Annotated in this window: 53 protein-coding genes, 1 tRNA gene and 3 pseudogenes (2 of these 57 only partly in view); 28 read left to right on the top strand and 29 right to left on the bottom strand. The window is 69.5% G+C overall.

Annotated elements, in window-relative coordinates; all coding sequences use genetic code 11:
• From ACIQCZ_RS31995 to ACIQCZ_RS31970, 6 genes are all read right to left on the bottom strand, one after another.
• A protein-coding gene (locus ACIQCZ_RS31995; protein ID WP_402287471.1) for a bifunctional aldolase/short-chain dehydrogenase crosses the window boundary here: on the bottom strand, positions 1-1426 show its 5' portion. 620 nt of this gene lie to the left of the window's left edge; only the first 1426 of its 2046 coding nucleotides appear in the window; the start codon lies at positions 1424-1426; the stop codon falls past the left edge of the window.
• Positions 1427-1501: 75 nt separating this feature from the next.
• Complete coding sequence (gene rhaI, locus ACIQCZ_RS31990; protein ID WP_402287469.1) at positions 1502-2668, bottom strand: L-rhamnose isomerase; 1167 nt, start codon at positions 2666-2668, stop codon at positions 1502-1504.
• A 496-nt stretch (positions 2669-3164) separates the two neighbouring features.
• Positions 3165-3392, bottom strand: a complete 228-nt coding sequence (locus tag ACIQCZ_RS31985; protein ID WP_402287466.1) for a hypothetical protein — start codon at positions 3390-3392, stop codon at positions 3165-3167.
• 117 nt (positions 3393-3509) lie between these two features.
• Positions 3510-4001: a hypothetical protein gene (locus tag ACIQCZ_RS31980; RefSeq protein WP_402287464.1), complete on the bottom strand. Its 492-nt coding sequence runs from the start codon at positions 3999-4001 to the stop codon at positions 3510-3512.
• 119 nt (positions 4002-4120) lie between these two features.
• Positions 4121-4234 carry an FAD-linked oxidase C-terminal domain-containing protein gene (locus tag ACIQCZ_RS31975; RefSeq protein WP_402287463.1) on the bottom strand — a complete coding sequence of 38 codons (114 nt, stop codon included), beginning with the start codon at positions 4232-4234 and terminating at the stop codon, positions 4121-4123.
• 169 nt (positions 4235-4403) lie between these two features.
• The gene (locus tag ACIQCZ_RS31970) at positions 4404-4625 is read right to left on the bottom strand and encodes a hypothetical protein (RefSeq protein ID WP_402287460.1); all 222 of its coding nucleotides are present in this window, start codon (positions 4623-4625) and stop codon (positions 4404-4406) included.
• Between the two features lie 575 nt (positions 4626-5200).
• Here ACIQCZ_RS31970 and ACIQCZ_RS31965 point away from each other — a divergent pair.
• Both ACIQCZ_RS31965 and ACIQCZ_RS31960 read left to right on the top strand, forming a co-directional pair.
• Positions 5201-6037, top strand: coding sequence for a pentapeptide repeat-containing protein (locus ACIQCZ_RS31965; protein ID WP_402287458.1), 837 nt, complete (start codon positions 5201-5203; stop codon positions 6035-6037).
• A 157-nt stretch (positions 6038-6194) separates the two neighbouring features.
• Positions 6195-7559 (top strand): radical SAM protein, encoded by a 1365-nt coding sequence (locus ACIQCZ_RS31960; protein ID WP_402287457.1) that lies wholly within the window; start codon positions 6195-6197, stop codon positions 7557-7559.
• A 120-nt stretch (positions 7560-7679) separates the two neighbouring features.
• Here the strand turns inward: ACIQCZ_RS31960 and ACIQCZ_RS31955 are convergent, their stop codons facing one another.
• On the bottom strand, positions 7680-8393 hold the full coding sequence (locus ACIQCZ_RS31955) for an NAD(P)-binding domain-containing protein (protein WP_351086095.1): 714 nt from the start codon (positions 8391-8393) through the stop codon (positions 7680-7682).
• A gap of 135 nt (positions 8394-8528) precedes the next feature.
• Between ACIQCZ_RS31955 and ACIQCZ_RS31950 the strand changes: the two genes are divergently transcribed.
• From ACIQCZ_RS31950 to ACIQCZ_RS31925, 6 genes are all read left to right on the top strand, one after another.
• Positions 8529-9080 carry a glycoside hydrolase family 25 protein gene (locus ACIQCZ_RS31950; protein ID WP_402287454.1) on the top strand — a complete coding sequence of 184 codons (552 nt, stop codon included), beginning with the start codon at positions 8529-8531 and terminating at the stop codon, positions 9078-9080.
• Positions 9081-9313: 233 nt separating this feature from the next.
• On the top strand, positions 9314-10327 hold the full coding sequence (gene adhP / locus ACIQCZ_RS31945) for an alcohol dehydrogenase AdhP (protein WP_402287451.1): 1014 nt from the start codon (positions 9314-9316) through the stop codon (positions 10325-10327).
• A gap of 265 nt (positions 10328-10592) precedes the next feature.
• Positions 10593-11057: a MarR family winged helix-turn-helix transcriptional regulator gene (locus ACIQCZ_RS31940; RefSeq protein WP_402287448.1), complete on the top strand. Its 465-nt coding sequence runs from the start codon at positions 10593-10595 to the stop codon at positions 11055-11057.
• Positions 11058-11380: 323 nt separating this feature from the next.
• On the top strand, positions 11381-12553 hold the full coding sequence (locus ACIQCZ_RS31935) for a S1 family peptidase (protein WP_402287446.1): 1173 nt from the start codon (positions 11381-11383) through the stop codon (positions 12551-12553).
• 437 nt (positions 12554-12990) lie between these two features.
• A complete protein-coding gene (locus ACIQCZ_RS31930; RefSeq protein WP_402287444.1) occupies positions 12991-13233 on the top strand; it encodes a hypothetical protein in 243 nt (80 codons plus the stop codon).
• A gap of 680 nt (positions 13234-13913) precedes the next feature.
• Complete coding sequence (locus ACIQCZ_RS31925) at positions 13914-14471, top strand: hypothetical protein (RefSeq protein WP_402287443.1); 558 nt, start codon at positions 13914-13916, stop codon at positions 14469-14471.
• Between the two features lie 717 nt (positions 14472-15188).
• Here ACIQCZ_RS31925 and ACIQCZ_RS31920 read toward each other — a convergent pair.
• Entirely contained in the window at positions 15189-16016 is an 828-nt protein-coding gene (locus ACIQCZ_RS31920; protein ID WP_402287440.1) for a nucleotidyltransferase domain-containing protein, read from the bottom strand.
• 518 nt (positions 16017-16534) lie between these two features.
• On the opposite strand from ACIQCZ_RS31920, the gene ACIQCZ_RS31915 reads away from it, so the two are divergent.
• The 4 genes from ACIQCZ_RS31915 (at position 16535) to ACIQCZ_RS31900 (ending at position 21600) form a co-directional block, all read left to right on the top strand.
• On the top strand, positions 16535-17968 hold the full coding sequence (locus tag ACIQCZ_RS31915; protein ID WP_402287437.1) for a purine-cytosine permease family protein: 1434 nt from the start codon (positions 16535-16537) through the stop codon (positions 17966-17968).
• A 117-nt stretch (positions 17969-18085) separates the two neighbouring features.
• Positions 18086-19717 carry an amidohydrolase gene (locus ACIQCZ_RS31910; protein WP_402287434.1) on the top strand — a complete coding sequence of 544 codons (1632 nt, stop codon included), beginning with the start codon at positions 18086-18088 and terminating at the stop codon, positions 19715-19717.
• Complete coding sequence (locus ACIQCZ_RS31905; RefSeq protein WP_402287431.1) at positions 19714-20820, top strand: C45 family autoproteolytic acyltransferase/hydolase; 1107 nt, start codon at positions 19714-19716, stop codon at positions 20818-20820. Before ACIQCZ_RS31910 ends, ACIQCZ_RS31905 begins: the two co-directional genes overlap by 4 nt.
• Before the next feature lie 144 nt (positions 20821-20964).
• Positions 20965-21600 (top strand): isochorismatase family cysteine hydrolase, encoded by a 636-nt coding sequence (locus ACIQCZ_RS31900; protein WP_402287428.1) that lies wholly within the window; start codon positions 20965-20967, stop codon positions 21598-21600.
• Positions 21601-21679: 79 nt separating this feature from the next.
• Here ACIQCZ_RS31900 and ACIQCZ_RS31895 read toward each other — a convergent pair whose 3' ends face one another.
• Entirely contained in the window at positions 21680-22528 is an 849-nt protein-coding gene (locus ACIQCZ_RS31895; RefSeq protein WP_402287425.1) for a hypothetical protein, read from the bottom strand.
• 287 nt (positions 22529-22815) lie between these two features.
• Between ACIQCZ_RS31895 and ACIQCZ_RS31890 the strand changes: the two genes are divergently transcribed.
• Entirely contained in the window at positions 22816-23628 is an 813-nt protein-coding gene (locus ACIQCZ_RS31890) for a GPP34 family phosphoprotein (protein WP_402287422.1), read from the top strand.
• Positions 23629-24076: 448 nt separating this feature from the next.
• On the opposite strand, the gene ACIQCZ_RS31885 is transcribed toward ACIQCZ_RS31890, so the two are convergent.
• Both ACIQCZ_RS31885 and ACIQCZ_RS31880 read right to left on the bottom strand, forming a co-directional pair.
• Positions 24077-25456, bottom strand: a complete 1380-nt coding sequence (locus tag ACIQCZ_RS31885) for a DJ-1/PfpI family protein (protein WP_402287420.1) — start codon at positions 25454-25456, stop codon at positions 24077-24079.
• A gap of 146 nt (positions 25457-25602) precedes the next feature.
• The gene (locus ACIQCZ_RS31880) at positions 25603-26583 is read right to left on the bottom strand and encodes a GlxA family transcriptional regulator (RefSeq protein WP_402287417.1); all 981 of its coding nucleotides are present in this window, start codon (positions 26581-26583) and stop codon (positions 25603-25605) included.
• Between the two features lie 709 nt (positions 26584-27292).
• Here ACIQCZ_RS31880 and ACIQCZ_RS31875 point away from each other — a divergent pair.
• The 3 genes from ACIQCZ_RS31875 (at position 27293) to ACIQCZ_RS31865 (ending at position 29896) form a co-directional block, all read left to right on the top strand.
• A complete protein-coding gene (locus ACIQCZ_RS31875) occupies positions 27293-28048 on the top strand; it encodes an SDR family NAD(P)-dependent oxidoreductase (protein WP_402287415.1) in 756 nt (251 codons plus the stop codon).
• Between the two features lie 159 nt (positions 28049-28207).
• Entirely contained in the window at positions 28208-29107 is a 900-nt protein-coding gene (locus ACIQCZ_RS31870) for an ABC transporter substrate-binding protein (protein WP_402287412.1), read from the top strand.
• A gap of 57 nt (positions 29108-29164) precedes the next feature.
• On the top strand, positions 29165-29896 hold the full coding sequence (locus ACIQCZ_RS31865; RefSeq protein WP_402287409.1) for an SDR family oxidoreductase: 732 nt from the start codon (positions 29165-29167) through the stop codon (positions 29894-29896).
• A gap of 133 nt (positions 29897-30029) precedes the next feature.
• On the opposite strand, the gene ACIQCZ_RS31860 is transcribed toward ACIQCZ_RS31865, so the two are convergent.
• Complete coding sequence (locus ACIQCZ_RS31860) at positions 30030-31010, bottom strand: NAD(P)/FAD-dependent oxidoreductase (protein WP_402287406.1); 981 nt, start codon at positions 31008-31010, stop codon at positions 30030-30032.
• Positions 31011-31101: 91 nt separating this feature from the next.
• On the opposite strand from ACIQCZ_RS31860, the gene ACIQCZ_RS31855 reads away from it, so the two are divergent.
• From ACIQCZ_RS31855 to ACIQCZ_RS31845, 3 genes are all read left to right on the top strand, one after another.
• Positions 31102-31701: a helix-turn-helix domain-containing protein gene (locus tag ACIQCZ_RS31855; protein ID WP_402287403.1), complete on the top strand. Its 600-nt coding sequence runs from the start codon at positions 31102-31104 to the stop codon at positions 31699-31701.
• A gap of 453 nt (positions 31702-32154) precedes the next feature.
• Positions 32155-33507: a diaminopimelate decarboxylase gene (lysA, locus tag ACIQCZ_RS31850; protein WP_402287401.1), complete on the top strand. Its 1353-nt coding sequence runs from the start codon at positions 32155-32157 to the stop codon at positions 33505-33507.
• Positions 33508-33516: 9 nt separating this feature from the next.
• Positions 33517-34440 carry a LysR family transcriptional regulator gene (locus tag ACIQCZ_RS31845; RefSeq protein WP_376217494.1) on the top strand — a complete coding sequence of 308 codons (924 nt, stop codon included), beginning with the start codon at positions 33517-33519 and terminating at the stop codon, positions 34438-34440.
• A gap of 19 nt (positions 34441-34459) precedes the next feature.
• Here ACIQCZ_RS31845 and ACIQCZ_RS31840 read toward each other — a convergent pair whose 3' ends face one another.
• From ACIQCZ_RS31840 to ACIQCZ_RS31815, 6 genes and pseudogenes are all read right to left on the bottom strand, one after another.
• Positions 34460-35305, bottom strand: a complete 846-nt coding sequence (locus ACIQCZ_RS31840) for a serine hydrolase (RefSeq protein ID WP_402287397.1) — start codon at positions 35303-35305, stop codon at positions 34460-34462.
• Entirely contained in the window at positions 35302-36912 is a 1611-nt protein-coding gene (locus ACIQCZ_RS31835) for an amidohydrolase family protein (RefSeq protein ID WP_402287394.1), read from the bottom strand. The genes ACIQCZ_RS31840 and ACIQCZ_RS31835 overlap by 4 nt, the downstream gene beginning before the upstream one ends.
• Positions 36912-37685 carry an amino acid ABC transporter ATP-binding protein gene (locus tag ACIQCZ_RS31830; protein WP_402287392.1) on the bottom strand — a complete coding sequence of 258 codons (774 nt, stop codon included), beginning with the start codon at positions 37683-37685 and terminating at the stop codon, positions 36912-36914. Before ACIQCZ_RS31830 ends, ACIQCZ_RS31835 begins: the two co-directional genes overlap by 1 nt.
• A complete protein-coding gene (locus tag ACIQCZ_RS31825) occupies positions 37682-38653 on the bottom strand; it encodes an amino acid ABC transporter permease (RefSeq protein WP_402287390.1) in 972 nt (323 codons plus the stop codon). Before ACIQCZ_RS31825 ends, ACIQCZ_RS31830 begins: the two co-directional genes overlap by 4 nt.
• A gap of 8 nt (positions 38654-38661) precedes the next feature.
• Positions 38662-39546, bottom strand: coding sequence for an ABC transporter substrate-binding protein (locus tag ACIQCZ_RS31820; protein WP_402287388.1), 885 nt, complete (start codon positions 39544-39546; stop codon positions 38662-38664).
• 951 nt (positions 39547-40497) lie between these two features.
• Positions 40498-40854: pseudogene (locus ACIQCZ_RS31815) on the bottom strand (restriction endonuclease); the annotation flags it as partial.
• 269 nt (positions 40855-41123) lie between these two features.
• On the opposite strand from ACIQCZ_RS31815, the pseudogene ACIQCZ_RS31810 reads away from it, so the two are divergent.
• Positions 41124-41541: pseudogene (locus ACIQCZ_RS31810) on the top strand (ABC transporter permease); the annotation flags it as partial.
• On the opposite strand, the gene ACIQCZ_RS31805 reads toward ACIQCZ_RS31810, so the two are convergent.
• Together ACIQCZ_RS31805 and ACIQCZ_RS31800 are read right to left on the bottom strand one after the other, a co-directional pair.
• Positions 41522-41704, bottom strand: coding sequence for a hypothetical protein (locus ACIQCZ_RS31805; protein ID WP_402287385.1), 183 nt, complete (start codon positions 41702-41704; stop codon positions 41522-41524). The pseudogene ACIQCZ_RS31810 and the gene ACIQCZ_RS31805 sit on opposite strands and share 20 nt — an antisense overlap.
• A gap of 386 nt (positions 41705-42090) precedes the next feature.
• Entirely contained in the window at positions 42091-42873 is a 783-nt protein-coding gene (locus tag ACIQCZ_RS31800; protein ID WP_402287383.1) for an MBL fold metallo-hydrolase, read from the bottom strand.
• 90 nt (positions 42874-42963) lie between these two features.
• Between ACIQCZ_RS31800 and ACIQCZ_RS31795 the strand changes: the two genes are divergently transcribed.
• From ACIQCZ_RS31795 to ACIQCZ_RS31780, 4 genes are all read left to right on the top strand, one after another.
• Entirely contained in the window at positions 42964-43560 is a 597-nt protein-coding gene (locus ACIQCZ_RS31795; protein WP_402287381.1) for an ABATE domain-containing protein, read from the top strand.
• 993 nt (positions 43561-44553) lie between these two features.
• Entirely contained in the window at positions 44554-45228 is a 675-nt protein-coding gene (locus ACIQCZ_RS31790; protein WP_402287378.1) for an ArsR/SmtB family transcription factor, read from the top strand.
• The gene (locus tag ACIQCZ_RS31785) at positions 45225-45962 is read left to right on the top strand and encodes an SRPBCC domain-containing protein (RefSeq protein ID WP_402287375.1); all 738 of its coding nucleotides are present in this window, start codon (positions 45225-45227) and stop codon (positions 45960-45962) included. The genes ACIQCZ_RS31790 and ACIQCZ_RS31785 overlap by 4 nt, the downstream gene beginning before the upstream one ends.
• Positions 45963-46154: 192 nt before the next feature.
• The gene (locus ACIQCZ_RS31780; RefSeq protein WP_402287372.1) at positions 46155-46727 is read left to right on the top strand and encodes a dihydrofolate reductase family protein; all 573 of its coding nucleotides are present in this window, start codon (positions 46155-46157) and stop codon (positions 46725-46727) included.
• A 212-nt stretch (positions 46728-46939) separates the two neighbouring features.
• Here ACIQCZ_RS31780 and ACIQCZ_RS31775 read toward each other — a convergent pair.
• The 6 genes and pseudogenes from ACIQCZ_RS31775 to ACIQCZ_RS31750 form a co-directional block, all read right to left on the bottom strand.
• Positions 46940-47122 (bottom strand): annotated as a pseudogene (locus tag ACIQCZ_RS31775) (IS110 family transposase); the annotation flags it as partial.
• A 148-nt stretch (positions 47123-47270) separates the two neighbouring features.
• Entirely contained in the window at positions 47271-47417 is a 147-nt protein-coding gene (locus tag ACIQCZ_RS31770; RefSeq protein ID WP_402287369.1) for a hypothetical protein, read from the bottom strand.
• A gap of 86 nt (positions 47418-47503) precedes the next feature.
• The gene (locus ACIQCZ_RS31765) at positions 47504-48298 is read right to left on the bottom strand and encodes an SDR family NAD(P)-dependent oxidoreductase (protein ID WP_402287366.1); all 795 of its coding nucleotides are present in this window, start codon (positions 48296-48298) and stop codon (positions 47504-47506) included.
• Between the two features lie 86 nt (positions 48299-48384).
• The gene (locus tag ACIQCZ_RS31760) at positions 48385-49209 is read right to left on the bottom strand and encodes an aldo/keto reductase (RefSeq protein WP_402287364.1); all 825 of its coding nucleotides are present in this window, start codon (positions 49207-49209) and stop codon (positions 48385-48387) included.
• Between the two features lie 95 nt (positions 49210-49304).
• Positions 49305-49721 (bottom strand): heme-binding protein, encoded by a 417-nt coding sequence (locus ACIQCZ_RS31755; protein ID WP_402287361.1) that lies wholly within the window; start codon positions 49719-49721, stop codon positions 49305-49307.
• A gap of 58 nt (positions 49722-49779) precedes the next feature.
• Positions 49780-51021, bottom strand: coding sequence for an MFS transporter (locus ACIQCZ_RS31750; protein ID WP_402287359.1), 1242 nt, complete (start codon positions 51019-51021; stop codon positions 49780-49782).
• A gap of 169 nt (positions 51022-51190) precedes the next feature.
• On the opposite strand from ACIQCZ_RS31750, the gene ACIQCZ_RS31745 reads away from it, so the two are divergent.
• The gene (locus ACIQCZ_RS31745; RefSeq protein WP_402287358.1) at positions 51191-51658 is read left to right on the top strand and encodes a MarR family winged helix-turn-helix transcriptional regulator; all 468 of its coding nucleotides are present in this window, start codon (positions 51191-51193) and stop codon (positions 51656-51658) included.
• 273 nt (positions 51659-51931) lie between these two features.
• Here ACIQCZ_RS31745 and ACIQCZ_RS31740 read toward each other — a convergent pair whose 3' ends face one another.
• Positions 51932-52390: an Lrp/AsnC family transcriptional regulator gene (locus ACIQCZ_RS31740; protein ID WP_402287355.1), complete on the bottom strand. Its 459-nt coding sequence runs from the start codon at positions 52388-52390 to the stop codon at positions 51932-51934.
• Between the two features lie 167 nt (positions 52391-52557).
• On the opposite strand from ACIQCZ_RS31740, the gene ACIQCZ_RS31735 reads away from it, so the two are divergent.
• Entirely contained in the window at positions 52558-53214 is a 657-nt protein-coding gene (locus ACIQCZ_RS31735) for an AzlC family ABC transporter permease (RefSeq protein WP_402287664.1), read from the top strand.
• On the top strand, positions 53207-53536 hold the full coding sequence (locus tag ACIQCZ_RS31730) for a branched-chain amino acid transporter permease (protein ID WP_402287352.1): 330 nt from the start codon (positions 53207-53209) through the stop codon (positions 53534-53536). Before ACIQCZ_RS31735 ends, ACIQCZ_RS31730 begins: the two co-directional genes overlap by 8 nt.
• Before the next feature lie 237 nt (positions 53537-53773).
• On the opposite strand, the gene ACIQCZ_RS31725 is transcribed toward ACIQCZ_RS31730, so the two are convergent.
• Together ACIQCZ_RS31725 and ACIQCZ_RS31720 are read right to left on the bottom strand one after the other, a co-directional pair.
• A tRNA-Gly gene (locus ACIQCZ_RS31725) sits at positions 53774-53843 on the bottom strand.
• 432 nt (positions 53844-54275) lie between these two features.
• The gene (locus ACIQCZ_RS31720; RefSeq protein WP_402287350.1) at positions 54276-54659 is read right to left on the bottom strand and encodes a DUF6223 family protein; all 384 of its coding nucleotides are present in this window, start codon (positions 54657-54659) and stop codon (positions 54276-54278) included.
• Between the two features lie 219 nt (positions 54660-54878).
• On the opposite strand from ACIQCZ_RS31720, the gene ACIQCZ_RS31715 reads away from it, so the two are divergent.
• On the top strand, positions 54879-55602 hold the 5' portion of the coding sequence (locus tag ACIQCZ_RS31715; RefSeq protein ID WP_402287349.1) for a histidine kinase. It continues 392 nt past the right edge of the window; the window shows 724 of its 1116 coding nt (coding positions 1-724); it begins with the start codon at positions 54879-54881; its stop codon lies off the right edge, out of view.

Raw genomic sequence — 55602 nt, 5'->3', positions numbered from 1 at the left:
TCACCGCGACGGCCCTGTCCGGCCCGCCGAGCTCCTGCGCCACCGAGGCGGCGCTCCGTGTGTCGACGTCGGCGACGACGACACAGGCCCCTTCCGCGACCAGCCGGTGCGCGATGGCCCTGCCGATGCCGGACCCCGCCCCCGTGACCAGCGCCACCCGGGTGGCCAGCGGCTTGGCCTCGGGCATCCGGCGCAGCTTGGCCTCCTCCAGTTCCCAGTACTCGATCCGGAACTTCTCGGACTCCTCGATCGGCGTGTACGTCGACACGGCCTCGGCGCCACGCATCACGTTGATGGCATTGAGGTAGAACTCCCCGGCGACCCGAGCGGTCTGTTTGTCCTTGCCGAAGGAGAACATGCCGACTCCGGGCACCAGCACGATCGCCGGGTCCGCGCCGCGCATCGCGGGGGAGGCGGGAGCGGCATGACGCTCGTAGTACGCGCGATACGCCTCCCGGTACTGGCCGTGCAGCTCCTTCAGGCGCGTTGCAGCCTCGGCCGGTGGGGCGTCCGCGGGCAGGTCGAGGACGAGCGGGCCGACCTTCGTCCGAAGGAAGTGATCCGGGCACGACGTGCCGAGCGAGGCGAGTCGTGGGTGCTCGGTACGGGACAGGAAGTCCAGGACGGGCTCGGCGTCGGTGAAGTGGCCCACCTGCGGACGGTCGGTGGAAGCCAGAGAGCGGATCAGCGGTGCGAGCGCGGCGGCACGTTCGCGGCGCTGATCCGCAGCGAGGGGCTCCCGGCCCGCCCACACGGGCCCGAACGGCTCCGCCCGGCCACGTTCCTGAAGGAATGTCTCGGCTGTGCGGATCATCCAGAGAGCGTTGCGCTCACACTCGTCCGAGGTCTCGCCCCAGGCCGTGATGCCATGGCCACCGAGGATCACACCGACGGCCCGCGGGTTGGCCGCCCTGACGGCAGCGATGTCCAGGCCGAGCTGGAACCCGGGTCTGCGCCAGCCCACCCAGGCCACCTTGTCACCGAAACACTCCGCCGTGAGCTTCTCGCCGTCGGCAGAACACGCCAGCGCGATTCCGGAGTCCGGGTGCAGATGATCGATGTGCGCGGCGTCGACCAGCGCGTGCATCGCCGTGTCGATGGAGGGCGCGGCACCGCCCTTGCCGTGCAGGCAGTAGTCGAACGCGGACACCATCTCGTCCTCGCGCTCCACCCCCGGATACACGGTCTTGAGGGCGCGGACCCGGTCCAGGCGCAGCACGGCGAGACCTGCCTCGGTGAGCGTGCCGAGATCGCCTCCGGATCCTTTGACCCACAGCAGCTCGGTCTCGCCGCCGGTGACGGGGTCGGTGCCGGTGGCCTTGACGGACGTGTTGCCCCCCGCGTAGTTGGTGTTGCGGGCGTCGGATCCGAGCCGATGGGCTCGCTCCAGGAGGGCGGCGACTTCGGGGTGCGTCGCGGACGTCATGGGATTCCTTCGTGGTCGCAGTCGGACGGAACCGTGCGGGCGTGTGTACGGGCGTACGGGGGAGAGGGCCGGCGCTCAGGCGCCCCAGCCGGCTTGCACGCCACCGACCCGCGCGGAGGCGATGCGCTCCTGATTGCCTGAGGCGAGATACGCGGCGAACGGATCTCCGGCCAGGCCGAGCTCCTCACGTACCTCGGCGAGCAGCGGTCGGACGTCGGTGTTGTACGCGTCCATCAGGACGCCGTTCGCGGCCAGGACGTCGCCGGATCGCTGAGCGGTGCTCAGTGTGTCCATGTCGATGAGCAAGGCCTTGGCGGTCGCTTCCTGCACATTGGCGACCGACCGGATCACGGCAGGAATCTTCGCTTCGATGTTGTGGCACTGGTCGAGCATGAAGTTGACGTTCGTCTCGGACTTCATGCCGCCGTTCTTCACCACCTCGTGCATGATCCGGAACAACTGGAACGGATCGGCGGCGCCGACCATCAGATCGTCGTCCGCGTAGAACCGTGAGTTGAAGTCGAACGCGCCGAGTCTCCCCGCACGCAGCAGGAATGCCACGATGAACTCGATGTTGGTGCCCGGCGCGTGGTGTCCGGTGTCCACGACCACCTGAGCCTTTGGGCCGAGGTCGAGGCAGTGTGCGTACGCCGTGCCCCAGTCCGGTACGTCCGTCGTGTAGAACGCGGGCTCGAACAGCTTGTACTCCAGGAGCATCCGCTGGTCGTCGGCCAGCCGCCCGTACACCTCGGCCAATGCCTCGGCGAGTCGGTCCTGACGGGCCACGATGTCATCCTGGCCGGGATAGTTCGTGCCGTCGGAGAACCAGAGTTTGAGATCGGGGGAACCGGTCGCGTCCATGATGTCGACGCATTCGAGCAGATGGTCCGTGGCCTTGCGCCGTACCTTCGGGTCGGGATGCGTGACCGACCCCAGCTTGTAGTCGTCGTCCTGGAAGACGTTGGAATTGATCGCGCCGATCCGCAGCCCGAGATCGGCGGCGCGTCGGGTGAGTGCGGAGTAGTCCTCGACCCTGTCCCACGGGATGTGCAGCGACACCTTCGGAGCCACACCCGTGAACGCGTTCACCTGTGCCGCGTCCTCCAGCTTCTCGAACGGGTCGCGAGGCACTCCCGGCTGTGCGAACACCTTGAACCGCGTCCCGGAGTTTCCGTATCCCCACGACGGCGTCTCGATCACCTGGGACTTCAGGGCCGCCTTGACGGCCGACACATCAGACATGAACACCTCGCAAGCGGAGTCATCCAGCGACCGTGGTCGTTCGGACGGTGTATGAATCGTTTCATCCAGAACGTACGCTAGGTTTGCGGTTGGCTTTCAGTCAAGCCTCAAGTCAACGGTCGAGTGTGTGTTCTCCGGTTTCTTCTCGCGGGCTTGAATCAATTCAGCATGCGCTCAGCAGGTGCGGCGGGGAGCCGGCCGCGCGGCGGGTTCGGTCCGGGCCGATCGCTGTCGATCGCGCTCGGGACGGCTCAGAGGGTGCAGGGCTCGTCGACTCGATTCGGAGCACGGTGGTGCATCGGCGAGACGAGGTGAAGAGCGACGGCGCGATGGCTCAGGACCGGCAGCCCCTGGAACGGTTCGACCGACGGCCGTTCTCGGGCCGTCGTCTCCTCGTCCGCAGACCGCCGGACGAGGCCGGCCCTGCCCGGTCCGTCCGGCGCCGGAGGACATCGCGACGGCGATGCCGTCCAGCGGCCTTGTTCGACGGGTGCGTTCAGCGACCGCCGCCTGACATGCTCGGTTGAAGCGAGCGCACCAGATCGAAGAACCGGGATTCGTTGCCGCAGAGCCCCGCACGCTCCAGCGCGCCGTCGGCCTCCGCGATCGGCGAGGCGAGCAAAGGCATGTACAAGGGACCTTCGTCAGGCTCCGCGAGCGCCGCCCGAGTGGCCTGCAGCAGCCGGACATACGCCTGGGCCGCGGCGAGTTCGTCATTGCGCATCTCAGCATCTCCCGGTCAGAGGTGTCGGACCCACCAGCATCCCCCATGGGTCTGACAATGCCGGTCCATGCGACGCGGTGCCGGGCACGCGAGCCGACCTGATCCGAACGAGGGGCACTAGTCGCCGTTCGATGGTCCGACACCGGCCGGTGGCTCGACCTCCAGAAACCTTCTTCGGCGTGGCCCGCGGTACAGCAACACCGTCCAGCCCAACTCCCGCAGCACAGCGGCGCACCGGGCCAACTCGCTCTCCTCCGTGTGGGCGGCCCCGCTGCCGGGCGGGCCGAGCCACTCGACCCTCACGCTGCCCGCCGACTCGCCGTGCTCCAGGCGATAGCCCGTCGCGATCCGCAGTCCTGACTCGTCAACGCCCGAGGCGGCCAGACCCGATGCCTCCAGGGCCAGGGCGATGGCCCGTATCGGCCGGAGGGTCTCCCATCGTGCGGGTACGCTCTCCGGACTGCCGAGCCCGGTGTTCGTCAGCCGACGGATCTGCAGCATTCCCTCGAACGCCGTACGAACCGCAGCGGCCCGCCTCTCGTCCGGTACCGCCGCCGTCGGTCCGTCCCCGGTGGCCGGTTCGAAACCCGTCCCGTTCTCGTTGTCCATCAGCGCCCCTCCGCCCGTGCCGTACTGCTGCCAGTGTGCGTCGACCCACTGACAGCGGCGATGGGACCGGTCGGTCGGCCCGAATCATGCCGATACCACCGAACCCGACGGCCCCCCGGTCACACCTGCGACGTGTCCCCTTCACCGGACGGCGGCGACCCGACGCGGCCGAGGATCTTGCCCGGGTTGAGGATGCCGTGCGGGTCGAGCGCAGCTTTCACCGCGTGGTGCATGCCCAGCGCCGCGGAGCGTCGTGCCGGGCCGCTGTCCTCTCGATCCGGGCCGGCATCTCGGGCAGGGCCGTCCGCGGCACACAGCCGTCCTCGGTCAGGACCGGGCCGAGCCGAGCCGTTCGAATGCCGGGTAGGCCTGCCGCCGCGCCTGGAGCAACGCATTGGCTTCCTACTGGTCCGTGGGGACAACGGCCCACGTCGCGCCCGCCCGCTCGAAGCAGTCGCGCACGAGTTCGGCCTCGGCGTCGCCCCCGGTGCATGGGGTGTCGACCCGGCCGAGCAACACCATGTCCGCGTCGGCGAAGAGGCCCATCTTCTTCCATGCGTCGAAGGCGGCCGGATCCGTGAGTACACGCCGGGCAGGGATGTTGCCGACTGGTGAGTGCGCCACGTCCGTGGACACCTCCTGGAAAGCGCATGGCGACCAGTACGTGGGCGATCTCCTCGTCCGAACGGCCTTCGGCGCGCATCCGGTCTTCCACCCGCTCCATGGAGTCGAGCAACTCGCGGTAGCGGATCCGGATGTCGCGCGCCCGCACCCATTGTTCGGGGGCATCTCCCGGATCGAGCAGACGACCGGATCGCTGTTGGTGCACGGCGAAGCCGGATCGGACACGGTCGAGTGCACGACGCCGGCCGACGGTGCGGAGACAGGGGCGGCCAGAGCCGTCCCAGGGGTGAGCAGCGCACTGCCCGCGAGCGTGAGCAGCGGAAGGAGAAGGGCGACGACCAGTCCGCGCAGCAGCGAATCCCGGCGGGAGGCAGAAGGGGACGAGAAGCCGGACAACGGACGTGCAGGCATGAAGAGGCGCTCTTTTCGCTGAAGTGACAGAGCGAGAAGGACGCTGCGGGTGCTGGAGCACCCAGGAGCGATCATGAAATCGGCGCGTACGGGTGACGAATCCCGCTAGGGTTGACCGTCCGGAAGTTCCGTACCCCTTCCACAGCCCGGAGGATTCACGCACCGTGCCCGACCATGTCCAAGGCCCCGGCGCCGACCGTGACGCGCTTCGCGCCGACTGTGCGAATTGCTTCGGCCTGTGCTGCGTCGCACTGACCCTGACCCGGTCCGCGGACTTCGCGATCGACAAGGATGCCGGAAAGCCCTGCCACAACCTGCGGGAGGACTTCCGCTGCGGCATTCACACCGAACTGAGGACCCAAGGCTTCCAGGGCTGCACCGTCTACGACTGTTTCGGAGCCGGTCAGAGGGTTTCCATGGAGACCTTCGGCGGGCAGGACTGGCGCCGGGCCTCCGGGACCGCGCAGCAGATGTTCCAGGTGTTCCCCGTCATGCGACAGCTCCATGAGCTCCTTTGGTACCTGACGGAAGCGCTGTCCCTGGAATCAGCACGCTCCCTCCACGGGGAGATCCGTCGCAGCCTCGACGAGACGGAGCGCCTCACCCACCTCCCGGCCGACGCGTTCACAGAGCTGGACGTGGCAGCCCACCGTGACGACGTCGCCGCCCTCCTGCTCCGTACCAGCACACTCGTCCGAGCCACGGCGCCCCGCAGGAAGAAGCGCGACCACCGTGGCGCCGACCTCATCGGCGCCAGGCTCAAGGGCGCCGATCTCCGAGGCGCCGATCTGCGCGGTGCGTATCTCATCGCGGCGGACCTCACGGGTGCCGATCTGCGTCTGGCCGATCTGATCGGGGCCGACTTCAGGGATGCCGACCTGTCCGGCGCCGACCTCACCGGAAGCCTCTTTCTCACGCAGGCGCAGCTCAACGCGGCCAGGGGTGACGTGGCGACGAGGCTCCCGCCGTCGCTGAGTCGCCCCACGCACTGGAAGCGCTGATTCCGTAGCCGGGCGCCGCCCTCGGCCACCCGGACACCATTCGCGCCGCGCCCGGGGGAACCGGCCTCGGCCGTGGGGCACCACCGGAGCCCGTGGTTCGTTGCACACTGCGGCGTCCCCGGAACGCCTTCGACGACCGGACCGAGGAGTCCCGCACATGTCCAGCAGTACCGACCTCAGCCGCACGGAGCGGAATCGCGCCGACGGGAGCCGCACCCACCTGATCGAGCGGCTGATGAAGCAGTTCCCGCACGTGCCCCGGGAAGCCGTCATCAAGGAGGATCTGCTGCGCGGCGGCGTCGCGTTCGACGAGTCCGCGCTCAGCGACAACGAGAGCGGCGAGGTCAAGCCGAAGTCGTACTTCATCTTCTCGTTCGACCACGGAACCCTCCCCGAGCTGGGCGCTGCCGCGCTCCGGCGTCCGCCGGAGGAGATCGTGCTCACCGGAGGCCCGTACGAACTGCGCAGGACGGTGGTGTCGGTACGGGTCAATCCGGCGTCCCCGTACCGCGTCGCTGCCGATGACGACGGCGTGCTCGGGCTCTACCTCGACGGCCGGCGGATCTCCGACGTCGGCTTGCCGCCGATGCCGGACTACTACCGGCACACCCTGGAGAACGGCAAGTCCGTGATGGAGGTCGCGCCCACCATCCAGTGGGGCTACCTCGTCTACCTGACGGTCTTCCGGGTCTGCCAGTATTTCGGGGCGAAGGAGGAGTGCCAGTACTGCGACATCAACCACAACTGGCGCCAGCACAAGGCGGCGGGACGCCCCTACACCGGTGTGAAGCCGGTGGAAGAGGTCCTGGAGGCGCTGGCCATCATCGACAAGTACGACACCGCGAAGACGTCCACCGCCTACACCCTCACCGGCGGTGCGATCACCTCCCACATCGGGGGCCGTGACGAGGCCGATTTCTACGGGCAGTACGCCAAGGCCATCGAGGAGCGTTTCCCCGGCCGCTGGATCGGCAAGGTCGTCGCCCAGGCTCTGCCCAAGGCCGACGTGCAGCGCTTCCACGACTACGGCATCCAGATCTACCACCCCAACTACGAGGTGTGGGACCGTCGGCTCTTCGAGCTCTACTGCCCCGGCAAGGAGCGTTACGTGGGCCGTGACGAGTGGCACCGCCGAATCCTGGACTCCGCGGAGGTCTTCGGTCCGCGCAATGTCATCCCCAACTTCGTCGCGGGTGTGGAGATGGCCGAACCCTTCGGCTTCACGACGGTGAAGGAAGCCATCGAATCGACCACCGAAGGCCTGCGGTTCTTCATGTCGCACGGCATCACCCCGCGCTTCACCACCTGGTGCCCGGAACCCACCACCCCGCTCGGCAGGACCAATCCGGACGGGGCGCCGCTGGAGTACCACATCCGCCTGCTCGACGCCTACCGCGCGACCATGGAGGAGTTCGGGCTGAGTTCGCCCCCCGGCTACGGGCCGCCGGGGGCAGGGCGTGCGGTCTTCTCCGTGAGCTCCTTCATGGACAGTCTTCCGCCCCGTCCGGGCGACGATCAGTAGCAACGGGCCCGTCTCCGGAGCCGTCTCGGCTCCGGCGACGGGACGGGCTCTCGCATCGCGTCCGCCAGGGATGCCGGGTGGGCACGGGGCGCCCCAGTCGACCGGCGACGCCCCGTCAGATCAGGCGCGCCACTCCGCCGTGCGCTCCGGGGAAGCCGCGGCGAGTGCCTTGGTCACGGCCTCGGCGTCGCCCTGGTGTCCGTAGACGGGTGTGCCGGGCTGCTGGTGCCAGGACTCGTCGAGGCTGCCCGCGTCCACGGTGTCGAAGCCCAGTTCGTCGATGAGGTCGCGCACGACCTGCTTGGCCGCCGCGTCGTCGCCGGCCACCGGCAATGCCTGACGACCCGGGCTGCCCTTCGGGCGGCCGTTGTCCAGGATGTCCTGTGCGTACGTCCCGTTGAACGCCTTGATCACCGGGTGGCCGATCTGCTGCTCGGTCCAGCGGCTTTCCGGCAGGCCGTCCTCGATCGCGCCGATGCGGCCGTCACGTTGCTGCGGGTAGTAGTTGCCGGTGTCGATGACCACGGCCCCTTCCGCGGCCTCGGCCAGGAACCCTGAGGGCAGAAGGGGGACGGCCTTGAGGGGGACGGTGACGACGACGACCTGCGCTCCCCGAGCAGCCTCCGCGGCGGTGACCGGGGTGGCTCCGGTTTCTTCGGCGAGCGCGGCAAGCGTCTGCGGGCCGCGCGAGTTGGCGACGGAAACGTCATGGCCGAGCGCGGTCAGGCGCCGGGTGAGGTTGCCGCCGATGTTGCCCGCTCCGATGATGCCGATCTTCATGGATCCGACCTTCCGATGGTGCGTGCGGTACGTGGTGAGCTCTCGCCGCTTCACCAACCACCCTCCGCAGGTCCCTATTCCGGTATTGGCAAAACGATTCGCTCGTTCACCGGAAGGGTGGGACCGGGTGACTGCGGGCACCTACAGGAAGACAACCGGAATCACCGTGCTCATTTGGAGGGGGTGCCCATGCTGCACGGCATCGATGTCAGCTCGTATCAGTCGTCCTTCGACACGAACGGACTGGACTTCGTCCTCATCAAAGCCACCGAGGGCCGTTCGTACATCAATCCGCAACTGAACTCACAGGTCAAACGCGCCAGGGACGCGGAGTGCGTGGTCGGCTTCTACCACTTTCTCTGGCCGGGCGACATCACGGCTCAGGCGGAGTACTTCCTGAGCAAGGCCCCGGAACAGGCGGGGGATCTGCTCGCCGTCGACTGGGAGGAGAACGGGGAGGGCACACGGGCGAGCAATGCCGAAAAGGACAGCTTCATCCGAGAGGTCAAGCGACTGCGCCCTCAGCACAGGGTTCTGCTGTACTGCAACCGCTACTTCTGGCTGAATCACGACACGACTTCGTATGCCGGGGACGGCCTGTGGATAGCCGATTACACGACTGCGGGAAATCCGAGGATCAAGGCGCCCTGGCGTATTCACCAGTACACCGACCAGCCCCTCGACAAGGATGTTGCCGCCTTCTCCTCACGGACCGCCATGCGTGACTGGGCTCGCGGGTAGCGGCACGCGCGGGCTGCGAGTCCCGCGCTCGGGCATCGGCCATCGGACGCACGGTGCTGGGCACCGGGCCCCGAAGAGGGGGCGGCGCGGGGGAGTGGCGAGAGCGGACCGGAGAGGCGAAAACCAGCCATCCCGAATAGCCTGTTCCGAGGCTTCTGTCACCTCCGCGGCCTCGGGCGGTGGCTGATCAGCCGGACGTGCCCGATCTGCCCGACCGTAGCGGAGGAGTGTCCATGAAAGCCGCCGTTGTCCGCCGTTTCGCAGAGCCGCTGGTGGTCGAGGAGAGGTCCGTGCCGTCGCCCGCCGGCCACCAGGTGCTGGTGCGGATGGAGGCCTCCGGGTTGTGCCACACCGACATCCACGCGGCTCGGGGCGACTGGCCGGTCAAGCCCGATCCGCCGTTCGTACCGGGACACGAGGGTATCGGTGTCGTCGAGGCGATCGGTGCGCAGGTCTCCCATCTCGCGGTGGGGGACAGGGTGGCCATCCCTTGGCTCGGAGAGGCGTGCGGACGCTGCGACCACTGCGTCTCCGGCTGGGAGACGCTCTGTCTGAAGCAGCGGAACAGCGGCTACTCCGTGGACGGCAGCCACGCCGAGTACGCGCTGGCGCACGGAACATATGTGGTGCCGGTCCCCGGAGGCATCGATCCGTTGGATGCGGCGGCGCTGACCTGTGCGGGCGTCACCACGTACAAGGCGGTGAAGCTGTCCGGCGCGCGCCCGGGGACGCGCGCGCTCATCTCGGGCATCGGCGGCCTGGGGCATCTTGCCCTGCAGTACGCGCGCATCTTCGGCGCCGAGACGATCGCTGTCGACGTCACCGATGAGAAGCTGGCGCTTGCCCGTGAACTGGGAGCCGATCACGTCATCGATGCCCGGGTTCAGGACGTTGCGGAGGAGACGCAGTGGCTGGGCGGGGCGGACGCGGCCATCTCGCTGGCGGTGAGCAACGAGTCGTTCGGTGCCGCATACGGTGCTCTGCGCAGGGGAGGCACGCTCGTACTGGTGGCGCTGCCCGCCGAAGGCAAGCTGGAACTGCCCGTCTTCGACACGGTGCTGAACGGTAAGAAGGTCATCGGTTCGATCGTCGGAACCCGCGAGGATCTTGCCGAGGTCTTCCAGCTGCACCGGCTCGGTCGTACACGTGTGGTCCGCGAGAGCCGAGCGCTCCAGGACATCAACACGTCGATCGACGACGTGCTGGCAGGCAAGGTTCCGGGGCGTCTCGTCTTCGACATGCGCTGACCCGACCGCAGGCGGGCGGAGCGCGGCGGCACACCTGTGTCCCGTCTGCGGTGTTCCGGCAGGGTGTGGACAGCTGCCACCCGGGTTCGCATCGTTCCGTACGGCCGCAACTGTCCGGTGCCGCCCCACGGGAGCGGGCGGCACCGAAACCTGGAAGCGGAAACGCGCGGACTCGTCGACCGGCAGGCACGAACGCGAGGCGTCCATGACGTACTCGGATCAGTGGGTGAGTACCTACCATTGGTCGAGGCCTAAGATGTTGTCAATGAGCGAGACCCCGCCCAGCCTCCTGGGACTCACGACATATTTGTTGTCCAAGACCGGCAAGGCCGCGCGGAGCCGACTGGCGTCACGGCTGGCCGAGCGTGATCTGAAGCTCTGGCACATGGCGGTGCTGTCGGCGCTGGTCGATTTCGGCCCCCATGTGCAGCGGGAACTGGCGGCACGGCTGGGGATCGACCGGAGCGACATGGTGAAGATCGTGGACGATCTCGCACTCGTCGGGCTCGTGGACCGGGCTCGTGACACCACCGACCGTCGTCGTGTCACCGTCACGTCCACCCCGGCCGGTCGGAAGGCGCTCGCGGAGCTGCAGGGTGAAGCCATGGCTGTCCAGCGGGACCTGCTCGCTCCCCTGACCGGCAAGGAACAGGCCCAGTTGGCGGCGCTGCTGAGGCGAGTCCACGCCCATGTCCATGAACTGCCCGAAGGGGCGCGGTCCGGTCGTTGAGCGATTCCCGGGTCCGGTGCGGCGGACGTCCCGTGTGACCACAGTCGCGGCTCAGCCGCTCCGTGACGTGCGCTCGGGCGCGGAATCGACTCCCTCATTCCGTAGGCCGTCACCGAGACCCCCCTGCCGAACAGGCGGCAGTCGTATTGACGGTCATGCGGAGCGTTCCGGCCTGGAGCGTGAATTGGCATGGACCTGATGATGCTGCTGGGCTACAGTCCGTTGCGGCACAGTCTGAGAGCGCTCTCAGCTGAGACCTCTCGGGCGCCTGCTGTTCCTCCCCACGATGTCGGAACAACAGAAGGGTCATTCCGTTGAGACGCATGACAGCCTTACGCGCGAGTCTTGCCGCCACCCTGGTCGTCGGAGCCTGGGCGACTGCGGGTCTCGCCTCCGCCTCCGCTGTGAACTCTCCGTCCACAAACTCTCCGTCCACTCTTTCCCGTTCCGATGGCGCCGAGGCGCCGGCGTCCGACGGGTTGATTTCGGCCATGGGCAGGGACCTCGGTCTGACGGAAAGCCAGGCCAAGGCGCGTCTGGCCGCCGAGAAGACGGCAACCGCCGTACAGGGCACGGCGCGACGGGCCGCCGGAACGGCGTACGCCGGTTCCTGGTTCGACCCGGACAGGGGGAGGCTCACCGTAGCCGTCACCGACGCCGGGAGGGCCGACGCCGTGGGCGCGGCGGGCGCAGACGTCAAGCTGGTGAGTCACAGCGCGCGGCAGCTCGACGCGACCAAGGCACGGCTCGACACACTGTCGGCACCGGATGGCGTCAGCAGCTGGCACGTCGACCCGAAAGCCAACCGGGTCGTCGTGAACGTGGTCTCGTCCGCACAGGATGACAACGATGTCCGAAAGTTCGTCGAACGGGCCCGCGAGGCCGGCCCGGTCCTGGTGAAGCAGACCCCCGAGGCGCCCAGGACCTTCTCCGCCGGGACCGTGGGCGGGGATCCGTACTACACGGGCAACGTCCGGTGCTCCATCGGCTTCTCCGTCCATGGCGGCTTCGTCACCGCAGGACACTGTGGCCGGGCGGGCGCCGCGGTCAGCGGTTGGGACGGCTCGGCCATCGGCAACTTCCAGGGATCGTCCTTCCCCGGTGACGACTACGCCTGGGTCAGTGTCGGCAACGGCTGGTGGACCGTACCCGTGGTCCTTGGCTGGGGTACCGTCTCCGACCAGCTGGTCCGGGGTTCGGCGGAGGCGCCCATAGGTGCCTCCGTCTGCCGCTCCGGTTCCACGTCCCATTGGCACTGCGGAAACGTACTGGCCACGAACGAGACCGTGAACTACAGCCAAGGCGCGGTCTACCAGATGACGAAGACGAGCGTCTGCGCCGAGCCGGGTGACTCCGGCGGATCGTTCATCAGCGGAGACCAGGCACAAGGAGTCACTTCGGGCGGCTGGGGCAACTGCAGCGGCGGTGGAGAGACCTGGCACCAGCCGATCAACGAGATATTGAACCGGTACGGGCTGACACTGCACACCGCCTGACCGCACGCGGGCCGGCCGGACGGTGTCCCGGCCGGCCCTCCATGCAGGACCTGTGGACCTGTAGCGACCGGGGATTCATCGTTCCGGAGCGGTGGGCCTGCCCGCGGTCGAGGGTGCGCCCGGGTATGTGACGCGGACGGCGAGGGGCGTCACGCGACGCCGCAGTCGGAACGAGGGGGCGTCCATGCCGGGGCGGGTGCTGCAATGGCATGGGGGGACGACGGCCCGCTGGGACTTGGGCGAATCGGGGCCACCGGCCCGGATGCGGAAGCGGCGGTGACCGGACAGCGGAAAGCCGGCCGGATCATGGGACATCCCTTTACGCGAGAGCCTGGGTGGCGACGGTGGCTGGTGCGAGTGGTGCGAGTGGTGCGAGTGGTGCGAGTGGTGCGAGTGGTGCGAGTGGTGCGGTGGACGGGGAACGGCATAGACCGGGCGTGCAGCGCGGGCACTCGTTGCCCGTGAAGAAGAAGCACCGCATCATCCCGGGCGTGCTCATGTTCTGCGTGGCCGCAGTGTCCGTCTGCGCCACCTCGATCATCTGGCCATGGGCTGCCGGGGAGCGCGCACGGATGTGGGTCGACGCCATCTTCTTCGCCTTCATCGTGCTGTTCGCCTACTCGGTCGTTCTCGGTGACCGCACACCCGATGACTTGGCGAGATTCTGGGGTGGGGTCTGAATGACTCCCTCCGCCGCGTTGCGATCCACGGCACCGGGCCCCGTTCGCTGATCCGACCTGATACGAACGGAAAGGCCCCTGACGCGCCGTCGTGCATGGCCTTCCGGATGGGCCCTGCGCTGTGTGTGACCGGTTCGACGGCGTCGGACGGCAAGTGAAGTGCGTCGGACGTGGGGAAGCCACCGCGTCCGCACAGCCGGTTCTCGGCGCAATCGCTGTCCTGGAAGGTGACCGACAATCCTGCGCGGATCCGGTGTGGATCCGTGATCGCGCCTTGCTCTCCTGTGGATCGTCCGTGGTGTCCCTGCGCTGCGTGCCCGGAGTTTTCGCAATGGTTGTCCAGGCGGTTGTTGCAGGTCGGGGGGGGGCGAGTGGCGGGCGTTCGGAGTGTTGGCGTGACGCGGTTTCGGCGGGTGTCAAAGACGGACACGCTGGCGTCAGAGTGACCGGGAATCAGGAAGTCGCCCAGACAGACCAACGAATAATCAACTCACCGATTTTTGAGCCAAGTTGGAAATTAATAATATTATCCGGCAATAGCATTTGGCGTACGAGTTGTCCCCCAATAGGAGACCCACCCCCTTTCACCAATGCATCCGATATGACAGGTATGTGGACCGTCAGTACGTTCAATCACGGGTCGACTGATCAGTCGGCCTCTCTGAGACAGGAGAAGTGACATGGTTACCCGTTCCACCGTTGTTACCGCCGCGGTAGCGGCAGCGGCGGCCCTGGCCGCCACCGGCATCACCTACGCGTCGGCCGCCACCTCCGAGCCGGCCCAGGCCGCCCCCGTCGTCCAGCAGGCCGCCGCCCCCGTTTCGGCCCTCACCGGTGGCGACTCCGGCAAGGGCAACGAGGGCAAGGGCAACGAAGGCAGGGGCGAGGAGGGCAGGGGCGAGGGAGGCCGTGGCTTCGAGCGTCGTGGCCACGAGGAGGAGCGCTTCGAGGGCCGGATCCACATCAACGAGCGCACCTACTCCGACGAGCGCGGTGGCTGCATCACCGTGGTCAGCGGCCTCGGCTCCAAGAGCCTCAACATCCGCAACGACAGCCGCCGGACCGTCGAGGTCTTCCGCGGGGCCACCTGCGACAACGGTGCCCCCATCGCCACCGTCGGACCTCACAGCTCCAGCGACGGCGTCTTCCCGGGCCACGTCCGGGGCGGCGTGTGGGTCCGCGACGGTGTCGTGGGCAGCTTCCGGGTGATCGACCACCGCCACGGGGGCAAGTGGTAACCGAGTCACTCGCCTGACACGGAACCCCGGCCCGCCGGAATCGGGCCGGGGTTCCCGCCCGGGCACCCCGTTCGGCTTCACGGCCGACCAGCGCCCGATGGCGCACAACACCTGCCCAGCCGAACCGGAAGTCGGACGGCGAGGCATCGCCCGTCAGACCGCAGCAGCCGGACCGGCCAACGGCCTCCGGCTCTCGGAACCGGACAGGCCCCCTCGGCAGGGCCCGGCGACCCGGGCGGCACGACGTGGCACCGGCGCGGCAGACGCCGTCCACGTCCCGGCCGCCCCGGAATCCGGTCACCTCATGACCGGTCACCCCGCGGGCCCTCCCGAGCCGGAGCGTGAAATCGCACCCTGGCACGCCGGAGTGACGTCCGGCGATCAGTACCCGGAATCAGGCACTGCCGCTCAGAAAGCCCCCACGCACAGCGTCGGTATCCCGGACCACGGACCGGCGTCGGCGAACCGCGAGGTCGCCAGGGGCGGAGGGACTCGCGTGGCGGCAGCGCGAGGGTTTCCCGCCCGAGCGCCCGTCCAGGCTTGAGCGCCTTCGCGGTTCGGTTCGACGGAGATTCAAAGTCTGCCGGCGAGCCGACCTTTCTGCGTCACCGGGCATCGGTGACGGCCGGGGCGGCGCATCACGGTCGCTCATGACTCGAACCGTGCGCCGCGGTCAGCAGCCGGCATCATGGACGCCGAGGTCACCGGCTCCTCGGCTCAGGAACCGGACTCGACAGGCCGGACGGAGCCCAGCGCGGCACGGGTCTCCTCGACGAGCACCCGTGCCTCCGCCACCGTTGCGGTGAGGGACTCGGCGGTGTCCCCTGGAGCGCCCAGCAGGCGGCGGACCCGCAGACCGAAGTCGGTCGGTGCGCCCGGCAGCGTCTCGGCGACGGCCAGCGCGCCCTTCTCGTTGAGGCACCACCGCCGATCCTCGGCGAACAACGCCTGGACCAGGACGCCGAAGGCCCGCGAGAGGCAGAGCGAAACATGGAGCGTGTCCGCCCGCGCCGCCCCCTTCGTCGCGACATCGACGAGAAAGTCCGCCTCCCAGGCTCCCGCCCTCAACGCCTCTCGTAGCAGCTCAGGGTAGGAACTGGTGCGTCGTTGAAGGCTTTTGAGCTCGCCCGTCGGGTCGGCCAGTACCTGACCCAGCGCCACCTCGCCCGCATAGCAGGGCGACCAGAATCCGAGGGGGTGCCCGGGTTGTACGCCTACCTCGAACCGGCCCTCGCGGCAGTCCGTCCACACCTGTTCGACCCGGTCCAGGTCCCGCAGAATCCAGTCCACCGCCACGCCGTCGACCCGCAGCCACGCACCCCCGTTCACCCAAGGGCCCCAGCCGCCCGGGCCGGCGACCTCCACATCGGGGCCGGCCAGCCCGCGCAACGCGGCGAGGTCGAGCCCGGCCCGGTAGTAGACGCCGAGATCCCAGTCCGATTCCGGTCGGTGCTCTCCGCGTGCCCGGCTTCCGCCGAGCAGCACTCCGATCACACCGGGCACCTCGGCCAGGCGGTAGGCCATGTCTTCGACAATCATCCGCATGGAGCGAGTCTCGCAGCCGGCAACGCGTCGGGCCGCCCGATTACCGCGTCGGCCGTCGGATCCGGCCATGCGTGGGCTCCGCACGGCCGGATCCGATGCCCGTCGACCTCATGGGGCATCCGCCGGGTCCCACCTCGGCGGATCGTTCCGGACGGTCATGGCCTGACATGCCCTGCATCCGGCCGGCCTTCGGGATCACTACGGGCGGCAGGTGTTGACGATGGCCACTGCGCGGCGCGGCCGGATGGGCGCGGCCCAGGCCCAGGCCACCCGCACCGAGAAGCCGTGGCGTCGAACCCGTGGTCATGTCCCGGCCGCGTCCCCCGCGGGATGCGCTCCGGCGCGATGTGCGAGCGGCGGTCCGCGCGATCTCCCGCACGGCGCTCGCCGGGCAGCTTTCGCTTTTGTACGGAACGAGGTCTTGACGCCGTGGAGGACTAGCTATTGGATGTGTGACCAATAGCTTGTTGGTCACGCGCCCAATAGTGTCGTGCGGCCGGTGGACCCGAGAGGCCTCGATGACGACGACGAACGACACCACCTCCGCGAGCCCTTCCGACGGGCGCGGCGCCGAGCGAGCGGGGCAGCTGGAAACCCGGGGCATCGGTCTGGTCCCGGAGGAAGAGCGCGGCGGGCGGCCGCGCCGGCTGTTCGCGGTCTGGGCGGCGCCGAACGTGAGCTACCTGAGCTTCGTCGTCGGCGCCACGCTGATCCTCATGGGGCTCACGCTCCCGCAGGCGCTCGGCGTGATCCTCGTCGGGAATCTGCTCTGGATCTGTACGGGCATCATCGCGGCGAGCGGTCCGGTCGCGGGCACGAGCGGGTCGGTCATCTCTCGCGCGATGTACGGGGTCGTGGGCAACAAAGTCGTGCTGGTCCTGACCGGTTGGTTGATAGCCGCCGCCTACCTCGCCCTGAACTGGTCGGCCGCCTCGGTCGCCGGAATCGGTCTGGCGGGCCGGTTCGGTCTGCCGGACGACTCGGTCACCGACGCGGTCGTCATCTGCGTGATCGCCGGGGGAACGCTGCTCATCGCGATCTTCGGATACGCGACGATCGTTCGTCTCTACACCGCACTCAGCGTCCTCCTGACGATGGTGTTCGTCGTTGTGACGGGGTACGTGCTCGCCGCGGCCGACTGGTCCTACACTCCCGCCGAGCCGCTCAAGGGGACCGCACTCGCCGCGGCACTCGGTACGGGTCTCGCGATCATCGCCTCCACGCCGCTCTCGTACAGCAACAGTCCAGATCTCGCCCGGTACTTGCCTCGCGACAGCAGCCCGGTCGCCGTCGCCGGATGGACAGCGTTCGGCGCGTACCTGCCGAGCACCGTCTTCACCGTCGTCGGCGCGCTCGCGGCGACCGGTCTCGACATGAGCGACCCGGAGGCCGCACTGGAGAGTGTCCTGCCGGGCTGGTTCATCCCCGTCTTCGTCATCGCGGTCGTCGTCAACACCATGACGAACAACGGCATGACGGCCTACAGCGCCAGTCTGTCCATCCAGTCGGTGGGCGTCCGCCTCGCGCGCATCCCGGCGGTCCTGATCATCGGTGTCCTCGGCACAGCCATGACGCTGTACGCGATCCTGGTCTTCGACTTCCTGACCAGCGTCAACACCATGCTCCAACTCGTGGTTGTCGTGACCGGCCCGGCCATGGCGGTGGCGGTGACCGACCTGGCCCTTCGGCACAACCGCTACAACGGAACCGATCTGCTCGGCCAGCAGCGGGGCGGCCCGTTCTGGTACCACCGCGGCGTCCACTGGGCCGGAGTCCTCGCGCTCGTCGTCGGTGGCCTCACGTCCGCGATGTGGGTGAACACCAGCTTCTGGACCGGCCCGATCGCCGACGCGCTGGGCGACATCGACCTGGCGATCCCGTCCGGCATGACCGCCGCCGCGGCGGTCTACTGGGCGACGACCCGCGCCCTTCGAAGCATCCCGCGCATCTGACGCGCACCCTTCGACCGATTCCACGGGCCAGCGTCGCGCTGCGAGGCGCCCGCCGAGGAGCCGCCCCGTGCCCGCCGAACCCGCACACCGAACGCAGCAGAACCAGAAGGAACCACAGTGCACGCCGACGTCATCGCACTCGCCCACCATGTCGAACATCTGGCCGCGGACACCATCGGTCCCTGCGCCGACGCGGTCGCGATCGCCGACGGCCGGATCATCGCCGTCGGCACCGCGTCGGACCTCGAACCACTGCGTGGACCCGGCACGGCCGTCCACGACTTCCCGGGCGCCGTGATCCTGCCCGGCCTCACCGACGTCCACGCCCACCCCGTATGGGGGTCGATCTCGACCGGCAGCGGCGTGGACCTGTCCGGAGCCACCACTCTCGGTCAGGTGTTCGCCCGGCTGGCCGCAGCCGCGGACACGCGGGCGACGGACGAGTGGATCACCGGATACGACCTCGATGTGAACGTGTTCGACGGCGACCCGACCGGCATCGTGCTCGCGGAGCACTTCCCCGGGCGGCCGATCTCCTTGATGACGAGCGATGCGCACGCTCTCGTCGTGAGCCCCCGCGCCGTGGAACTCGCCGGTCTCACCGGCCGCGAGACGTTCACCGACGCCTCGTCGATCGAGGTCGGCCCGGACGGCCGCCCGACCGGACTCGTGGTCGAACTGCAGGCCATGGACCTGGTATTCGACCACCATCCCGAAGTGCCGGTGGACACCGCCGCCGAGTACGTGCGCCACCAGTTGGAACGTCTCGCGCGCAGCGGCCTCACCGGCCTGCACGCGCTCGACTTCTCCGACCCCTCCGAAGCGGTGTACCGGCACATCGAGGAACACGGGGACCTGCCGCTGCGCATCCGCTGCTCTCCGCTGGTACCGGCCGATTCGCCGCCGGACGTCTGGCAGCACATCGCCGACCTCCAGGGCCGGAGGGGGCGACGATGGCACGTCGAAGGCGCGAAGTTCATGCTCGACGGGACCGCGGACAACGGCACAGCGTGGTTCGACCACCCGGACATCCACGGCGAGAACCGAGAGTCCTTGTGGCGCGACACCGACGCATACCGCGCCGCGATGCGGTTCTTCACCGAGCGCGGCATCCCGACCGCGACCCACGCGATCGGCGACCGGGCCGTCCGGTTCGCCCTCGACGTCATCGAGGAAGTCGGTCCGGGTACCCGTGCCCCGCACCGCATCGAGCACATCGAGTCCATCCCCGACGACCTGCTGCGCAGGTTCGCGGAACTCGACGTCGTCGCAAGCCTCCAACCCGTGCACGCGACCCGGCACACGCGCGCCGACGGCACCGACAACTGGTCGCGACGCATCGGGCCCGACCGCGTCGCCCACGGCTGGCGCACCCGCGACCTCCTGGACCACGGCGCCGTCGTGGCCCTCGGCTCCGACTGGCCCATCGGCCCCGGCGATCCGCGCATCGGCCTGGCCGACTGCCAGTTGCGCCGCCCGGTCGAGGAGCCCGACGCGGCACCCGTTCAGCCCGGCCAGGCGATCTCCGCACGCGAGGCATACACCGGCATGACCGCCGCGGCGGCGTACGCCGCCGGAGCCTCCGACGAACTCGGACGGATCGCGCCCGGTTGCCTCGCCGACCTCACCGTGTTCGCAGCCAATCCACTCGACCTCGCCCCTGAAGCACAGCCCGGCAATGCCGTCCTCGCGACGGTCGTCGGCGGTGCGGTACAGCTCCATACGAACACCGCGAAAGGACGCTCGTGACCACGACGTCAATTCCCCGCCCCCACCACCGCCACCATGTCAAGGCCGCCGCCGCCGACCCGTACGACCGCGGCGTCGCCCGCGGTGAGCGACTGCGCGACGGCATTCCCGCCGCGATCGACGCGTACGACCGGCTCTTCGCCCTCGGCTCCATCACCCCCGCCCGGGTACGCGAGGACGCGGAGCGCGGTCTCGACGCGATCGGGCGGTTCCGTCCAGGAGCGCGTGCCGAGATCGAAGGCATCGCCCACGGGTCCGGCGCCGAGCCGTGGCGCATCGGGGCCCTCAACGCGCGCACCGAGATCCTGGCGCGCAGCGCCACCGTGCCGCCCGGCGAATGCACCACGATCGTGCGCCGCGCCGCCTGCGACGGCCGTTCGGTGCCACGCACCTTCGGTGTCCAGACCTGGGACTGGCACATCGAACTCAGCGCCCTATGGCACACGCTGGAGGTACGGGGCGGCCGCCACGACTTCGTCGGCCTCACCGAGAACGGCATCCTCGGCAAGATCGGCGTCAACAGCGCCGGCCTGGCCCTGCACTTCAACATCCTCGGACACGTCCGCGACAGCATCGGCGGCATCCCCGTGCACGTGCTCGCGGCGATCGTCCTCGAAGAGGCAGGAAGCGTCGCCGAGGCCGTGGAGATCGTCCGCAGCGCGCCGCTGACATCGTCCGGTTCGTTCGCGCTCTTCGACGAGACGGACGCCGTCCTTCTCGACCTGAGTCCGGTCGGTGTGTTCTCCATGCAGCCCGAACAGGGCATGTTGGTGCGTACCAACCACTTCCTGACGCCGGGCCCCGCCGCGGACGAGAAGACATGGCTCTACCAGCCCGATTCGGGAGAACGGTACGACTTCGTCCGCGCGCGCCTCGCGCGCACGGAGCCGCCGGCCACGCCCGACGACCTCGCGGGCTGCCTCGTGACGCGCGACGGTGAGCCACCGGTGACCTGCCTGCCCGACGTGGACAAACCGCTCGGCCAACGCTGGGCAAGCCTTGCGACCGTCACCCTCGAACCCTCGACGCGCACCGCCAGGATCCTCGACGGCACACCCGCTGACATGGGTTCGCGCGACTGGCGCACGCTCACCGCCGGATGACGCGGCGCTGCCGAGGCGGATCCGGTGCGGGTGTCGTCCCGGGCGGGCGTGACCGCAGTGCTCGGGGTGTCGTTAACGGGCGGCGAACCCGTCGATGTCGCACGACACCCCACCGAGCCACCGCAAGGTCAGGAGAGCGCCGGCATGAACCACCACTACGACTCCGGTCGAACGGCGATCCTGCTGGTCGACCCCTACAACGACTTCCTGTCGGAAGGCGGCAAGGTCTGGCCTGCCGTGAGAAAGGTAGCCATCGAGGTCGGCCTGCTGGACAACCTGCGAACCGTCACCGCCACCGCGCGCGCCGCGGGCATCAGGGTGTTCTTCGTACCCCATCGCCGCTGGCGCGAAGACGACTACGTCACCTGGGCCCCCCCCAATCCCACCCAGCGCGCCATCCAGCAGCGTCACACCTTTGCCCTGGGCACCCGGGGCGGCGAGTTCCACCCCGATCTCCAGCCCACCGAGGACGACATCGTCGTCCACGAACACTGGGCCCAGAGCGGCTTCGCCAACACCGACCTGGACGTCCAGCTCAGACAGCACGGCATCACCCATGTCGTACTCATCGGCCTGCTCGCCAACACCTGCATCGAATCCACGGCCCGATACGCGATGGAGCTCGGCTACCACGTCACCCTCGTACGCGACGCCACGGCTGCCTTCAGCACCGAGATGATGCACGCAGCCCACGAGCTCAACGGCCCCACCTTCGCCCACGCCATCGTCACCACAGCCGACCTCACCCGGCGCCTGGCGCCGGAGCGAAACGACCCGTGAGGAGGATCGGACAGGTCGGCGGCGAGAGCGTCGGGCGTCTTTGGTCCGCCGCCGACCGGTCCGTCGCACGGGCCACGGTCTAGCGACTTTCGTTCGGACCCTGGGCGAGCGGGGCGCCCGACGGGGATTGCGCCTCGTCCGTCGCGGGGCGTGACACGTACAGCGTGGTGTGGAAGTAACCGTCGCTCTCCTTGCCGCGCGGATCCTCACCGGCCGCGATGACCGCGGTGACCGCGTACTGCTTCTCCTGCGGGCTGGTGAAGCGGCGCTGCGGGAAGGTGCGCCCGGAAGCCTTCTCCGTGATGAGGCCGTACGCCTTCAGACAGTCGGCGATGGGCTGGTAGGAGCCGGTACGCAGTACGAACGCAGCGACCCGCACGGGCCCCTGGACGTTCTCCAGGAGAGGCCGGAAGGTGCGTTGCGACAGAAAGCTGGCTCCGCCCGTGATGGTGATCAGACAGGTGCGCCGTACGGCCTGACGCAGGGCAGGGCCGGCCGGTGCGACCTCCAGGTTCTCGGCAAACCCGTCGTCCAGCAGGCCCACGGCACGAGCGTAGGAGACGGCACGGGGTGCGGCGTCGAGCCCGACGACGCGAACCGCGTCCGAGCGCCGATGAGCCGCGTAGAACTCCTTGTCCCACTCGATCAACTCGGCGGTGGTCATCGTGGTGGCATGCGGGGACGTGTAGTGGGCGTACAGGTCGTTCCAGGTGAGGTGATGGTTGAGCAGGGCGGCGTTGAAGCCGTACGAGCAGCAGATGTCCAGCACCGTGGCCGGGCCTGCCGCGTCCTTCGAGGACCCGCATGTGTCGAGCATGTGCCGGAACACGCCCTGCGCATGGTGAGGGGTCTGGTACTCCCAGGGCCCCAGGGCACGGAAGTACGCGCGAGGGTCCGGCTGGTCGTAGGTGTCGTCGAACGGGGTCATGCTCCCGGCGGTGGAGTGGGCCTCACCCGGGGGGTCGCCGACCACACGCGGTGGCGAATCCTTCGGCTGCGCAGAGGGCATCACATGTCCCTTCTTCCCGGTCAGAACCCTTGTTCCCGCACCAGTCAACGCCCCACTCCGCTTGGGGGGAACAGGGCGGACACGAAACCAGCCAGGTGTCGTTCGCAAGATCCGCTTCGACAGCGCCTGGTGCGGCCAGTCGCGGAGCCGGCGCGAGGGTCGGCGGAGGGCTCCCCTCCGCCGTCGGCCGCGCCTAACCTGCAGGTATGACCATGGGGGACGAACTGCTCCTGCTCGCGACAGTCCCGGGCAGGCGACGTATACGGATACGGGCCGATGACCGGCTCCGGTTCGCCCTCCGGGCATCGGAGTTGGCGGATCTGGGCCTGGCCGGACGGATCATGGTCGGTCCCCGGCGGATCGAGGTGACGGACTCCCGGCGCGTTGAGGACCGTCGTCTCAACAATGTTCTGCACAGTCTGGGTGCGGCTGCTCCACCACCGACCCTGAAGGACTGGCTGCGCCAGACACCGCGCTCCCTCACCATCGAGTACCTCTCCCGGCTCGAGGACCAGAAGGCGGTCCGGGTCCGCCGGTGGCGCGAACCCGGCGGCCGTACCCGCCACGACATTCTCTCCGTCGACCTGCCGCGCCGCCGGGCGCTGCTGGCCCGTCTCGACAGCGTGGTCCGCCACGGCTCCACCATGCCGAAGGCCACCCGCGACGTATCCCTCGCCGTGCTCGTCCAGGCTGCGGGCCTCGCCCCTGCCGTCTACCCAGGCCTGCAGGGCATCACCGATCGCCGTCGTTTGGCAGCCCTCGCCGCACCCGAGCACCTCACGCCCACCACCGCCGGAACGGCCGCGGTCGCCGACGAGGAACTCGCAGCAGCGCTGACCACCGGCGCCGATGCTCTCACCCGCCGACTCCTCGGCGAGCTGAGCGACCTCTACGCCGACTTCACCACCGGCGGCCACGGCCTCGCCCATGACCTGGACCCGGGTGGTTGGTCCGGGGGAGGAGCCGGCAGCGGCCATCACGGCGGCGGGCACGGGGACGGCGGCCACGGCGGCTGGTGACCGACAGCCGAGAGTCGCACGACTCGTGTCGGAGCCCGGTGGTTCGTCGGGCGTTCCCATCCACGGAAGCCGCCGAAGACCTGCTCTGCGGGCCGGGGCCCCATGACGGTCTCTCCTGTCGAGGAGGCTGCGGGTTGTTGGGCGGAACGGCCGTTCCTTGTCGCTGCGCTGACGGTGGAACGGCGCCGTTCGCCCGACCGGGGCAGCGCTGGCCCTCGATCCGGGCCGGACTCGGCAACCGCGGCGGACAGCATCCGGTGTCCCGGGTGGGCACATGCCCGGGACACCGCGTACATGCCGCCCAAAGCGCTGAACGTGACCACACCGCCGGCTCTCGCAGAGCCCGCCGTGGACGTCCGCGGCGTCCGCCGAGTGATCGTTCGGCCGCGTGGTGGTCGTCCTCGGTGACTGGCCGCGTTCCACGGGCGTCCGGGGATCCAAGTACCGGCTACGCCGTGCGCCGGCGCCGCACCGCCTGCCGGATCACCACGGGGACGAACCCCACTCCAACGCTGATCACGACTGCTCCCGCGGCCAGCAGAGTCGGCCGCCAGGGCCAGGTCGCACCGCTCAGTTCCAGATGGGACGAGGGGTATTCGGAGAACTTCGCCGTGACCAGGGCCGTACGGACGTCGCTGTGCTCGGCGAGGTCGCGCAGGACCGGGTCGAAACCGAACTCCCCCTCACGCCGTCCCCCACTCGGCAACTCCACGGCAAGTCCGTTGTGGCGCGCCCACGTGCGCAGCGGTGTGTCCACGGCCGAGGTGTCCGCGACGCCGGGCATCACGAAGCGGTCCACCCCGTGGGAGCCACCGCGTGCCGTCTCGGCGATCAGGACCAGGCCGTGACGGGTGGTGATGCTGTCGTGTGCCCCGAGCACCACCGTTCGCGCGGTGAAGGACACCCCGGCGTAGGCTTCGAAGGCCGCGGCCGCGTCGATCTCGCCGACACCGTCGACCAGGCCGATGCCCACGGTGGGCCGCAGCCAGGGGAATGCGGCGTTCAGTGCGTACGGCACGTCGCCGATGGCGAGTCGGTTGGCCGGGATCGCGGTTGGCCCGTCCAGGGTCCAGCCCGGATACGACAGCCCCTTCCCGATGCGGGATGCCTCGTCCTTGCCTGCCAGTTCCTCCACCATCCGCAAGGCGCCGACGGTGCCGGAGGTGATGCCTGCGGTGGTGGTCACCCGGCCGTCCTCGACGTACCGCTGACCGCGCTTCCAGTGCACCTGCGGGTATTGGCGCTTCAGCGAGCTGATGCCGGACCAGAACGAGGTCGCGTCGCGGCCGTCCAGCAGGCCGGAGGCGGCCAGGAGTTCCGATCCCGCGCACACACCGAGGACGCGCGCACCGTTGTGATGGCGTTCGGTGATCCACTGGCGTGTTGGGGCTTCCTTGGCGTCGGCCGGGTCGGTCACCGCGGGCACGACCACCACATCGGGTTCCGGCAGTGTCCCGCGCTTCACTTCCGCCAGCGTGTGATCGGGAAGCAGATGCGCTCCGCCGGACAACGGGGAGACACGGCGATCGGCCGCCACGGTGTAGACGAAGAACTTTTCGGACTCGGCGAACACCTGATACGGCGCCAGCACGTCGGTCGCCACGGAGCCCTTGTTGCTGACCACCACTGCCACCGTGATGCGGTCCTTCGGCACCGGCCGGGCGGCAGGCCACGACCGCATGCCGGATGCGGCAGGAGCAGGCGCGAAGCTGTCCGCCATGGACGCACTCACTCCGGCGAAGACGATCCCGGAGAACGACGCCACCGACAGCACCATGCCCGTCAGGACCCAGCCGGCACGGCGGACCGCCTTACGGCCCTTACTCATCTCGGAACTCACCTCGGACAAGACATACCTCCATGATTCGGACATGTAGTGGCAGTGCTGCTGTGCACCCGTGGCTCGATGCAGGGAAACGGAAGAGGGGGGACGGGCAGGGCCGAGGAACGGCCGCTGCCCGAAGATCGGGACGGTCAGCCGGCCAACCGCGACTGTGTCCGCAACCGGGACGGCGAGGCGCCGTAGGTTTCGGTGATCAGGCGGCGCAGCTGTCGTGCGTCGCGGAAGCCGCAGCGGGCCGCGACAACCTCCACCGTCAGACCGGTGCCGACCAGCAGGGTGCGGGCCCGTTCCAGGCGCAGCTGCCGCTGGTAGGTGAGCGGGGTGATGCCGGTGGCTTTGGTGAAGGCCCGGGTCAGGCCGCGCGGAGACAGATGGGCGATGGCCGCGAGTTCGTCCAGGGTGTGAGGGGCGTCCAGATTCTGGGCCAGGTGGTCCTGCACCCGGTGCACTGCGGGCTGCACATGGTCGCGGTGGCGCAGGAACGGGCTGATCTGTGTGGTGTCGCCGTCCCGTCGCAGATACAGCACCAGTTCACGGGCGACCGCGGCGGTCAGTTCCGGGCCGTGGTGTTGTTCGACGAGAGACAGCGAGAGGTCGATTCCGGCCGAGATGCCCGCGCTGGTGCTGACCCGTCCGTCGTGGACGTACAGCGCGGCTTCGCGCACCCGGGCCGAGGGGTATCGCTCGCGCATCGCCGTGGTGAGCGACCAGTGCGTCGTGCATGCCCGGCCGTCCAGCAGTCCCGCCTCTCCGAGTACGGCGGCACCGCTGCACACCGACGCCACCCGGGCCCCGGCGTCATACGCTTCCCGTACCCAGCGAACCGCGGCCTCCGGTACCAGTCGGCCGGATCCGGTCAGTCTCGGCCCGGGAACCAGTACCAGATCGCCCGGCCCGGCCTGCGTCGCTGCCAGGTGCGACAGACCGGTCAGCTGCAGGCCTTGCGCCGAGCGCACCCCGCCGGTCTCGGCGGCGTACTCCAGCCAGTAGCCGCCCCCCAAATGGGCAGCGGCATCGAAGACCTGCACCGGACCACCGAGGTCCAGCAGGTTCACCTCGGGCAGGACCAGCACGATCACACGTCCGGTGCACCCGCTCGTCACATCATTCACCCGGACACAGTAAGCAGGAGCCGGTGGCGTCCACGAGGGCTCTCAGCGCAGTGGAGCGGACAGATCAGGCACTGTCCGGGAGGTGCCCTGCGGTGAGGCCAGGCGTGTTCGTCGCCTTCCTGCCGGGCATGCCGGCACTCTTTCAGTTCCTTGCTCCGTCTCTTGGACGGGGCCGGTCGATGCGCCGGCCGGCGGGCGCGGTCAGGTGCACCGGCCTGCCACGGGTCGCGCTCGGCCACATGGGGCCGAGGAGGGCCGCGCCGACCGACACGTCTCGCGATCCGAGGCCGACAACCGGCCACGACTGCGTCGCGCGCCTACGCTTGCCGCCATGGATCCGGTCTCGATGCATGACGTGGACGACGACTTGCTGGTCATGCACGACATGCTGCTGGACCTCATCACCGAGCGGACCGGAAACACAGAGCGAGGGTGCGGTGAACGGCGGCCGGGCCGACCCGCTGGTCCGTCGGGGCGCACCGGCGGGGACCGCTGCCGGCGCTGCTGAGAGATCACCCGCAATGGGTTGGAGCGGCTGGGCGTCTCGCGGTTACGACGCGAACTCGACCGGTCCCCGGCCGGGTTGCTGCGGGCGACCGGTCGACACCGTGCTCTGCGGGGCGATCCGCTCGGCACGCCCCGGCATCGACGACGAACAGCTCCGGGCGGTCGCGCCGACGGCCCGCGACGACGAGCAGGAGGTGGGCCCGTGACTGTGGCAACCGGCAGGGTGGCGTTGGTGACAGGGGCCAGCAGCGGAATCGGTGCGGCCACCGCGCGCCTTCTGGCCGCGCGAGGGATGCGCGTGGTGGTCAACTACCTCCGCAACGGCACGGCGGCCGAGGAGGTCGTGGCCGGCATCCGGGCCGCGGGCGGCCGGGCCATGGCAGCGCAGGCCGACGTGCGCGAGGCAAGGGCGGTCGAGAGCCTGACCGAGCAGGTCCAGGCGGCATGGGGTGGCATCGACGTGCTCGTGCACAACGCGCTCACCCCGTATGTGATCAAGCCGTTCCAGGACATGACGTGGCAAGAGCTGGGCGGCAAACTCGACGACGAGATGCGTGCGGCGTTCACGGTCACCAAAGCCGTTCTGCCCGCCATGACCGAACAGGGTTGGGGACGCATCATCTATCTCGGTACCGGCCTCAGCAGTCGGCCCCGGGAGGGCATGATCGCGCTGGGCACGGCCAAGGCCGCACTGGCGCAGTTCGCCCGGTACCTCGCCCAGGAACTGGGCCCGTGTGGCATCACGGTCAACGTCGTCGAGCCCGGCCCGGTGGAGGGCACCCGCATGGCGGATGTGGTCGACGAGGAGCTCAAGCAGGGGCAGGTGGCCGCCACCCCCCTGGGCCGTCTGGCGCACCCGGGCGACGTCGCTCAAGCGGTCGCCTTCTACGCCAGCGAGGACAACGCCTTCATGACCGGCACCACGGCCGCGGTCAACGGCGGGATGTCCATGTACTGAGGCCCGCCGCCGCCCCCGCACACGGGGTCGTACCGTCCCGGTCAGGCCGGTGACCGGATCGCATTTGGCGCGCCGTCACCTCTGCACCACGGGCCGCAGCAGCGCGGGTCTGCGGCACACGCGGGCGCCAGGCAGTGACACGATCAAGGAAGAACGTTCATGTACACGATCGATCTCGCCTACGTCGGGCGGGGGCTGCATGAGGAACTGGTCGCCTTCATCGCCGACCAGCAGGGCCACTACGCCGACGAAGGTGTCCACGTAGCGCTGCGCGACGGCTGCTCCTGGGGTGATGAGCGGCTGCGCCGATGCGCCACCATCGGGCTCGGCCGGGCACTGCTGTCACGGCTGACCGATGGCATCCCCTGGGTCGCACTCAATGTCAACACCCACCGCCCGCTGTTCTGGTTCCTCGCGCGCCCCGGCCCGACCTCCCTGGCCGACCTGTCAGGCCGTCGGCTGGCGGTACACGCACCCCGCACCGCACCCGGGTGCTTCGCCCGGATCGTGCTGCGCCGAGCCGGCCTCGACCCGGACCGCGACATCCACACGATCGTCCGCGCGCCCGGCGACTACGGCATGGACCTGCGCCGGCTGCACGAGGGCAGCATCGACGCCGCCCTGGTCGGCAGCACCATGGCACCGGAGGCGATGGCCGCAGAGCACGGCTGGCAGGTGCTGGCCTGGGTCGGCGACCACTTCCGGGTCCCCACCGTAGGCGTGGCGGTCGACCCCACCTACGTCCGTCCGGACGACCCCGCGGTCCAGGCCGTGGTGCGAGCCCATCGACGCGCCCTCCAGGTGATCCACAACGAACCCGACACCACGGTGCGGTACATCCAGGCGTTCCTCGGCCGACACACTGCGGACGAAGTCCGAGCCCACTACGAGACGTTCATCGCTCCGTATTTCGTCACCGACGGCCAAGCAGATCTCGCCGTCGGCGCCGCCGCGATCACCGCGGTCGCCGCCGAACTCGCCGTCCCCGCCACTGTCACCGCAACCGAGTTCTACCGCACCGCAACCGGGAGCCCGACGACGTCGGCCTCACCCGCGTAGCAGTCAAAGACCCATAAAGTGCAAATGGTGCACCAATCATTGAAAGAAGGGACATTCATGAAATTCGCAGTCATCGGCGGAACCGGGCTGATCGGTTCACGAGTCGTGGAGAAGCTGAACGCAGCCGGGCATCGAGCCGTACCGCACTCCCTGTCCACAGGCGTGAACATCATTACTGGTCAGGGGCTGGAGGCGGCAGTGGCGGGCGCCGACGTCGTCATCAACCTGGCGAATTCCCCGACCTTCGACGACGCCTCGCTCGCCTTCTTCCAGACTTCGATGGACAACCTTCTTGCCGCGAGCGAGAAGGCCGGGGTCGGGCACTTCGTCATTCTCTCGATCGTCGGCGTGGATCACGTCCCCGACCTGGACTACTACCGGGCGAAGGTGCTTCAGGAAGACATCCTCAAGGCCGGGCCGATCCCGTATTCCATCGTCCGCGCCACGCAGTTCATGGAGTTCATGGACGCAACCATGTCCATGACCACCGACGGCGACACCGTCCGGCTGCCGACCACACCGATCCAGCCGATCGCCGCCGCGGACGTCTCCGGCTTCGTCGCCGAAGTCGCCGCAGGCGGCCCTCTTAACGGCGTGGTCAACATCGCCGGTCCCGACGTCTACCCCCTCGACGAACTCGGCCGGCTCACCGTGACCGCCAAGCGCGACGGACGGTCTGTCGTCACCGACGACACCGCCGGGATGTTCGCCGTCGTCCACGGCGACGCCATCACCGCCCGGAACGATGCCCGCATCGCCCCCACCCATTACACCGACTGGCTCTCCTGAACCGCTCCCTCGGCAGAACCATCGGGAGAGGTGCGGGCGGCGCGGATCGCTCACCTGGACGGACGCAGACCTTCGAGTGTCGTGCCTGCTTCATGGGCCCGCGGGCCGAGGTCCGGAGTTGCCGCGCTGCGGGCTACCGGGTGGCAGCAATCGCGTGCCGCCGCTGCTCGACGGCGCGGTCCATGTCCTCGTCCAACAGGTCGGTGTTGATGGCGAAGGCGGCGGTGGACCCCATGCCGGCCGCGGCCACGACCTGCGCACGCGGGTCGACGACGTTACCGGCGGCCCAGACACCGGCGACGCTGGTGCGGCCCGTGCGGTCGGTGGTGATCCAGCCGTTGCCGTCCGTGTCACAGCCCAGATGGGTCAGCAGCTCGTCGTGCGCCACTGGGCGGGGGAAGAGGAAGGCCGCGGCGCGGGGGACGGCGCGGCCTTCGACGAGTTCGACGCCGCGCAGCCGGTCGCCGTCGACGACGAGCTGCTTGATCTCGCCCTCGACGAGGCGCAGGCCGCACGCCGCCAGCCGCTCCCGGTCCTGCGCGGTCAGGTCCAGGGTGTGCGGGAAGAAGATGACGTCGTCGCTCCACTGGCGCAGGAGCAGGGCCTGGTGGACCGCTCCCGGGTGGGTGCCGAGGACTGCGAGGGGCTGGTCGCGGACTTCGTAGGCGTGGCAGTACGGGCAGTGCAGCAGGTCCTTGCCCCACCGTTCGCGGACGCCGGGGATGTCGGGCAACTCGTCGCGCAGCCCGGTCGCGATCAGGACGCGGCGGGCCTTGAGCACCACCCCGCCCGCCATACGGACGTAGTAGCCGTGGTCGATCTGTTCCACCCGTCCATGGATGAGCCGGACGCCGTAGCGGGCGATCTCGGCGCGCCCGATATCGAGCAGCGCTGCCGGAGGCAGGCCGTCGCGGGACAGGAAACCATGCATGTGCGAGGCCGGTGCGTTGCGCGGCTCGCCTGCGTCGATCACCGCTACCTTGCGGCGCGCACGGCCCAGGAGCAGGGCGGCGTTGAGTCCGGCTGCTCCGGCGCCGACCACCACCACGTCGTGGGCCTCGTCGGCGTCGCCGTGCGGTGCCCTGCTGTTCTGGTCATTCGTCGTACTGATCATGGAAACAACCTCCTGGCGCGATGGTGCGCGCCAGCTCATGGGGCGACAACTCCTGTTGCCATTTCTGGGACGCGGGAGGTGGAATGGGGGCATGGACGAGCAATCACCGATCGCCGCCACGCTGGCCCAGGTCGGCTCCCGCCTCAGACGCGTCCGCGCCCAGCGCGGCGTGACCCTGTCGGCGCTGGCCGAGGCCACCGGCATCTCCAAGAGCACACTGTCCAGGCTGGAGTCGGGCCTGCGCCGCCCGAGCCTGGAACTGCTGCTGCCCATCGCGCAGGCCCATCAGGTACCCCTGGACGAACTCGTCGGGGCGCCGGAAGTCGGTGACCCGCGGATCCGCTGCAAGCCCCGCGTCCACAACGGCCGCACGGTGATCCCGCTGTCGACGCAGCCGGGACGCCTGCAAGCCTGGAAGTCGATCATTCCTGCGGAACACAACCGGCCTGATCCGGTCACGCACGAGGGGCACGAGTGGCTGTACGTCCTGTCCGGACGCCTGCGGCTCATCCTGGCCGACCACGACCTGATCATGGGGCCGGGCGAGGCCGCCGAGTTCGACACCCGCCTGCCGCACTGGTTCGGCCCCGCGGGAGAGACCCCGGTGGAGGTCCTCAACCTGTTCGGTCCCCAGGGAGAACGCATGCACGTCCGGGCCAAGCCCCATTCCGGGGCGGAGCCGGAGTCCTGACGGAAGGCCCGTTGCCGGGCTTGGAGGCTCTCACTGCCCGTCCGGCACCTCCGTCACCAGCCCTGCCTCCAGCCATGCCGGGGCTCGTGAACCCCGGCACCCGGGCGTCGGCCGTGCCCGCATGCCGCATCAGGCGAACTGGGGGAGACCGGGCAATCGGTCATCCACGGTCACGGCGACCGGGAGGTCCACCCGGCCGGAAGAGGCCGCCGATCCGGTGCCTCTGCCGACGAGCGGCCGTTCCGGCGACATCGTCGGAACGGACTGCGACATCGACGGAGGAGCGATCACAACTCGTGACGGAAGTTCCCCGGCCCGCTACGCGACCCTTCCCACGACCCTCGACGCGGCCCGAGCATCGAAATCCATGAGGCTCAGCCACGGAAGAAAGCGCTTTTGTGACTCCTCCTGAAGGCCGCAGGATGGCGGAGAACCGGCCTGCGGGGAGGAATCATGTCGTCAGCCATCGAAACGGGTCTGCTGCCCTTCACTGCCGAGGTCCGCCCGGAAGGGCTCGCCGTCGGAGGGGTCCTGCTCACCGAACTGGCACGGCGCTGGGGAACACCGCTCTTCGTGTACGACGAGGAGCACCTGCGCCGACGCTGCCGGGAGGCGGTCGCCGCCTTCGGCCAGGGCAACGTCGCATACGCCTCCAAGGCATTCCTGTGCACGGCCATGGCCCGACTGGCCCACGAGGAGGGGATGCTGCTCGATGTGGCCTCCGGCGGCGAGCTGCGGGTGGCGCTGCACGCGGATGTCCCGGCCGGACGGATCGTGCTGCACGGCAACAACAAGGACGAGGCGGAGCTGCGCACGGCGATGTCGGCAGGGGTGCGGCACGTGGTGATCGACAGCTTCGACGAGATGGACCGCATCGAGCGCCTGCACGCCGAGGAACAACTGCCGACCGTCCGGGTTCAGTTGCGGGTGGCGCCCGGTGTCGCCGCTGGCGCACACGAGGCGATCCGGACCGGTGGAAACGATTCGAAGTTCGGCTTCGGCCTCGTCGGCGGAACCGCCGCAGCCGCCGTGCGGCGGGCCGCCGGCTCCCCGGCGATGATCCTGGAGGGCGTCCACGCGCATGTGGGCTCCCAGGTGCTGGACACGGCGGAGCTCGCGGCAGGAGCCGCGGCCGTCGCACGGTTCGCGGCGGAGGTACGGGTGCACCGGCTCACGGTCGGCGGCGGCCTCGGAGTCGCGTACGAGGCGGGGCAGACCGTACCTTCGTTCGCCGACTGGGCGGCCCGGGTGCGCACCGCGGTGCGCGATGCGGGCTGGGGCGGCGAGGTGACAGTGGAGCCCGGCCGGTCCATCGCCGCCCGCGCGGGGCTGACCCTGTACCGGGTGGGCACGATCAAGCGCATCGAGGGCGTGCGGACATACGTCAGCGTCGACGGCGGCATGAGCGACAACCTGCGCCCCGCCCTGTACGGCAGCCGCTACGAGGTGTTCCTGCCGTGCCGCCCCCGCGCCCCTCGACCCCTGCGGGCACGGCTGGTCGGCAAGCACTGCGAGAGCGGCGATGTGATCGTCGACGACGCCGCCCTGCCGTCCGAGCTCGCGGTGGGCGACCTCCTGGCCACACCGGTCACGGGCGCATACGGATATGCCATGGCGTCCAACTACAACAAGCTGCCGCGCCCCGCAGTCGTCTTCGTGTCCGACGGCCGTGCCCGCACCGTGGTCCGAAGGGAGACCGAGGAGGACCTGCTGCGTCTGGACGTGGACGAGCCCGCCGGGCCCGACATGCCACCGGCGACCGCAGGGTCGGGTGCCGGGGCGGCGCGGTACATCGGCAGGGCCTAATCTGACCCGATGCTGAACAGTGCCCGACTGCTCGTCCTGCTGGAAATAGCCCGCACGGGCACCATCGTGGCCGCGGCCCAGGCGCTGCATCTGAGCCCGTCCGCCGTCTCTCATCAACTCGCCCGGCTGGAGCAGGAGCTCGCGGTGGCGTTGGTCGAACGTCAGCCGCAGAGCCTGCGGCTGACGGCGGCCGGTGTGCGACTGGCCGAGCACGCACAGGCCGTCGCCGACCTGATGGCCGTCGCACAGGACGATCTGCGGGCGCACTCCGAAGGCGAAGCCGGGGTACTGCGGCTGGGCTTCTTCGCCTCCTCGGGCCTGGAGCTGCTTCCCCGGGCGCTGTCGGGCTTCGCCGCCGAGCGGCCCCAGGTCGAGCTGGAGCTGATCCTGGGGCAGCCGCACGAGCTGGTGCCCGATCTGGAAGCGGGCCGGCTGGATGCGGCGGTCGTCTTCGAGCATCCGCTGGACCCCTGGTGCCGGCAGGCGGCCGTGGACGTGGAGATGTTCTTCGACGAGCCGCAGCTGGTGGTCCTCCCTCTGCGGCACCGCCTCGGGCGGCGCACCGCGGTCCGGCTTGCCGCTCTGGAGGGGGAGAGCTGGATCGGTACGCACGGCGGCCACACCGGCGAACCGGTCCTGGAACGCGCATGTGCGGCTGAGGGGTTCCGGCCGCGGGTCCGCTGCCGCAGCGATCACTACCAGGTCACGATCAACCTGGCCCGCGCGGGAATGGGCATAGCGCTCGTCCCGGCCCTCGGGCTCGGCGACACCACGGGTGTGCACGTCTGTCGCCTGGACCATCCCCGACTGCATCGGCGGATCGGGGTCGCCACCCGGCCCACCAACCGCAACCCGCTGCTTCGGATTTTCCTCGCGGAGCTGCGGTCGGCGGCCGAGGAGATCCGGTCGCTGCTGGACATGCAGTGGTCCTGACCGGTGGGGCGTACCGTTCTCATTCGCCGACGCGGCGTCGGGCACACGCCGCGAGGGTGCGGCCGACGTCCCGGATGGCATGCACCGCGGCCCGCTCCGTGCTGGGACCCAGCGCCGGGTCCCAGTGCGCCACCACCGCGTACGCCAGCCGGCGCGCACCGATGATGACACCGGCATCGGCGCGGACCCCGGTGTCGGTGCCGGTCTTGTTGGCCACCAGAAGCCCGTCGGGCAGGGGATCCGGGAAGCCGGGGGCGTACGGGTCGTGATCCACCAGGGCGGGGACCATGCCGTGGTCGGTGTTGGCGCGCATCCATCGCAGGAGCCGCGCGGAGGCCGACGGGGAGCTCAGTGTGGAGCGCACCGCATGCGTCACCAGCCCTGCCAGGTCCCGTGCGGTGCCGGTCGCGAAGACGGGCGGCACATCGGGGCCCCGGATGTCACGGACCTTGTCGTGCAGTGTGAGGTGGTCGAGCCCGAGTTCCTTCGCCAGCCGGGCCGTGGACTCACGCCCCACCAGACGGAGCAGTGCGTTGGTGGCGGTGTTGTCGCTGACCGAAGCGGTCAGCCAGGCCAGATCCTCGACGGTCCAGCCGCGCCTGCTCATCCGGCGCAGCAGCCCGGTCCCGTCCGCCAGGTCCTCGTCGAGGATCTCGACGATCCGGTCGGCGAGCAGCTCCCCGGTGTCCAGTCGGCGCGACACCTCGGCGAGCAGCAGCAGCTTCGAGGCGGACGCGACCGGCAGCACTGTGCACTCGTCGACCCCCGCCGTCTCGCCGCCGTCGATGTCGACCGCGGCGACGGCCAGGGTGAGCGGCAGCGCGGCCGAACGCCGCGCCGCCGCGGCCACTTGGGCCAGACTCATCGGATCCTCACCACTTCCCCCGCCCGCGCCGCGGTCGGGCAACCGCCCCTCACGGCGATCCGTCCCGCCACCACGACCGTATCGATGCCTTCGGGCGCCAGCAGCGGCCGGTCGAAGGTGGCGGTGTCACGCACCGACGCCGGGTCGAGGACGACCAGATCGGCGAGGGCGCCGTCGTGGACCACACCGCGGCCGGTGAGTCCGAACCGCCGGGCCGGCAGACCGGTCATCTTGTGTACCGCTTCCTCCAGCGGGATCAGCTGCTGGTCGCGGCCGTAGTGGCCGAGCACGCGGGCGAAGGTTCCCGCCCAACGGGGGTGCGGGCGACCGGGTTTGGGGACGCCGTCCGAGCCGATCATCGAAAGCGGGCTGGCGAGCACCCGCCGCACGTCGTCCTCGCGCATGGAGTGGCTGATGATGGTCACCTCGCCCTGCTCGGCCAGCAGGAGGTCGCACGCGTAGTCGACCGGGTGGACGCCGCGTCCGGCGGCGAGGTCGGCGATGCTGCGGCCCTCGGCCTCCGGGTGCGCCTGCGCGGCGGCCACGGTGATGAGGTCCCAGCCACCGTTGCCCACGGTGTTCTCCCACCCCTTGACGCCTTGAGCGATGTCCGTCCGGATCCGGTCGCGGGTATCACCCCGGCGCAGCCGTTCCAGCAGGGCGCCGACGCCGCCCTCGCTCGTCCATGGCGGCAGCATGGCGTGCAGGACGGTGCTGCCCGCGGTGTACGGGTAGACGTCGCACAGCACGTCCACGCCTTCGGCTCGGGCCTGTTCCAGGCGGGGCAGGGTGCGCAGCGTGGCGCCCCAGGCGTGTCGGCCCGCGGTCTTGTGGTGGGAGATCTGCAGCGGGGCGCCGGAACGCACCGCGATCTCCAGGGCTTCCTCCAGGGCGGTCTCCACCTGTGACATCTCGTCGCGCAGATGGGTGACGTAGGGCTTGCCGTGACGCGCGGCGACCCTGGCCAGCGCGACGATCTCCTCGGTGCCGGCGTAGGTGCCGGGCGGGTAGATCAGCCCGGTGGAGAGGCCGGCCGCACCCTGGCCGAGCGCCCGGTCGAGCAGCGTGCACATGGTGTCCAGCTCGTCGGGCCGGGGCGGGCGGGCCTCGAAGCCCATCACTCCGGCGCGCAGCGTGCCGTGGCCGACGAGCGAGGCGATGTGGGTGCGGCGCAGCGCAGGATCCTGCCCGGCGGCGAACGAGTCGAAGTCCACTGCCGGCCGGACGGGTCCGAGCCCGAACGTCACCCTGAGATGCTCCGTGAGTGAAGGCAGCCGTTCCGGTAGCGAGGGGAACAGGCTCGTCCCGCAGTTGCCGCAGATCTCCGTGGTGACGCCCTGGAGCAGTGGTGCGAGGCGAAGGTCGTCGATCGGCTCGGCGGCGCCGTGGGATGCCGCGAGGGCGTCGGAGTGCGTGTGCACATCGATGAAGCCGGGCGCGACGACCCGGCCGGTGACATCCAGCGTCTCGGCCGCCGCGGCCGGGGTGCCCGCGGGCAGCACGGTGACCCGTCCGTCCACCACCGCGATGTCCGCCTCTTTGGCGGGCGCGCCGGTCCCGTCGACCAGTGTGCCGCCGCGCAGCAGCAGATCCATGGGGCGCCCCATCACAGCACCGTCGACAGGAAGGCCCGCGTGCGCTCGTGACGCGGGTCGGTGAACAGAAGCTCCGGGCTCCCGGCTTCGACGACGGCGCCCTGATCCATGAACAGGACACGGTCTGCGACCTCGCGGGCGAAGCCCATCTCGTGGGTGACCACGACCATCGTCATACCGCTGCGGGCCAGGTCGCGCATGACGCCCAGGACCTCGCCGACGAGCTCGGGATCGAGAGCGGACGTGGGTTCGTCGAAGAGCATGAGCGCCGGCTCCATGGCCAGTGCACGGGCGATCGCCACACGCTGCTGCTGCCCACCGGACAGTTGCCCCGGATAGTGGTCCGCCCGCTCCGCGAGACCGACATGGTCCAGCAGCTCCCGGGCCTGCCTCTCTGCCTGCGCACGGGAGAGACCCTTGACGGCGACGGGCCCCTCCATCACGTTCTGCACCGCCGTACGGTGCGGGAACAGGTGGAACCGCTGGAACACCATGCCGATCCGCTCGCGCTGGCGTCGGATGTCCCGGGGGCGCCGCTCGCGCAGGACGCGCCCGGACGGGCCGTGCTGCTCGTAACCGATCAGCTCACCGTCCATCCACACCCGGCCCGCGTCGATCTGCTCAAGGTGATTGAAGCAGCGCAGCAGCGTCGACTTCCCGGATCCGGAAGGGCCTATGACGCACAGCACCTCACCGCTGCGGACATCGAGATCGATGCCTTTCAGCACCTCGGTGTCACCGAACCGTTTACGGACCCCACGGGCCCTGAGGATGACCTCGTTCATGCCGTCGCCTCCTTCCTGTCACGCCGGGGTACGAGATTCGTCAGGACCCTGCGCCGCAGCGGCGGGGCGGCCCCCGGGCTGTAGCGGCGTTCGACGGCGTGCTGGCCGATGCTGGCGATCGTGGTGAGTACCAGGTACCAGAGGGAAGCCACCAGCAGCAGCGCCACCACCTCGAAATTGGCGAGGTAGAGGTGCTGGGAGACCGTCATCAGATCGGCGCCCGCGATGACGGAGACCAGCGAGGTCGTCTTGAGCATGGAGATGAACTGGTTGCCGAACGGCGGGATGATGACCCTCATCGCCTGCGGAAGGATGATCCGGGAGAGGATCTGACGGTTCGACATGCCGATGGACGCACCCGCCTCGCGCTGGCCGGGGTCCACGCTCTGAATGCCCGCCCGAACGATCTCGGCCATGTAGGCCCCCTCGTTGATGGAGAGACCGAGCAGGGCCGCCACGAAGCCGGTGATGACCTGGTTGGACTGCCAGCTGATGAGTTTCGGGCCGTCGAACGGGACACCGATGCTGATCACCGGGAACAACAGGGCCAGATTGAACCAGAAGATGAGCTGGACGAGCAGCGGGGTGCCCCGGAAGAACCAGGTGTAGGCGCCGGCGGTGAGACGCAGAACCGGACTGTCGGAGAGCTGCATCACTGCGACGAGCACCCCGATGACGATGCCGAGGGCCATCGAGACGAGCGTGAGCTGAATGGTCACCCCGAGGCCCTTGAGGATCACGCCGTCGAACTGGTATTTGGCGACGATGTCCCAGTGCAGGTTGGGATTGACGATGACGGTGTAGGCGAGCCACACCGCGAACAGTGCGGCGGCGAGGACCGCGAGCCAGCGCCCGGGACGAGGGCGCCGGGTCACCTGCAAGGAGAGGTCGTCCTCCGGCGGCATGACAGCGGTGGTGGCTGCCGGTGCCACAACGGGAGCGGCGCCGGGCGTCTTCCGGTGGGTCATGTCCGTACTCACTGACCGTCGTTGATGGTGGCCTCGGGCACGGCGCTGTCGCCGACCCCCCAGGTGTCGAGGATCTTCCGGTAGCCGCCGTCGTCGATCAGTTCCTGCAAGGCCTTTCGGACGGCGTCGCGCAGTCCGCCCTGGCTCTTCGCGGCCGCGATGCCCCAGGGAGCGGTGCCGTACTGCGTCGGCAGAACCTCGTACGCGCTGCTCTTCTTTGTGAACATCCTGGCGACGGGATAGTCGACGATGGTCGCGACCGCGCGTCCGCTGTCCAGTTGCAGCAGCCCGGTCGGCGCGTCCTCGCTCTGCGAGATCCGCATCTTCTGCCCGCACTTGGCGTCCTGCTCCTCGCCGATGTGGAGGTTCGAACTGCCCTTGGCGAGGACGACGGCCTTTCCGCACAGGTCCGTGAGGGACTTGATGCCCTGCGGGTTGCCCTTCTTCGTCATGATGACGCCGCCGGTGCGGAAGTAGTCGACGAAATCGACCGCCTGGCGCCGTTGGGCACTGTCTGTCATGGACGACATGACCAGATCGAAGCGTCCGGACTCCAGACCGGGAATCAGCCCGTCGAAGGCGGCGTTGGTGAGTTCGAGCTTCAGCTTCAGCCGTTCGGCGATGGCCTTGGCCAGGTCAGGGTCGACACCTGTGAGCCGGGTGGTCCCGGGCTCGTACATCTCCATCGGCGGATATCCCACCGCGGTGGCCACCCGCAGCACACCCTTCTGCCGGTACTGCGCGGGGAGCAGCTCGGCTGCGGTCCGGCCGGCGGCGGCCTGCGAGGAGCTGCCGGACGGGGCGTCGCTCTGGCCGGAGCGTCCACATGCGGTGGCCGCAAGAGCCACCACGGCCAGGGCTGCCAGACAGCGCAGAGAACGGGGACGATTCATCGGATTTCTCCCTCACGGGGTGGCGGTGCGCCGATGCTGGCAGTCGCGCCCGGGTGAATGGAAGATGATGAAGCTATTCATGCCTGACCATCGAAATCCATACGGGTCCGGCCCCCTGAGGATGAGGACACCGAAACGGAGCGGGACATCGCGTGCGACAGTCATTCGGCCGACTGCGCTGCTGCTCGGCACCGGTGGGTGCTCGCGCGGTACTTCTCGAAGTCCGTGGCCGCGTGGGCCGGTGCCGGTCGACGTTCCGCATGGGCTATGATCGATCTTGGAAGTCCGCCGCAACTCACGGCGACCGACACTGCGTTGGTGGTCCAAGGAAAGACACCCCGCTTCCTGCGGGGAAATGCAGGTGCAAGGCCTGCCCAGCGCTCGCTCGCGAAGCCCTTCTCCTCTTCGGGGAAGGGCTTCGTCATGTTCCCCTGATGCGCGGTCAGGTGAGCGTGACGGGTGCCGGCAGCGTTGCGGTTGCCCACGGAGAACGAGTGTGGAGCGCCTGTCACCGAAGTCGGACCGGTAGTTCGACCGGATGACGGAACAGGTAATGTCGCTCTCTTCGGGTGGTGCAGGCCCTCGGAATCCCAAAGGCGATGGCCCGTGATGAACTTCCGGTCATGAATGGTCGTTCGGACGCTCCGATACACAAGGCGTGGCGCGTGCCCGCTGCCGACGTTCTGCGAGGACGCCGAGCTCTGTGGTGGAGTGTCGGACCGAGTGGGGAGCTGGCGGTACTCCTGGTCCACCGGCGACATCTCAAGCGCTACCACCGCGTCAAAGGTTGGGTCGGCCGCAGTGTGGACACGCCGTTCACCGGTGAGCTCGTCATCGCCGAGGGGGGAGAGGAGCGGCGCACGCCGGTGAAGGAGGGCCAGGCCCGCAGGCGAGTCGTCCTCATTGCTCCCGCCATCGAGCCGTGGCCCGGCCGAGCAGCGCGGGGGCTGTTCAGGAGAGGGTATTCGGTTTGCGAGGCGGGGGGACGGCCCGCAGCAGTCCCCACAGGGGATGTGAGCCGGACGCCCACACTCCGAGAGTATGGCGGTCGACCACGTGAAGCCGCTGTTGCTCGGCGAAGGCCACGGCCGGCGCGGTCACGCGGCCGTTCGTCACGATTACTGCGATGTCGGCGCCGTGGACCTGGCGGGCGGTGCCGTTGAGTACCTGAAGGTCCGGCGTGCCCACTGCGGAGCCGGCGAGGCCGTTACGGCGGTGCTTGCACTGGATCACCCAGCGCCGCCCGTAGGGGTCGGTGGCCTTCACATCCGCGCCCAGGTCCCCGCTGCCGCCCACCCGGACCGCGTCCTCGGCGGCGCTGTTGTCTTGGTTACCGCCTTGGACGTGAAGGAAGCGTGTGTGGTTCCTGAGCGCCTGTGGTAATGCCGGTTTTGCCCTGGTGCGATGTGCCAGAAATTCCGGGGGTCGGCCAGTGTTGTGACCGCATGGGTTCGCAGGGTTGGCGGTCGGGGGTGGTTGGGTGGGCGATGACGCCTTCCGGTCGGATTCCTGATCGGCGGGGTTGGTTTCCGGGCGGAGCTTCTTCGACGAACCGACCACCGGCCTCGACCCGCGCGGTGCTCGTCGGGGCCGTCGGCGTGGCCATCGCGTTCCGGGCCACGGATGCCACCGTCCTGGAGTGGATCCTGGCGGTCGGGCTGCTGGCGCTCGTCTCGCTGCCGTTCACCTGGATCGCGGTCGGCGTGGGCTTTTCCCGCCCGCAGCCCGAACCCCGAGGCGGCGGGCAACAACGCCATGCCGCTGATGGTCCTGCCGCTCATTTCCAGCGCTTGCGTGCCGGTCGACGCGATGCCGGGCTGGTTCCGGCCGATCGCCGAGTACCAGCCCTTCACCCCGGCCATCGAGACCCTCCGAGGCCTGCTGCTCGGCACCGAGATCGGCAACAACGGGTGGCTGGCCGTGGTTTGGTGTGTGGGGCCGGCCGTGCTCGGATACGTCTGGTCCAAGTCGCTGTTCAACCGTGATCCGAAGTAGGCGCCGACAGCTCGTCCCACTCCGGGGCGGCGTACTCCGACACCGCGTCGGCGTATGCCGCCCCGTCGGCGTTCTCCGACGGCCGCCGGGGCCGCGCCGCCGTCATCATCGGCTGGAAGTCGCTCTGCACCCACAGTCGTTCGCCCTGCGCGTCCAGCACCATGCAGGAAGCGCGCGCGGGTTCGCGGAATCCTGGACGTGTGGCCGACAGGGACGGGGCCGCCCGTCCAGGGGTGCGGGGTGCGGACGTACTTCACCGCGGTCGTGGGGGAGATGCCGAAGCGGTGCACGAGGCGGACCGGGTCGTTACTATGCCGCGCCTCGAAGAACATGCGGTCAGCTCATACCTGAGCGGGGCGAAGGCGGCTCCTCGCGGCGCCGTAGTTGATCGGAGGAGAGGCGGCAGGATCGTCGAGCCGGTGGAGGACGCGGGCCGGTCGCCGGTCGGTGGCAGGTGCCTTCCGGTCCCGTGAGGGCCGCCGGGCCGGCGACCCTCACGGGTGTGACGGTCCAGAAGGCCGTCCGGGCAGAACGGGCGGTCGGGTCCGCTCACCCCATCTGGAGACGGTCGGCCAGACCGGCGGCGGCGAACGCGGCCACCAGTTCGTCACGGCCCTCGGTGAAGTGGGCCCAGCTGTCGTAGTGGACGGGGACCACCCGGCGGGCGCCGAGGATCTCGGCGGCCTCGGCGGTCTGCGTGCTGTCCAGGACGATCAGCGCGCCGTCGAAGAGGACGGGGAAGCGCGGAGCCCCGGCGAAGAGGATGGCGGTGTCCACGGGGGAGAAGCGCTCGGCGATCTCCCTGACGAGGTCGAGGGAGGCGTTGTCACCGCTCACATAGACGGTGGGCAGACCCTCCCCGGTCAGAACGAAGCCCACGACCTGGCCGACAATCGCCTCGACTTGCTCGCGCGGCCCGGGTCCATGGAGGGCGGGCACTCCCGTCACGGTGATGGTGCCACCCCCGGGACGGTCCAGTTCGACGGACTCCCAGTCGGCCAGCCCCTTGGCGCGGTCGCCCAGGCGCTGTCCGCCACCGGGGGTGGTGAGCGTCAGCGGGACGTCGGCCAGCAGGGCTCGGCCGGAGTTGTCGAGGTTGTCGGCGTGCTCGTCGTGGGAGAGCAGGACCACGTCGATGCGGCCGAGGTCGGCGGGGTTGCCGGAGGAAGGCGCCGTCTTGGCCAGGAGCGGGCCACCGGGCGCCTGGTAGTCGCCGGGGCCGTCGAAGGTCGGGTCGGTCAGGAACCGCAGGCCGCCGTACTCGAAGAGGGCGGTCGGGCCGCCGAAGACGCGGACGGGGAACTGTTCGCTGGTGGAGCGCGTGGCAGACATGAAAGAGATACCTCACGGATGAGAGTTCGTTTATCCGTGAGTCACTCTAGATACTTCTCACGTATGCATGCAAGCCGTACCATGAGAATCATGAAGGAGACCGTGACCGCCGAACCGCCGCCGTCCGCACCGGGCGCCGAGCAGTACCCCGCCCTCGACCTCGCCAACAGCGCCATCGCCCTGCCCGGCGGGCAGTACATCGATCTCCTCGGCACACCTGGGGACGCCGAAAAGTGGCTGGTCGACCGCGACCTCGCCCCGGCCGACACCGGCATGATGGAAATGTGCGCCACCTTGCTGCGCTCCTTGCGTGAACAGGTGCGCGCCCTGCTCGCGGCCCATGTCGCCGGGCTGCCCGCCCCTTCGGGGGCGCTGACCGCCGTCAACGACGCACTCACCCGGGCCCCCGCAGCCTCTCTGCTCCACTGGGATCCCACCCGTGGCCTGTACCGTGAGGCGTCCCATCCCGTCACCCAGATCGTCGAGCACGCTCTCGCCGTCCTCGCGGCCAACGCCGCCGACCTGCTGACCGGCCCCGACGCCGAACGCCTCACCGCCTGCGGCTCAACCCCCTGCAACCGCTACCTCCTCCGGCACGGCCGCCGCCACTGGTGTTCCATCCGCTGCGGCGACCGCGCCCGCGCAGCCCGCGCCTACGCCCGACGCCCCCGGCCCACGGCGGACTGACCAGGTCCTCGCGGGCACGCGCGGTTCACGTGCCGGCTCGTTCGCGAGGCGGCTCTCCAGGCGGTGCCCACGGCCCCCGGCGGGTCCGGTCCGGCAAGTGGCGGTCACCACCCACTGCGCGATCGACCCTCCTTGCCGTCCTCGTTCTCGTCGAGCCCGGCCGAGTCCCGGTCGAGAAGTCGGCACGGCGGTGCGGAAGCGACGGATCGCCGGTCTCCTCGACCCGTCCGACCCGTCCGACCCTCGCCACCGCGAGCGACGTGACGGCCCGTAACCGCCTGCCCTCCTGTGCCTGAGCCTCCATGAGGTGCCGTGGTCTCCGGCAGCCCGCTGTGAAGGTGCACCAGGACGGCGGTGCGGCACGGATGCCGGAGGGGGCCGGCGGGCTTGGCGCTCGGTTTCGTCGCCGTACGTCGATCTCGGGGGTTGGTCGGCTCGCCCTCCGGCGGTTCGGTCGCCAGGTCTTCCTGTCCGTTGCGGTGCGCCTGCCGGATCCGACCTCGGCCGCCGTGGCCGGGTCATGGTGCGTTCGATGGTCCGCCGGCTGTGGCCGGGCCGTTGTGCGTTCCCGACCCCTCCGCGGTCGATCCGGTGCTGGATGCCTCGTGTCGGCGACCGTCGGCGCAGCTGGTCGGAGTCGTGGCCCTTCGCTCGACGGTCTCCACCGTGAGCGGCGGTTCCATCGGTCCGCCGCCCGCGGGGCCGACGTCATTCGCCGGCCGTCGGGACCACCGCATCGGAGGCGAACCGTCCTCGCGGCCGGGCCCCGCGCCTCTGCCGGACTCATCGCTTCCCCGTACGGGCAGCTGTTTCCGGACGCTGCGGCGAATCCGGGGTTCTGTCGGCGGGAAGCTCTGTCTTGCCCTCTCCCGTGCCGGCCGGTGCCTGGGCATCCAGGCCCGGGCGCATCTGCGTCGGGGACCATTCGGCGCGCCACCCACCGACAACTTTTCTTTTCTTGACAATTAATTTCGTCGGTCGCATCCTGGAGCGGTGCTGGACGTAGCTGTGATCGAAGAACCCGCCGCGGCCGAGGCGTCCCTGGACCCGATACGGTCCCGGATCCTCGCCGCCCTGGCCGAGCCCGGCTCGGCCGTCATGCTGGCCGCCCGCCTGGGGCTGCCCCGGCAGAAGGCCAATTACCACCTGAAGGAACTGGAGCGTCACGGCCTGGTCGAACTCGCCGAGGAACGGCGCAAGGGCAACGTCACCGAGCGGGTGTACCGTGCCACCGCCGCCTCCTACGTGATCTCTCCCAGCGCCCTGGCCGCCGTCAGTCCGGACCCCTCCAGGTCCCCGGACCAGCTCTCCGCCCGCTGGTTGCTGGCGCTGGGGGCGCGGCTGGTGCAGGAGGTCGGTGCTCTGCTGACCGGCGCCTCCCGGGCCTCGCGGCGGGTTGCGACCTTCGGTGTCGACGCGGAGGTGCGGTTCGCCTCCGCGGCCGACCGGACGGCCTTCGCCGACGAGCTGGCCCAGGCCGTGACTGACCTTGTGGGCCGCTACCACGACGAGTTCGCCCCCGGGGGGCGAACTCACCGGCTGATCGTCGGGCTCCACCAGATCCCCGCCGCGCAGCCCGGCGCCCAGGGGAGCCCGGCCGATCCGCAGCAGACGGCCGGGGAGACACATGGGCACGAACCCGAAGCACGACAGGAGACCCCGCGATGACGCACCCCTTCGAGATCGAACAGGAGACGACCCTGTCGGCGGGTCCCGAACAGGTCTGGGAGGCGATCGCCACCGGCCCGGGGATCGACTCCTGGTTCATGGGGCGCAACGAGGTGGAGCCGCGCGAGGGCGGCACCGCCGCCATGGACACCGGGGGCAACCGTGAGGAGTCGGTGGTCACCGCCCACGAACCCGGCAAACGCTTCGCCACCCGCACGGCCACCGCCGAGGACGGCCGTTTCATGGCCTTCGAGTACCTGATCGAGGGGCGCGACGGCGGCAGCACCGTGCTCCGCATCGTCCACAGCGGTGTGCTCGGCGACGACTGGCAGGACGAGTACGACGCGTTGCGCCGCGGCTGGCCCTTCCACCTCCACACGCTCCGCGAGTACCTGGCCCACTTCCCGGGACGCACCGGCGTTCCCGTCTTCGCCCTGGCGCCCTCGGGCGAGCAGCCCGGGCAGCAGGTCCGGGCGGCCCTCATCCGCGGGCTGTCGCTGCCGAGTCCGGTCGCCGTGGGCGCGCGTGCTCACGCCGAGCCGGCCGGCCTGCCGCCGGTGGACGGCGAGGTGACCTGGTCGGACGACGAGCGCATCGAGGTCCGTACCGCCGACGGGCTCTACACCTTCCACCACTTCCCCGGCGTGGTGCTGATGTTCCACCACCTCTTCGGCCCCGACACGGACGGCGCCGAGGCCGCCTGGCAGCACTGGCTGACCGGCCTCCTCGCCTGACCTCTGGCGGGCCTGGGCACACGGCCACCCCGTCGGGCACCGGGGCCCGCCTCGCCCGCAGAACTGCCGGACCAGCCGCTCTGGGCGGCGGCCACCGGCACCTCACCATCGGGCGCCTGCGCCGTGAACGCGGCCCGAGCGCGCACCGAGCAGCCACACAACACACATCCAAGACACCGAGGGAAGATTCTCATGCGCACTGTGATCAGCACGGCCTTCATCTCGCTCGACGGCGTCGTGGAGGCGCCGGGCGGCGAACCCGGCTACCGGAACTCCGGATGGACCTTCAAGGAAGTCGACTTCGTCCCCGAGGCGTTCGAGATCAAGGAGCGGGAACAGCGGGAGTCCACCGCGATCCTGATGGGCCGGGTCAGCTACGAGGCGTTCAGCCCGGTGTGGCCGGACATGGCGGAGTTCGCGCATTACAAGGCGGTGCCCAAGTACGTCGTCTCCACCACCCTCACCGAGGACAAGGTGGTCTCCAACTGGGGCGAGACCACGATCCTGCGGTCCCTCGACGACGTCGCCGCCCTCAAGGAGACCGACGGCGGCCCGATCATCGTCCACGGCAGCGCCTCGCTGAACAACAGCCTCTCGGACGCGGGCCTGATCGACCGCTACCACCTGCTGGGCTTTCCGCTGCTGCTCGGCGCCGGCAAGCGCCTGTTCAGCACCTCGGACAAGGACACCCAGAAGCTGAAGCTGGTCGAGCACGAGGTCTACGGCAACGGCCTGCAGAAGCAGGTCTTCGACGTCGTCCGCTGACGACGTTCCGGGCGTCCCGCCACGCCCTCGCCTGTGAGGGCATGGTGTCCCCGGTCACCTGCCGGTACAGAAACGCGCTGACATCCCATCGTCGTTGGTCAGGCAAATGCGGCCTGGCCCGCGGCCCGATCTCCACAGGCGGCGTGCCACGGACGGCCTCCACCCCGAGTTCGGGCCACCGCCTGCGGCACCAGTCGCTGGAGCAGTAGCTGGGACTTCTGGCGACTCACGCCGTGGCGGTCTCGGTGTTGGGAGGCCATCGGGTCGATCGCGAGCACCCGGCGGCTGCCGGATCGGAGAGCCGCGATGAGCAGGTCACGCCCGGTCACGATGGCCGTCGGGACCGGGGTCTCGGGGTTGTCGCCGTGGTCGGCCAGAAGATCCGGAAGTCGACTGTCGGGCATCGGAGCATGTTTGCCGGCCCCGTGCGCCCCGGACGGTGTGGAGCGGGGAACCCTTCTTGTGCTGTCCGGTGGTACGCCGGAGTCTCGGGGGCATCGGATGTGATCCGTCTCTGTCGGGACGCCTGTTACGGGGTGCCGGTCATCGCGTCTCGATCGTGGTGACCAGGGCGTCGAGGCCGTTCTGGTAGATGCCGGTGAAGAGGGCCTCTGCCTCCTGGTCGCTCACGCCTACGGGGACGAAGCGTCCGCTCCACTGGACTTCGGCGGCCTCCGGCCTGCCGGGCATGGTGTGGACGCGGAGGAAGACCCGGGCCACAGGTTGGGAAGCAGGTGGCGCCGGGCGGCGCGGGAACGTCGTGGTCGGCGCCGGGCTCAGGGCAGGATGGAGTCGACGTAGCCGCCGTCGGCACGCACGGCGCCACCGGTGGTGGCGGAGGCGTGGGGCGAGGCGAGGTAGACGACCATGTTCGCGATCTCCTCGGGCTCGATGAGGCGTTGAATCAGTGACTGGGGACGGTACTTGACCATGAACTCGTGCTGCGCCTCGTCCCAGGGCAACTCGTCGCCGACGAGCTCACGGACGAATCCTTCGACGCCTCCGGTGTGGGTCGGCCCGGCGATGACGGAGTTGACGGTGACGCCGGTACCGGCGGCGTCCTTGGCGAACCCGCGGCCGACAGCGAGCAGTGCGGTCTTCGTCATGCCGTAGTGGATCATTTCGGCGGGGGTGGCCACGGCCGAGTCGCTGGCGAGGTTGAGGATCCGCCCCCAACCCCGTTCCTTCATGCCGGGCAGAAAGGCGCGGATGAGCCGGACGGCGGACAGGACGTTGACTTCGAAGTAGCGGCGCCACTCGGCGTCGTCGATCTCCAGCGGAGGGGAGGCGCCGAAGATGCCGAGGTTGTTGACGAGGATGTCGACCGTGGGCACGGCCTTCAGTACAGCGGCGGCGCCCTGCTCCGTCGCCAGGTCGCCCACGGCGCCGGTGACATCGTCGCTGCCGGAGCCGGTGCGCACCGTGCGGACGGCCCCCGCGACGCGCTCCTCGCCGCGGCCGTTGACGACGACGCGGGCTCCCGCGCGGGCGAGGCCGACGGCGATGGCGTGGCCGATGCCCTGGGTGGAGCCGGTGACCAGAGCAGTGCGGCCGGCGAGATCGATCTGCACGATGCGTTCCCCTCGTCGAGGCTGAGGCGATGTCGGCGTCCCGGAGCGCCCGTCCGACGTGGACAAGCGCTCCGGGACGTTCGGGATCAGTTGAAGGTGTCGGGGTCCGGGCCGGTGCGCAGACCCCGCTCGAGGCCCGCGAGTGCCGCCATGTCGGCGTCGGTGAGCTCGAAGCCGAAGACATCGAGGTTCTGCCGGATGCGGTCGGGGGTGACGGATTTGGGGATCACGATGTTGCCGCTCTGCAGGTGCCAGCGCAGCACGACTTGCGCTGGGGTTACGCCATGTGCCTCGGCGACTCCCACGATCGCGTCGTCCCCGAGTACCGCGCCCTGGGCCAGGGGACTCCAGGCCTCGGTGGCGATGCCGTGCTCGGCGTGGAAGGCGCGCAGCGCGGTCTGCTGGAGGCCGGGGTGCAGCTCCACCTGGTTGACCACCGGAGTGATGCCGGTGTGCTCCAGGAGGCGCCGCAGGTGGGGGATCTGGAAATTCGAGACGCCGATGGCGCGGGCGCGCCCGTCGGCGAGGATCCGTTCCAGCGCCTTGTAGGTCTCCACGTACAGGTCGCGGGCCGGGGTGGGCCAGTGGATGAGGTAGAGGTCGACGTGGTCGAGGCCGAGCTTGTGCAGGGAGGCGTCGAACGCCGCCAGGGTCCGGTCGTGGCCCTGGTCCTCGTTCCACAGCTTGGTCGTGACGAACAACTCCTCGCGGGGGAGGCCGGAGGCGGCGATGGCCCTGCCGACACCGCGCTCGTTGCCGTAGATCGCGGCGGTGTCGATGCTGCGGTAGCCGGCCTCCAAGGCGCTGGTGACCGCGGCGGTGGTCTCCTCGTCGGGGACCTGGAAGACGCCGAATCCCAACTGAGGCATGGTCACACCGTTGTTGAGCGTCACGTTCGGTACGGAAGTCATCAGGTGTCCTTTCTTCGGTACTGCTGTGAGCAGGAGAGCGGAGCAGGGAGCGGCTCGCCGGTGCCGGCCACCGCCGCCCCGCCGGTCGAGTTCGGTCAGAGAGTCTGGAGAGCGGCCCGGGCGAAGGCGTGATCCTGCTCGGGGGCGCCACCGCCGAGGCCGAGGGCGCCGATGAGCTGTCCGTCGCGATGGATCGGCACGCCGCCGGCGATGAACAGCAGGGGCTTGTGCAGCGCGGTGGCCAAGGAGTGGAAGGGGCCGTCCGGCTTGACCAGATCGACCAGGTCGGCCGTCGGTGCGTTCAGTTGCAGGGCGGTGTAGGCCTTGGCCGTGCTGGTTTCGCCGGAGACGAGTACGGCGCGCTCGTCGCGGCGGAAGGCCAGCAGGTTTCCGCCGGCGTCCAGGACGGTGATGCTGACGGGGACGCCGTCCGCGTCGGCGGCGTGGCGAGCGGCGAGGACGAGGGTCTCCGCGTCGGTAGCGGTCAGCGGGGCCACGGTGGTGGTGTGCATGGGAGATTTCCTTGTATCGGTGGGGGACAGGCGGCCGGTGCGGCGTGGGTACGGGGGATCAGGAGCGGACGGCTCCCGTCGCGGCGGAAGCGGCACCGTGGTCGGAGGCCTCGGCGGGGTCGAGGTTCGCCGGGCTGGAAGCCGCAGTGGTGCGGCTGGGCCGCACTTCGAGCCGGTGCGAGATGACGGCCAGCACCAGGGCGGCGGCGGCCAGGGCAGCCCCGACGGCGTTGGGTGCGGTGTAGCCGAGGCCGGAGGAGATCACCAGTCCGCCGAGCCAGGCGGACAGGGCGTTGCCCAGGTTGAAGGCGCCGATGTTGGCCGCGGAGGCCAGCGTCGGCGCGCCGTGGGCATGGTCCAGGACGCGCTTCTGCAGCGGCGGGACGGTGGCGAAGCCGAGAGCGCCGATGAGGAAGATGGCCACGACGGACGCGGCCTTGCCGGAGGCCAGGAGGGTGAACAGCAGCAGGACCAGCGCCAGGCCGCCCAGGGCGGTGTAGAGCATGGGCATGAGCTTGCGGTCCGCGAAACGGCCCCCGATGAGGTTGCCCGCCACCATGCCCAGCCCGAAAACCACCATCAACCAGGTGACGGAGGATTCTGCGAAGCCGCTCACCTCGGTCATCATCGGTGCGATGTAGGTGATCGCGGCGAACACGCCTCCGAAACCGAGAACCGTCATGGCCATGGCCAAAACGACCTGGACGTTCTTGAAGGCGGCGACCTCGTGCCGCAGCTGTACTCCATCCGGCCTGGGTACGTCGGGTACGAGCTTGGCGACGCCGGCCATGCCGAGAACGCCGAGGGCGGCGACGAGCAGGAAGGTCACGCGCCACCCGGCGCTCTGGCCCACGAACGTGCCCAGGGGCACACCGACGACGTTGGCCACGGTCAGGCCGGTGAACATCATGGAGATGGCGCCGGCCTTCTTCTCCGGTGCCACCAGTTCGGCGGCGACGACGGAGCCGATGCCGAAGAAGGCGCCATGGGCCAGTGAGGCCACCACTCGGCCGATCAGCATGACGGCGAAGACGGGGGCGACGGCGGAGATGAGGTTGCCGAGGATGAACAGTCCCATGAGCAGCATGAGCATGTTCTTGCGAGAGATCCTGGTGCCGAGGACGGTCATGATCGGTGCGCCGATCATGACGCCGAGGGCGTAGCCGGTGACCAGGAAGCCGGCCGTCGGCACGGACACGCCGAGGTCCGCGCCGACCTGGGGCAGCAGCCCCATGATCACGAATTCCGTGGTGCCGATTCCGAAGGCCCCTATGGCCAGGGCCAGCAGTGCGAGTGGCATGACGAGGGTCCTTTGATCTACAGAGTGAAGTTGCGTGAGCGCCTTACGTGCATCAACAATAATTGCATACGAAGGCTAATGGCAAACGCGGGTATAGTGAAGTCCGTGATATGGAGGCAGGTCCTCTGCCTGCGCCTCCGCTCGCACGACCCGACCGAGGGAGCTGCTCATGACCGCCACCGACCCGGCGATGACCGCACTGGCGCACGGCTGGTCGGCGCTCTCGCTGCTGCATGGACGTATCGAGAACAGGGTCGAACGAGCGCTTCAGGCCGAACACCGCTTGAGCGCACGCGAGTACTCGCTGCTGGACGTGCTGAACCGCCAGCACGACGGAGAAGGCGGACATCTGCAGATGCGGCAGGTCGCCGACTCCGTCGTCCTCAGCCAGAGCGCCACCACGCGGCTGGTGACCCGGCTTGAGAACCGCGGGCTGCTCTCGCGCTACCTGTGCCCCACCGACCGCCGCGGCATCTACGCCGATGTCACCGACGACGGCCTGCGCCTGCTGGAGGAGGCTCGCCCCACCCACAACGCCGCCCTGCGCGAGGCCCTCGACCAGGCAGCCACCGAGCCCGCGCTCGCGCCCCTGGTCCACGCCGTCCAGCAACTGCAAGGCGGTTTCAAGCGGGTGTGACCTGCCGCCGCATGCGACGAGGCGACAGTGGGCACGGCCCGGCCGTCCCGCGGCCGGTCGGAGGTTTCACTTCTTGAGCCCCGGTGGGCGCATCCCGACCGGCACCTCCGCCGACCACCGGCCGATGCGTCAGACGCACCATCTCTGCCGAGGAGCAGGAGACCGGCCTGTAACAACGCAACTCTTCCAGCTTCTCTGGAAGCGCCGAAGCGCCGAAGCGTCGAAGCGCCGAAGCGTCGAAGCGCCGAAGTGTCGGAGCCTTGCCGGTGCCGGTCAGTCGTCGGTCTTGATCTTTTTCATGGTCAGGTGGGATTCGACGCGCAGGATGCCGGGGAGGCCCGTGAGCTTGCCGGTGAGGAACACGTTGTAGGCGGCGTGGTCGGCGACGGCGACGCGGAGGAAGTAGTCGGGCCGGCCGAACATCCGACGGAACTCGATGACCTCCTCGTACGAGGCCAGCGTTTCCTCCAGCGTTTCGATGGTCTTCAGGTCGTTGGCGTAGACCTCGATGTCGATCATGACTTCCAGGCCCCGGCCGACGGCTTCCGGGTTGATGACGGCGCGATAGCCGGTGATGACGCCGGCCTCCTCCAGGCGCTTGAGGCGGCGCAGGCATGGCGGTGGGGTCAGCCCGACCCGTTTGGCCAGCTCGACGTTGGTCAGCCTCCCGTCCTGACGCATGTGAAACAAAATTGCCCGGTCGACAGCATCAAGGTGAAAGTCATTGCTCACCGCATCAGAATACGGGAATGATTGGAAACCATATGTGGCGACAATCTTACTAAAATTTCGGCATGCGCACGCTTTCGGTTGCTTCGAGCGACCCTCCTCGCCCTGCCCCCGCCTCCGCGCCCCGACCTCGGTCCGAGGCTCTGGCGGCCCTGAAGGACTCCACCTCCGTGGGGCTGGGCCTGCTGCCGCTCGGCCTCGCCTTCGGGGTGCTCATCGCCCATGCCGGTCTGCCCTGGTGGTGCGCGAGCCTGTTCACCGCTGTCGTCTACGCCGGCTCGTTCGAGTTTCTCCTCGTGAACCTGGCCCTTGCGGTCACGCCGCTGGCGACCGTCGCGCTGACCGCCTTCCTGGTCAACGTCCGGCACGTGTTCTACGCGCTTTCCTTCCCCCTCGACCGCGTGCGGGGGCGGCTCGCCAGGACTTACAGCACCTTCGCCCTGACCGACGAGGCATACGCACTGACCACCGGCGAACAGGCCCGGTCCTGGTCCGGCGCGCGCATTGTGTGGCTCCAGGTGTTCATGCAGCTGTACTGGGTCGGCGGCGCCACCGCCGGCGCCCTGCTCGGCTCAGCAGTACCCAACAGCGTCACCGGCCTGGACTTCGCGATGACGGCCCTGTTCGCCGTGCTGGCTCTCGACGCCGTCCGGGAACGGCGTGGTGACCTGCCCACGCCTGTTCTCGCGCTGCTCAGCGCCCTGGCTGCCCGTCTGGTCCTCCCCGGCCAGATGCTGCTGGCCGCCTTCACCTTGTTCACTGCCGCCCTTCTTGCTCGACGATTCACCGCCGGCAAGAGAACCGATGAGGGGGCGTCCCGTGCCTGAAACCCGTTATCTGCTCATGGCCGTAGCCGTCTCGGCCGCCGTCACCTGGGCCCTGCGCGCTTTGCCCTTCACCGTTCTGGCCTCGTTGCGGGCCAGCAGGACCGTGCAGTACCTCGGCGCCCGCATGCCGGCCGGTGTGATGGTGATCCTCTTCGTCTATTGCCTGCGCGACCTTCCGCTGGCTCAGTCCCGCGTCGCCGCGCCCTTGGCCGCCCTGGCCGTCACTGTCGGGCTGCACTTGTGGCGTCGTAACGCCCTGCTGAGCATCCTCGGCGGCACCGCCGTCAGCGTGGCCCTGGCCAGCACCCTCTTCGCAGGCTGACACGCTCCGCCCGCGCATTGCCGCAGGCCGGCGGCCCCGACGACGACCGCATCAACGGGGTCGTCGTCACCGCGTTCGCGCGCATCACCCACCGATGTGCGATCAAGTCGGCCGCGTACAAGTACGCGCGGAGCATCCTGGCCAACGCCGGGAGCCGGACGGCGGCCAAGCCGCCCTCCAGGGCGCGGGGGAGCGTGACGAAGCCCTTCCCCCACCAGGGGAAGGGCTTCGTGAGCGAGCGCCGGGCAGGCCTTGCACCTGCATTTCCCCGCAGGAAGCGGGGCGTCTTTCCTTGGACCACCAACGCACCGTCAGTAGCCGCGAGTTGCGGCGGACTGACAAGATCAACCATAGCGTATGAGAGCCGTCGGCCAGGCCGGGAGGGTTTCGGTGCACGCCCTGGAAGAGCGGTGATTCGCGGAGAGGTTTCCGACCCCTTGCTGAACCCTCGCCGGGTGAGCTTGTCCGGTGGGGTCGGCTCCTTCCAAGGCCGTCGCAGGTCGGTGGCCGGCGGGCAGGCAGGACGAAGCCGGGCGCGGGCAGCGATCACCAGCCATGTCCGGCGGTCGGTCGCCGACGAGTCACGAAGCCGAGGCTCGTCCATCTCGAGGCCTGTTTGAACGCTGGTCACCGGATCGGGTGCGCCGCACGGGTGGTGCATCGGCCGACGGCGCCAGGACAGCAGTCGCGGTGGCTGGTGCCCGACAGGCAGACCCGATCGCGCTCGTCTTCGCTCCGGTCAGCTGGTCACCTGGTGAGGCGGTGCGGCGGCGCGGCGGGACCGGGCCAGAGCAAGCCGGCCGAGGATCACGGCGATCAGCCCCAGCAGCAGGGCCAAGAAGCCACCGACCACCCCGTTGCCGGTGCCGGGACCGCCGTCGGCGACGGCCAGATTCAGCGCGCCGATGACCATGCCGGTCAGCCCCGCAACTAGAGCCACGATGGCCCTGCTTCGCCTGTTGACGGTGCCGATTCGGTCGGCCGAGCGGGCCAGGGCCAACCTGCCGATGACCACGCCGGCCAGCGCCACCAGCGCGGCCGTGGTGCCCACGAGTCGCCCGGCGGTCAGGCTGTAGGCATCGACGGCGGCCGTCGGTGCGGCAAGCATGAACTGGACTGACATGAAGTACTCCTTCTCCTTCTGCGACTGGAACGTCGCCTGATCATGTGTGTCGGACCCACCGCCGGTCGTCCAGCGGGCGCAGGCAATTCGCGTTGCCGCCGATGCCGTATCCGGCTGCCACGGATGCGGCAGGAGCCGCGCAGGTACCGCACGTGCGGTAGTCGGCCGATCGTCCGCGCGCAGGAGTCACCTGCGCGGACAACCGGCTAAGGTGCGCGCATGGACAGGGGATGGATCAGTGTCGGAGACTGGGCGATCGCCGTCGGTGTGGCGGCGACGCTGCTGGTCACCGGCCTGTCCAGGCAGCACTCCGCCACGATTCCCGACCTGCTCGGGTACGCGCTGCTGACGGCTGGTGGGCTGGCGTTGGCCGCTCGCCGCCTATCTCCGGTTCCTGTACTGGCCGTCACCGGGCTCTGCGCGGTGGGTTACCAGGCCGCCGGGTTCGATGTGCCTGCCGTCGCGTACCTGTTCGCGGTGTACGCGGCCGTACGGGCGGGGCACCGTACTGCCGCGGTGGGGGCGAGCGTGACCATGTTGGCAGCTCTCCCCCTCGCGGCACTGGCTTCGGGCCTGCACGACACGGGCGAGGCGTTCGCGCAGGCCCGAGGCGCCCTCGAACTGGCCTGGCTGATCGCGGCCGGCGCTGCGGGTGAAGCGCTGCGGCAGGCCGAGCGGCGGGCGGACGAGGCCGAGCACACCCTGGAGGAGACCGCTCGGCGCCGCGCCGATGAGGAGCGGCTGCGCATCGCGCGGGAGTTGCACGATTCCCTCACCCACCAGATCTCCGTCATCAAGGTGCAGGCCGAAGTTGCCGTGCACGTGGCCCGCAAGCGGGGCGAGGAGGTACCGGAAGCCCTGCTGGCGATCCAGGAGGCCGGCCGCGAGGCGAGCCGGGAGCTGCGCGCGACCCTGGAGGCACTGCGCGACGACGATGCGAGCC

The sequence above is a fragment of the Streptomyces sp. NPDC093149 genome (assembly GCF_044754145.1).
Classification (GTDB): Bacteria; Actinomycetota; Actinomycetes; order Streptomycetales; family Streptomycetaceae; genus Streptomyces.
This window is presented reverse-complemented; position numbering and strand designations above follow the sequence as displayed.

What these genes read in the sequence shown, in the direction of transcription:
- rhaI (WP_402287469.1), bottom strand. Translation starts at nt 2,668, where the DNA reads ATGTCTGATGTGTCGGCCGTCAAGGCGGCCCTGAAGTCCCAGGTGATC.
- ACIQCZ_RS31985 (WP_402287466.1), bottom strand. Translation starts at nt 3,392, where the DNA reads ATGCGCAATGACGAACTCGCCGCGGCCCAGGCGTATGTCCGGCTGCTG.
- ACIQCZ_RS31980 (WP_402287464.1), bottom strand. Translation starts at nt 4,001, where the DNA reads ATGGACAACGAGAACGGGACGGGTTTCGAACCGGCCACCGGGGACGGA.
- ACIQCZ_RS31975 (WP_402287463.1), bottom strand. Translation starts at nt 4,234, where the DNA reads ATGCACCACGCGGTGAAAGCTGCGCTCGACCCGCACGGCATCCTCAAC.
- ACIQCZ_RS31960 (WP_402287457.1), top strand. Translation starts at nt 6,195, where the DNA reads ATGTCCAGCAGTACCGACCTCAGCCGCACGGAGCGGAATCGCGCCGAC.
- ACIQCZ_RS31950 (WP_402287454.1), top strand. Translation starts at nt 8,529, where the DNA reads ATGCTGCACGGCATCGATGTCAGCTCGTATCAGTCGTCCTTCGACACG.
- adhP (WP_402287451.1), top strand. Translation starts at nt 9,314, where the DNA reads ATGAAAGCCGCCGTTGTCCGCCGTTTCGCAGAGCCGCTGGTGGTCGAG.
- ACIQCZ_RS31940 (WP_402287448.1), top strand. Translation starts at nt 10,593, where the DNA reads ATGAGCGAGACCCCGCCCAGCCTCCTGGGACTCACGACATATTTGTTG.
- ACIQCZ_RS31935 (WP_402287446.1), top strand. Translation starts at nt 11,381, where the DNA reads ATGACAGCCTTACGCGCGAGTCTTGCCGCCACCCTGGTCGTCGGAGCC.
- ACIQCZ_RS31925 (WP_402287443.1), top strand. Translation starts at nt 13,914, where the DNA reads ATGGTTACCCGTTCCACCGTTGTTACCGCCGCGGTAGCGGCAGCGGCG.
- ACIQCZ_RS31920 (WP_402287440.1), bottom strand. Translation starts at nt 16,016, where the DNA reads ATGCGGATGATTGTCGAAGACATGGCCTACCGCCTGGCCGAGGTGCCC.
- ACIQCZ_RS31915 (WP_402287437.1), top strand. Translation starts at nt 16,535, where the DNA reads ATGACGACGACGAACGACACCACCTCCGCGAGCCCTTCCGACGGGCGC.
- ACIQCZ_RS31900 (WP_402287428.1), top strand. Translation starts at nt 20,965, where the DNA reads ATGAACCACCACTACGACTCCGGTCGAACGGCGATCCTGCTGGTCGAC.
- ACIQCZ_RS31895 (WP_402287425.1), bottom strand. Translation starts at nt 22,528, where the DNA reads ATGACCCCGTTCGACGACACCTACGACCAGCCGGACCCTCGCGCGTAC.
- ACIQCZ_RS31890 (WP_402287422.1), top strand. Translation starts at nt 22,816, where the DNA reads ATGACCATGGGGGACGAACTGCTCCTGCTCGCGACAGTCCCGGGCAGG.
- ACIQCZ_RS31885 (WP_402287420.1), bottom strand. Translation starts at nt 25,456, where the DNA reads ATGAGTAAGGGCCGTAAGGCGGTCCGCCGTGCCGGCTGGGTCCTGACG.
- ACIQCZ_RS31870 (WP_402287412.1), top strand. Translation starts at nt 28,208, where the DNA reads ATGTACACGATCGATCTCGCCTACGTCGGGCGGGGGCTGCATGAGGAA.
- ACIQCZ_RS31865 (WP_402287409.1), top strand. Translation starts at nt 29,165, where the DNA reads ATGAAATTCGCAGTCATCGGCGGAACCGGGCTGATCGGTTCACGAGTC.
- ACIQCZ_RS31860 (WP_402287406.1), bottom strand. Translation starts at nt 31,010, where the DNA reads ATGATCAGTACGACGAATGACCAGAACAGCAGGGCACCGCACGGCGAC.
- ACIQCZ_RS31855 (WP_402287403.1), top strand. Translation starts at nt 31,102, where the DNA reads ATGGACGAGCAATCACCGATCGCCGCCACGCTGGCCCAGGTCGGCTCC.
- lysA (WP_402287401.1), top strand. Translation starts at nt 32,155, where the DNA reads ATGTCGTCAGCCATCGAAACGGGTCTGCTGCCCTTCACTGCCGAGGTC.
- ACIQCZ_RS31845 (WP_376217494.1), top strand. Translation starts at nt 33,517, where the DNA reads ATGCTGAACAGTGCCCGACTGCTCGTCCTGCTGGAAATAGCCCGCACG.
- ACIQCZ_RS31840 (WP_402287397.1), bottom strand. Translation starts at nt 35,305, where the DNA reads ATGAGTCTGGCCCAAGTGGCCGCGGCGGCGCGGCGTTCGGCCGCGCTG.
- ACIQCZ_RS31835 (WP_402287394.1), bottom strand. Translation starts at nt 36,912, where the DNA reads ATGGGGCGCCCCATGGATCTGCTGCTGCGCGGCGGCACACTGGTCGAC.
- ACIQCZ_RS31830 (WP_402287392.1), bottom strand. Translation starts at nt 37,685, where the DNA reads ATGAACGAGGTCATCCTCAGGGCCCGTGGGGTCCGTAAACGGTTCGGT.
- ACIQCZ_RS31825 (WP_402287390.1), bottom strand. Translation starts at nt 38,653, where the DNA reads ATGACCCACCGGAAGACGCCCGGCGCCGCTCCCGTTGTGGCACCGGCA.
- ACIQCZ_RS31820 (WP_402287388.1), bottom strand. Translation starts at nt 39,546, where the DNA reads ATGAATCGTCCCCGTTCTCTGCGCTGTCTGGCAGCCCTGGCCGTGGTG.
- ACIQCZ_RS31805 (WP_402287385.1), bottom strand. Translation starts at nt 41,704, where the DNA reads ATGGTGCTGGACGCGCAGGGCGAACGACTGTGGGTGCAGAGCGACTTC.
- ACIQCZ_RS31800 (WP_402287383.1), bottom strand. Translation starts at nt 42,873, where the DNA reads ATGTCTGCCACGCGCTCCACCAGCGAACAGTTCCCCGTCCGCGTCTTC.
- ACIQCZ_RS31795 (WP_402287381.1), top strand. Translation starts at nt 42,964, where the DNA reads ATGAAGGAGACCGTGACCGCCGAACCGCCGCCGTCCGCACCGGGCGCC.
- ACIQCZ_RS31785 (WP_402287375.1), top strand. Translation starts at nt 45,225, where the DNA reads ATGACGCACCCCTTCGAGATCGAACAGGAGACGACCCTGTCGGCGGGT.
- ACIQCZ_RS31780 (WP_402287372.1), top strand. Translation starts at nt 46,155, where the DNA reads ATGCGCACTGTGATCAGCACGGCCTTCATCTCGCTCGACGGCGTCGTG.
- ACIQCZ_RS31770 (WP_402287369.1), bottom strand. Translation starts at nt 47,417, where the DNA reads ATGCCCGGCAGGCCGGAGGCCGCCGAAGTCCAGTGGAGCGGACGCTTC.
- ACIQCZ_RS31760 (WP_402287364.1), bottom strand. Translation starts at nt 49,209, where the DNA reads ATGACTTCCGTACCGAACGTGACGCTCAACAACGGTGTGACCATGCCT.
- ACIQCZ_RS31755 (WP_402287361.1), bottom strand. Translation starts at nt 49,721, where the DNA reads ATGCACACCACCACCGTGGCCCCGCTGACCGCTACCGACGCGGAGACC.
- ACIQCZ_RS31750 (WP_402287359.1), bottom strand. Translation starts at nt 51,021, where the DNA reads ATGCCACTCGCACTGCTGGCCCTGGCCATAGGGGCCTTCGGAATCGGC.
- ACIQCZ_RS31745 (WP_402287358.1), top strand. Translation starts at nt 51,191, where the DNA reads ATGACCGCCACCGACCCGGCGATGACCGCACTGGCGCACGGCTGGTCG.
- ACIQCZ_RS31720 (WP_402287350.1), bottom strand. Translation starts at nt 54,659, where the DNA reads ATGTCAGTCCAGTTCATGCTTGCCGCACCGACGGCCGCCGTCGATGCC.